Raw genomic sequence first — 57,671 nt, forward strand, 5'->3', positions numbered from 1 at the left:
TTTTTGTTTTTTGCCAAAAATTTCTTTTCTCCGCAATGTAATCTTCGTTTCTTCGTATAATCTTTTTTGATACAATTCAATGATAGCTTCTTCAATATCGTTATTCGTATTTCTGCCATTAAAAACATGAGTAATGTAAGAATTACTAAACGGCATCCCTTTTTTATTCCATATCGCTTTCTCTGCTAAAAGCTTTTGAACATCTTTTGAGTAGCCTGTTTTAAAGACTTTCTTCATTTTATTCCTTTGTCTGGCTGTAATCATAGATAAGTTTTATTTGAATCATATAATTATTGTATTTTTACTACGTATTTACTACGAAGTAACTATTTCAAATGTATATCATTTATTGATATATTGTATCATTTTTAATACAAAAAATGCAAACGGAAGGCGAGAGATTACGCTACTATATTGAAAGCAAGGAAGTTAACCTAAGACAGTTTTGTATAGAAAATGATATATTATACACTTCATTACATCCAATTTTAACGAATTCGAGGTCATTGGGAATGAATATTTTGAAAAAAATTATGCAGGTTTATCCTAATTTAAACATAAACTGGGTTTTAACAGGTATGGGTGATATGGAAATTACAGAAGACAACATTTTGCGTGATCCAAATTCAGTTTATCAAAATTCAGATCCCGGATATGTAGCTTTCTTAAAATACTTTGATAAAGAAGCCACTACAGATAAAATCATTGCCCTAATCGAAAAGAAATTAGAGGATAAGAAAAAGAAGTAATACAGAATATTTTGCGAAACGTATTCTACTAAAACAAATTAGTAAAACCACTCAAACTTTTTTAATCACATAAGTAACTATTCCCCAAATAATAAGCTGGTTGTCTTCCGTAACTTTTATGGGGCTGTAATTTGAATTTTCAGGCATGAGGTACAAACAGTCTTTTTCGACCTGAATGCGTTTTACGGTAAATTCGCCATCGATAAAACAAATCGCAATCTTATTATTTTGTGGTTCCAGGCTTCGGTCGACAACTAAAACATCTTTGTCATTAATCCCTGCATCAATCATAGAATTACCTTTGACCCTAATGTAAAAAGTAGCCAGCGCATTCTCACTTAACTCCTTATTAAGATCAATACTGGTTTCCATAAAATCTGCAGCCGGCGACGGAAAACCAGCCGAAACACCTTCAGTACTGTACGGAATCCTGATTTCACTTTCGAAATCAGCCTTAAAGAAGGTCAGTTTTTGTTCTTTTTTTACAGACATTTTACTTCCAATAATTTTTTGAAATCAGTAGTATATTTAGGCGAGAGATAATTCTGATTCATGTTCCAGGTCAAACTAAGATCCTGCGAAGCCAGTTTAACTTTTCTTTTTCCAATTTTATCATTCAGCTGATCCATCACCTTCATCAAAGCCAGATGTTTTGGGTTTTCTTCTTCAAACAACTGAAACTGCTTTTTATCTTCATCAATCAATTCTGTCACTACAACTCCTGCTTTTTTAAACCTGATGCTCTCATTTCCTTTATGTAATTTCTTCAGTAATTCTACAGCCGCATTTGAAATTGTCAAAGTCGAATTACTGGCATAAGGGAGCGTTACAGCCATATTAAAGTAATATTTAGAACTTTTAATGGTATGTCTGTCAATGACCAGCATTACAATTATAGTATGACAGCACGAATTTTGCCTGCGAAGCTTTTCAGCACAAACAGAGGCAAAAGTAACAATACGCTCACGCAGCAAATCAAAGTCGGAAATTTGTTTAGGAAAACTTCTCGTAGTTGCAATGCTCTTTTTTTGTTCCGGCAAAGGTTCTAAATCCAAAACCGATTTTCCTTCCAGTTCATATTTCAGGCGAAGACCAATCACGCCCATTTCTTTTTTAATCCAGGCCTCGTGTTGTGGCTGAATAAAATCCAGAGCCGTATGAATATTTCGAAGTTTGACTTTCTTTTTTGTTCGGTAACCAATCCCCCAGACATCTTCAATTTTAGTCCATTTTAAAGCTTTGATTCTTTTTTCATCGCTATCAATTACATAAACACCTTTAGTTTTATCTTGAAATTCCTTGGCAATTTTATTGGCTAATTTTGATAACGCCTTCGTTTCGGCAAAGCCAATGCAAACCGGAAGCCCAACCCATTTTTGAATACGGGATTTTATTTGAAGGCCATAATCCTGATAATTTAAAACTCCAACACCATCAAAATTCAGGAAGGCTTCGTCTATACTGTAAATTTCTACATTGGGCGTAAACTGCTCCAGAATTTTCATCACACGATCACTCAAATCTCCATACAAAGGATAATTTGACGAAAACAATTTGATGTTTTTTTCTTTTACCAATTCCTTAATCTTGAATGCCGGCACACCCATAGGAACTCCAACCGCCTTAGCCTCATTGCTTCTAGAAATTACGCAGCCATCATTGTTGGACAATATCGCAACCGGTTTTCCGTTGAATTCCGGCTGAAAAACACGTTCGCAGGAAGCATAAAAATTATTACAATCAACTAAAGCATACATCTTGCAAAATTACGCAATAGTGCAATATGCTTTTTGATAAGAAGCGTTAAATTTTATTTTAAGCAATACGCTTATCGTTGAAATAATTTAATTTTTTTAGAATTAAACTTATTTCTGCTTAATTGTTTTCAGGAAGAGTGTTTTTACCATACTATTGAATGCAAGTGTAAACACCTGTCCGGGCTTTAAAAAAATCAGAAAAACCAGAAAACTGATCATACGTGATTTTTAAATTCAGAATCAATAAACTTAATTTACTGATTATAAAATATTTATACGAAACAAAATCAAAAGAATTGAATTACTGCAAAGCCAGTTTTTGAAAGCTTTGATACCATTAAATTAAAAAAAACAGAATAAAAATTTAATGTTTTAATTTAAATAAAAAACTTACATTTGAATTTTAACTTAAATACATTTTTTATGAAAAAAACAGTACTTGCATTATTGCTTTTTACAGGAATTACATTTGCTCAGGACGTAGATGTTGTAAAAGGAAGCTTTGATTTTTTAAAAGATCAAAAAGAAATCAACGTAGAATTTGATTATAGTGATTTTACTATGATGAAAGACAAAAAAACTGAGGCACAATATGTAGAAGAAAGAACTGCAGAATTAAATGAAAAAACAAAAGGAAACGGAAACATCTGGAAAAAGAAATGGGAATCTGCAAAAGAATTAATCTGGACTCCAAAGTTTTTAGAGCTTGTAAATATCGTATTAAGTAAAGAAAAGAAAGATGTTACTTTTCAGGAAGGATTAAGTACTCCTTACACTTTGATCGTAAAAACAGTTTGGTTATACCCGGGTTGGGATGTGGCAATGATGAAACAGCCTGCAAAAGTTACTACAAATTTAAAATTTGTTGAAACGGCAAACAAATCAAATGTATTATTAGAGATTACAAGTGAAGAGGCTCCAGGAGATCAATGGGGAAATAACTTCAGCAACGAATCAAGACTTGGCGAAGGTTATGCTAAAACAGGTAAATCACTTGCTAAATTACTTTTGAAAAAGGCTTACAAATAATACAATCCAAAATAAAAAAAAACCCTGGTTCACACCAGGGTTTTTTGTTTTTATTTCTTTTCCATATCAATAAGATAAGCCATATTTTTTATCACATTGTCATGTTTTTTAACAAACGGATTTTCTTCATTCCAGACATATCCTGCTAAAACAGAACAAATTTTCTCTTTAACATCTGGATTTTCAGGCTGATGAAAAAACAAGGTTTGCAGGTTTCCAGTGTACCATTCTTTCACATAAGTAGTAAAAACAGCAATACCACGTTTCATATATTCTGTAAATTCAACTTCCCAGTCGACTTCAATACCTTTTGACTCTTTAAGGTATAATTTTGCAGCCAGCATTCCGGATTCTGTAGCAAAAGCGACTCCTGATGAAAAAACTGGGTCTAAAAATTCAGAACTGTTTCCTGTCAGCGCAAAACCATCTCCATACATTTTCTTTACGGCTCTTGAATAGTTTTCTAGTTTTACGGGTTCAAATAAAAACTCTGTTCCTTTAAATCTTTTTATATAGTAATCTGAAAGCTGAATTGCATTTTGCAGAGCCTCAGCATTGTCTTTGTTTTCTGAAAGTGAATTGATAAAGTCTGTTGGTCCTACAACGCCTAAACTGGTATTACCGTTAGAAAAAGGAATGACCCATAGCCAAACCTCAGTTTCCAAAATATCAAAAGAAATCAAGGTTCCCTCCTCGCCTTCTGGTCTGTTGATGTCTTTTACATGTGCAAAGATAGAAGAATGCGGATCTAATTTTGATGGCGTGTCAAGATCTAAAAGTCTTGGTAATACACGTCCGTATCCACTGGAATCAATAATAAATTTAGCATGAATTTCTTTTAGATTTCCATCCTTATCTTTTACAATCGTTTTCGAATTTTTTCCTTCAAAAGACACTTCCAGTACTTCTGATTCAAATTCAAGATCAATTCCTTTTCTGATTACTTCCTGTGCCATTGTATTGTCAAAATCAGCTCTTGGAACCTGCCAGGTCCAATCCCAGCCTTCACCAAATTTTTTACTGAAATCAAAAACACAAATTTCTTCGCCCCGAATAAAACGCGCTCCAAGCTTCTTTTCAAAATTCATTGCATCCAGACTTTCAAAAAGCTCTGCTTCAGAAAAATGGTCCATAACCCTTGGAATAAGGCTCTCGCCAACCACAAGTCTTGGAAACTTTGTTTTCTCAACTACTTTTATTTTAACTCCATTCTTATATAGGTACGATGCCGACACACATCCTGATGGTCCCGCACCTATGATTAAAACATCTACAAACTCCTTTGTCATATTTTCGAAATGTTATGATTTATTTAACTTACATTTGCCATCATCAAAATAACTACATTTATTTTGATAAATAAAATTAAATTAGCACAATCAAAACAGGTTTAATGAATACAATTAATGAATATTTAAGTTTAGCAGAATTTGAAGCCATTATCTTTGGTAATAATAAAGTTGTTATCAGCGATATTGTTTTAAACAGAGTCAATGAAAGCTTCAATTTCCTGAAAGAATTTTCAGGAAACAAAGTAATATACGGTGTTAATACAGGCTTCGGACCAATGGCCCAATACCGAATTAAGGAGTCCGATCAGATTCAATTACAATATAATTTAATCCGAAGCCACTCTTCTGGAACAGGAAAACCACTAAGTCCTGCCTGTGCAAAAGCAGCAATTTTAGCACGTTTAAACACTCTTTCGTTAGGAAATTCTGGCGTACATTCGTCAGTAATTCATTTAATGGCAGAACTTATCAATAGAGATATTACACCTTTAATCTTCGAACATGGCGGTGTAGGTGCCAGCGGCGATTTAGTACAATTGTCACATTTAGCATTAGTTTTAATTGGCGAAGGTGAGGTTTTTTATAAAGGAGACCGAAGACCAACTCAGGAAGTTTTCGAAATCGAAGGACTAAAACCAATTCAGGTAGAAATCAGAGAAGGATTGGCATTGATTAACGGAACTTCAGTAATGACCGGAATTGGGGTTGTAAATGTACATCACGCCAATAAATTATTAGACTGGTCTTTAAAATGTTCTTGTGCCATAAACGAATTGGTTCAGGCCTATGATGATCATTTCTCTCAGGAATTAAACCAAACCAAACGTCATAAAGGACAGCAGGAAGTAGCGGCAAGAATGAGACAAAATCTTTCTGACAGTACACTGATCCGTAAAAGAGAAGACCACTTATATTCTGGTGAAAATACAGAAGAAATCTTCAAAGAAAAAGTTCAGGAATATTACTCGCTACGTTGTGTGCCTCAAATTTTAGGTCCCGTTTTAGAAACAATAAATAATGTCGCCTCTATATTGGAAGATGAATTTAACTCAGCCAACGACAATCCTATTATAGATGTAAAAAATCAACACGTTTATCACGGAGGAAATTTCCACGGCGATTATATTTCACTTGAAATGGATAAACTAAAAATTGTTATTACCAAATTAACAATGTTGGCAGAACGCCAGTTGAATTATTTACTGAATTCAAAAATCAACGAACTTCTTCCTCCGTTTGTTAATTTAGGAACTTTAGGTTTCAATTTCGGAATGCAGGGTGTTCAGTTTGTGGCGACTTCAACAACAGCAGAAAGCCAAATGTTGTCTAACCCAATGTATGTACACAGTATTCCTAACAACAATGACAATCAGGATATCGTAAGTATGGGAACAAACTCGGCGGTAATTACATCAAAAGTGATCGAAAACTCTTTTGAAGTATTAGCAATCGAAATGATTACAATTGTTCAGGCAATCGATTATTTACAGCAAAAAGATAAAATTTCGTCAGTAACCAGAAAATGGTACGATGATGTTCGAAACATAATTCCTGTATTTAAGGAAGATCAGGTGATGTATCCTTTTGTTCAAAATGTAAAAGATTACCTTATAAACAGTTAAACCATATATTATTAATCTTGAATCTTAAACCCATGAAAAAATCATTGCTTTTTTTATTGTTAGTATTTATTCAGTTTGTTAATAGTCAGGAATTGGCTTTAGTTAAGAAAAACGGAAAATTTGGTTATTTTACTAAAGCAGGCACATTCCAGATAGAACCTAAATATAAGGTTGCAAAAAACTTCTCGGATGGTCTTGCCGCTGTAGAAGATAACGGAAAATGGGGTTTTATCGATGTAAAAGGAAATTGGGCAATCCCGGCTACTTTTAATGATGTCAAATATTTTAACAGCGGAATCTGTATTGTGTCCAAAGATAAAAACTGGGTTTACATTAATACAAAAGGAGAAGTACTAAAAGCACCGGCTTCAGAAAAATTATTTGATTTTGATGGTGGTATAGCTTTTATAAAACAAGGAAACAAAGTAGGGTTAATCAATTCTAAAATGGCGGTTATATTAGAACCCAAATACGATTTGATCAAACCGTTTGAAAATGGATTTGCAAGAGTAAAGAATAATGACAAATGGGGAATTATCAATACAGCCGGAAAAGAAGTCGTTGAACCAATTTATGCCGAAATCGGAAATTATTACAAAACCACAACCTGGGCAAAAAAAGGAGAGGCTTTTGGATTAGTAACCGCCGGAAAATTTATTCCTGTAGACGGTGCAGATAAAATCTGGGATTTTGAGTCACAAGATATAACGTATGCAAGAAAAGGCGGAAAAATTGGTTACATTGACTTAAAAGGAAATTGGACAATTCTACCTATATATGATAAAGTAAAAGCTTTTTCAAAAAATTTAGCTCCGGTATGTGTCGGATCAAAATGGGGATATATCAATTTGAAAGCAGAATTCGTCATTCCGCCAACTTATAAAGATGCCGAAGTTTTCAGTAAAAACGGACTGGCTCCGGTAAAAGAAAACAACTGGGGTTTTATTGATGAAAAAGGAAAATTGGTAATCCCAACACAATACGGAATTACCGCCAAGGGTTTTGCAGCATTGTTTACAGATCAGGGTAAAGGCTTTATCGATGGCATTGCAAGAGTACAAAACGAAGGCAAATGGGGTTTTCTTAAACCGGATGGCACGGTTTTAGGTAACCAATGGTTTGAAAATGCAGAACTTTTTACAAATAATAATAAACCAAAAATCTAATTCCGTTTTATTAATAAAAAACGGAATTCAAAAAAAAATATTTTTAATATATGAAATGTGTATTAGTAACGGGCGGTTCACGAGGAATTGGAAGTTCTATTTGTAAAAAATTGGCCACTGAATCCGATTATCATATCCTGATTAACTACCACTCCAATAAAACCGCAGCCGAAGAAACGCTGCAGGAAGTTCAGAAATTAGGAGCAACGGGGGAAATCTTAGGTTTTGATGTTTCGAATTTTGAAGAGGTCCAAAATACGCTAACAAAATGGCAGGAATCAAATCCTGAAGCTATAGTGGAAGCAATTGTAAACAACGCCGGAATCACAAAAGATGGTCTTTTTATGTGGATGACTCCTGAAGACTGGAATGGTGTTGTGAATACAACTGTAAACGGTTTTTTTAATGTGACGCAGTTTTTTATGCAAAAAATGTTGCGTAATAAGTATGGCCGAATCGTAAATATGGTTTCAGTTTCAGGTGTAAAAGGAACAGCAGGCCAAACCAATTATTCTGCTGCAAAAGGCGCTATAGTTGCAGCAACAAAAGCATTGGCACAGGAAGTTGCAAAACGCAATATCACTGTAAATGCAGTTGCACCTGGTTTTATCAGAACCGATATGACAAGTCAGTTAGACGAAAAAGAATTACTAAAACTAATTCCGGTAAATCGTTTTGGAGAAGCTGAAGAAGTAGCCGACTTAGTGAGTTTTTTAATCTCAAAAAAAGCAAGTTATATTACAGGTGAAATTATCAACATAAACGGAGGAATATATTCTTAAAAAATTACTTTAAAAGAAGATGAACAGGAGAGTTGTAATTACAGGAATGGGAATTTATTCCTGCATTGGTACCTCATTAGAAGAGGTAAAGGAGTCTTTATACAATGGAAAATCAGGTATTCAGTTTGATCCTGAGCGAAAAGAGTTTGGTTTTCAATCTTCCCTAACAGGAATGGTTCCAAAACCTGATTTAAAAAACGCACTGACCCGCAGACAACGAATGAGCATTGGTGAAGAAACCGAATATGCATATATGGCAACTATCGAAGCCTTAAAAAATGCTAATATTGACGATTCTTTTTTTGATACTCGAGAAGTTGGAATTATGTATGGAAATGATAGTGTCTCAAAAGCTATTATTGATGCTACCGATATTATTCGGGAGAAAAAAGACACTGCTTTAATTGGTTCAGGAGCTATTTTTAAATCGATGAATTCTACAGTAACCATGAATTTATCTACTATTTTTAAACTTCGAGGAATCAATCTGACTATAAGTGCTGCTTGTGCAAGCGGTTCACATTCTATTGGATTAGCATATTTTTTAATAAAAAGTGGTTTTCAGGATATTATTATTTGTGGAGGTGCACAGGAAATTAACAAATATGCAATGAGCAGTTTTGATGGCTTAGGTGTTTTTGCTTCAAGAGAAAACGAACCTACAAAAGCATCAAGGCCTTTTGATGCTGGCCGTGATGGTTTAATTCCGAGTGGCGGAGGAGCAACCTTAATATTAGAAAGCTATGAATCTGCTATAGCCCGTGGTGCCACTATCATTGCAGAAATTGGAGGTTACGGCTTTTCATCAAACGGAGGTCATATTTCTACTCCAAATGTCGAAGGACCCTCAATTGCCATGCAAAGAGCACTTGATGATGCGCAGTTAAAACCAGGCGATATTGATTATATAAATGCTCACGCAACTTCAACTCCGGTAGGGGACGAAAATGAAGCCAAAGCGATTTTTGAAGTTTTTGGTGAGAAAAATCCTTACATAAGTTCTACCAAATCAATGACAGGTCACGAATGTTGGATGGCAGGAGCAAGTGAGGTAATCTATTCTATTATAATGATGCAGCACGATTTTATTGCCCCTAATATCAATTTAGAAAATCCTGATGAAGATGCATTAAAATTAAATTTAGTTAAAACTACGTTAAATAAAAAATTTGATATATTTTTGTCGAATTCCTTCGGGTTTGGAGGAACCAACTCTGCGTTGGTAGTTAAAAAGTTTAAATGAAGATGAACAAAGAAGAGATTATAAAGAGAATTAATGGTTTTTTGGTGGATGAATTTGAAGTTGATAACGACGAGATTCAACCAGATGCCAATTTAAAAGACACACTTGGCCTTGACAGTTTGGATTATGTAGATTTGGTCGTTTCTATCGAAGCAAATTTTGGTGTAAAACTTGTTGAAGTCGATTTTGTAGGAGTGGCTACTTTCGAGAATTTTTATGACCTTATCGACTCTAAACTAAAAGTTAAAGTTGCTTAATGAGTCAATGGGATGGCAAATCTAAAGGAACAGTTTTAGGTTATAGAATATTCGTTTTTTTAATACAAAAGGCAGGTATTAAAGCTGCCTATGTATTACTTTATTTTGTTGCTTCTTATTATTTTTTATTCTTAAAGAAAAGCAACAAAGCGATTTTTTATTATTTTAAAGAGAGACTTCACTATTCTAATTTCAAATCTAAAAAAATGGTTTTCAAAAGTTATTACACTTTTGGTCAGACCATCATTGATAAAATTTCCATTTCGGCAGGAATGCGAAATAAATTTACCTATGAATTTGATGGAATTGAAATTCTAAAAAATTTATTGGCAGAGAAAAAAGGCGGAGTTCTTATAAGTGCCCATGTTGGAAATTTTGAAATTGCCGAACATTTTTTTGGAGAAATCGATCTTGATTTTCAGATTAATCTGGTCACTACCGATTTAGAACATTCCGCTATTAAAAAATATCTGGAAAGTGTTACCCAAAAATCAGCTGTAAAATTCATAATTATCAAAGATGATTTATCTCATATTTTTGAGATAAATGCTGCTTTGGCAAACAATGAATTGGTTTGTTTTACTGGCGATCGCTATTTTGAAGGAACAAAATCACTTTCTGAAAAATTTTTGGGACAGGAAGCAAACTTCCCTGCAGGTCCTTTTTTAATAGCTTCACGATTAAAAGTTCCCGTAGTTTTTGTTTATGTAATGAAAGAACCAAACTTACATTATCATTTATATGCAAGAGAGGCAGCCGTAAAACATCGTGATGAAAAGGGACTCTTAAAAGCTTATGTTGAAAGTGTAGAAAATATTCTGCAAAAATATCCTCTGCAGTGGTTTAATTATTTCGATTTTTGGAAAAATAATTAAATAAAAAACCTCAATTAAAATTACAGACAGCTATTGTTTTTTATAGTTGTAAACTTAAAATAATGTATGGAAGAATTTGACTCGGTTATTATTGGTTCTGGTGTTGGTGGTTTAGGAACTGCAATTTGTCTGGCAAGGGCAGGACAAAAAGTTTTAGTACTCGAACAACATTATGTACCGGGAGGATGGAGTCATAGTTTTACCCTAAAAGGGCAGCGTTTTAGTCCGGGAGTACATTATGTTGGACTGCTGGATGAAGGACAATCAACAAACAAACTTTATCGTGGTCTGGGAATTGCCAATGATATGGTGTTTTTCAGAATGAACAAAAATGCTTTTGAACATTGCCTGATAGGTGATAAAACTTTCGATTTCCCCGCAGGAATAGATAACCTCAAAGAAACGCTTTCGGCACATTTTCCTTCTGAAAAAAAAAATATCAATGAATATCTTACATTAGTTGAAAGAGTAAGTTATGAACTTCAGCTAATTCCAAAATTAAAAGGGTGGTGGCAGAAAATAACCGTTCCTTTTCGAACCAAACACTTTGGAAAATTTGCCCTGTTTCCCTTAAAAAAAGTTATAGGCTGGCATATAAAAAATCCAATGCTAAAAGCTGTGCTGAATATTCAGTGTGGCGATCATGGACTTTCGCCAAACAGAGCCTGCTTTCCTGTACATTGCTCAGTAATGAGTCATTATTTTGATGGCGGATTTTACCCTATGGGCGGTGGCGGCGGAATTGTAAAAGCCATGACCAACGGAATAAAAAGACATGGTGGTGAAGTAAGGGTAGAGCAAAATGTAAAAAAAATAATAATTGAAAATAATAAAGCAATTGGTGTACAATTAGAAAACGGACATCAGATTTTTGCAAAAAATATTATTTCAAATGCTGATCCGTCAATTACCTATCTCAAGCTGATTGGCAAGGAATACTTAAGCAATTCGCTGCTGAAAAAACTGCAAAAAACAAAATATTCAGTTACTTCCCTAATTTTATTTTTAACTCTGGACTTAGATGTAACACGCTACGGAATTGATTCCGGAAATATGTGGGTCATGAAAGATGAAAATGACGATGCCAATTTTGAGGATTTAATGAGCGACACTATTGCTGACGGAGATTCTTTCCCTGCTCTTTTTATGAGCTGCACAACACTCAAAGATCCGCCAAGTTTTAATGGGCGCTATCATAATTTCGAAATTGTAACGTATGTTAATTATGAACATATCCCTAATTTTTCAGACACAGAAGATTATCACAATGAAGAATACATTGCGTTTAAAGAAAAAGTCACTGAGAAGTTTATGAATAATGTGGAGAAAATTATTCCTGATGCAAAAAAACATGTCATTCAGGCTGAATTAGGAACTCCAAAAACAAATGAATTTTACATTAATTCGACAAATGGAAATGTCTATGGTACTGAAAAAACCTTAAATCAGGTGGGACCATTTTCATTTAAAAACAAATCTGAAATAGAAAATTTGCATCTTTGTGGCGCCTGCACCTTATCTCATGGTGTTACAGGAGCAACTTATTCAGGAATTGCGGCTGCAGCCTCCATTTTAAAATGTACTTCGGATGATTTAATAATTGAAGATGCGGATCAAAAAATACGTATTTATGATGCCGAAGACAAATCAACCTGGCCAGATTGGGTTCATACCAAACGAACTGATAAAATCCGAAAATTCGTTTAAAAATACTTACTTTTGCCACCGACCAAAGCAACCAACCAGATGAAAAATGTTCTCGTTATTTATTATTCACAATCCGGACAATTAAAATCTATTGCACAAAACATTGCAAAACCATTTTTAAATTCCGAAGAAATAAAAGTTACTTTTCATGAAATACAATTAGAAAAACCATTTCCGTTTCCTTGGGACAAAACTTCATTTTTTGATGCTTTTCCTGAAACATTTCTACAAATTCCGACAACATTAAAACCCGTTTCTGAAGAAATTCTAAACACAAAATTTGATTTGATTTTGCTGCACTATCAGGTTTGGTATTTATCACCATCCATTCCAATGAATTCATTTTTAAAAAGTAATGAAGGCAAAAAAATCTTAAACAATACTCCTATAGTTACTATTAACGGATCCCGCAACATGTGGATTATGGCTCAGGAAAAAATTAAGGTGTTATTGCAACAGGCAAATGCACAATTGGTAGGAAATATAGCTTTGGTAGATCGTGTTGGAAACTTAATTAGTGTTATTACTATTGTTGAATGGATGTTTTCAGGTGTAAAGAAAAAATATTTAGGCTTCTTTCCATTACCTGGCGTGTCTGAAAAAGATATTCAGGAATCAACAAAATTCGGAGAAGCAATACTTTCAGAATTTAACCAAAATAATTTAGTTAATTTACAGCCAAAATTGGTAGCTTTGGGCGCTGTTAGAATTAGTTCATATTTAATTAAAGTTGACAAAACTGCAAATAAAATTTTTAAAAAATGGTCTAAATTCATTTTTAAAAATCAAAACAACAGAAAGCGACTTCTTAAAATATTTTATATTTATTTATTCTTAGCAATATGGGTAATCTCGCCAATAGTATATATATTGCACCTCATTACCTATCCTTTTAAACTAAAAATAATAAAAAGACAAACCCAATATTATCAAGGAGTTTAGAATCCTAATTTAAATTATGTTTGAAGTATATATTACAAAAGCTGCAAAGTATTTGCCAAATGAAGCCGTTTCGAATGATGAAATGGAAAACTATTTAGGACTAATAAATGATACTGCTTCAAAAGCAAGACGTATTATTTTGCGCAATAATAAAATTGCCACTCGTTATTATGCTGTTGATAAAAATGGAAACAGTACACATAACAATACGGAACTAACCCGAAACGCTGTTGTACAATTGTTTGATGACAATTTTACACCTCAGGATTTGGAAGTCCTTTCTTGCGGTACTTCATCACCAGATGTTCTGGCCCCTTCTCATGCCGCTATGGTTCATGGTTTATTAAAAAATAAATCGGTTGAGTTGAATTCTTCGTCGGGAATTTGCTGCTCTGGTATGAACGCCTTAAAGTTTGGCTATCTTTCGGTAAAATCAGGAAATTCTAAAAATGCAATCTGTACCGGATCTGAAAAAGTTTCGACATGGCTTGCTGCCCAAAAATACAATCACGAAATCATCAATTTAAAAAATCTTGAAGAACAGCCAATTATTGCTTTCAAAAAAGATTTTTTACGCTGGATGTTATCTGATGGTGCCGGAGCTTTTTTATTAGAAAATAAACCAAGAGAAGGTGCTGTTTCATTAAAAATTGAATGGATGGAATCTTATTCATATGCATACGAACTTGAAACGTGTATGTATGCCGGGGGTGATAAATTAGCTAATGGAGAAATAAAACCATGGAGTGACTTCACACCAGAACAATGGTTAAACGAATCTGTATTTGCAGTTAAACAGGACGTAAAATTGCTGGACGAATTTATTTTACCAAAGGGGGTTGAAAGTATGAGCCATGCTATGGAAAAAAATAATATTACAGCAGAACAGGTTGATTATTTTTTACCACATGTTTCTTCTAACTTTTTTGTTGAAGGATTGAAAAATGGATTAAATGAAAAAGGAATTGTTCTTACCGATGAAAAATGGTTTATGAATCTTTTAAGGGTTGGAAACGTTGGTTCTGCTTCGATTTATATTGCACTTGAAGAATTATTGTATTCAGGAAAATTAAAAAAAGGAGATCGTATTCTTTTATCAGTTCCTGAAAGCGGAAGATTCTCTTTTGCGTATGCGTATTTAACGGTTTGCTAATGGAAACAACTTTACTTTTAGAAAAAGAAGCTGTCGAAAATCTATTACCACAAAAGTTTCCTTTTGTAATGGTAGATCGTATGATTTCTTATTCTGAAACATCCTTGATTGCTGGTTTGAATATTCAAAAAGATAATATCTTTTTAAAAGATACCACTTTTTTAGAATCAGGTCTAATTGAACATATGGCACAGTCAGTGGCGCTGCATACCGGTTATACGTTTTTTTTGAAAAATGAAATTGGACCAACTGGCTATATCGGTTCAATTAAAGATATTGAGATTAAAAAGTTACCCCAAATCAACGATACGATTCAATCGACAGTTTCGATTTTACAGGAATTTGCCGGAATCACTCTTGTTAACATTGTGACTTTTTTAAATAATGAAGAAATTGCAAGCGGACAAATGAAAACCGTTTTAGCTAAATAATATAGATTATGAAAGTCGGAATTGACATCCAAAATTACTTGCCTCATCGAGCTCCAATGCTGATGGTTGATTTGATTTTAGATATCGACACCAACTTTGTATCAACCATATTCTTAATCAAAGAAGACAATATTTTTGTCGACAAAAACATTTTTGTTGAAGCAGGTTTAATCGAAAATACAGCACAAACATGTTCGTCAATTGTAGGCAAAAAATACTTTTTTGATGAAGACGGAACAGAAAACCAATATGTAAATGTTATTGGTTTTATCAGCGCCTTAAAAAATCTGAAAATCTATTCGCTACCAAAAGTTGGCGATACCATAACTACCAAAGCTACCCTGGTTTCAAAATTTGTTGGCGACGATTATACTTTATGCACAATGAGTTGTCAAAGCATGCTCAAAGACAAAATACTTTTAGAATGCGAAATCAATTTGTTTATTCAAAAGACGATTTCAAGAACAGAATATTGATTCTTTTTTTAAAATCTTAAATAAAAATTTAAACCAAAAACTGCCTCACTTATTTATTACAAATTATGGTAAACTGTAAATGGTGTCAAAAAGAGATCGAGCCTCACGAAATACATATCGATAATACGCAAATAATTATTTGTGCAAGCTGTACCCTTAAATTACATAAAGTCAGTATTGAGCAGAATTTGATGCAATATGACCCGAAATTAATAAAGGTTGTTGAAGCTCAAAACAAGAAAATTTTATTTTCCCACATCATTATAATTGCCCTTATTTTAATGTTTTCTTATTTTCTAAAATTGATATAATGGAAAAGATAAAATGTATGTTCTGCGAAGCCGATAATCCAAACAAATCTTATATTCAAGACGAAGGCAAAACTATTTGTATTGATTGTGTTAATCTATGTGTTGGTGCTATTTTTAATTTCTCTAAAATTCCTTCTCGAGATTCTATGACTGATGCAGTAAATGAAATTTATAAGAAATACGCCATTTGGACCTATTTAATATACGTGGTTTTAATTATAATCTTATTAATTACCAGATAGAAACTTACAAAATAAACCCGTCATGGAAAAAGAAAATGTCCCGCAGCACGATGGAAATTTAAGCAAAAAGGACCTACGGGAACTCGTTTATGCTACAGATGAAAACGGCAATTACACCACAGCCCTGAGTACAGGCTGGGAACCAAAAGCTATTGCACTTTCTAACGCGATTGATGATATAAAAGAACGTGCCGAAGAAGCAAAACAGAAAGTACTAAAGGGCGAAGTAAGTCCTATTTGCTATTATATGGAACTTAACAAAATGGATCTTTCTATCCTTGCGGGTTATGTAGAAATGTGGAAATGGCGTGTAAAAAGACATTTTAAACCCGCTGTTTTTGCTAAACTGAACGATAAAATTTTACAGAAATATGCCGATGCTTTTGAGATCTCAATAGCCGAATTAAAAAATATAAAAACAGATTAATGCAAGTTACTTTTACACATCACCAATCTGCTCATTGTGAAAACGGAGTAGCTTCAAACCTGTTAAAAAACAAAGGACTCCATATTAGCGAACCCATGGTTTTTGGAATTGGTTCCGGGCTTATTTTCGTCTATCTGCCTTTCTTAAAAGTCAATCATGCGCCTGCCATCAGTTACCGTACTTTGCCGGGACAGATTTTTAATAAAGTTGCCAATCGTTTAAATCTAAAAATAAAAAGACAAAAATTTTCTTCGGTAAGCTCTGCCAATAAAGCTTTGGAAGAAAATCTTAAAAACAATATCCCAACCGGATTACAAGTAGGTGTGTATCATTTGAGCTATTTTCCTGATGAATACCGCTTTCATTTCAACGCACACAATCTAGTCGTTTACGGAAAAACCGAAACCGATTATCTAATCAGCGATCCGGTGATGGAAACCGTGACTACTTTAAAACATGACGAACTGGATAAAGTGCGTTTTGCCAAAGGAGCATTTGCTCCAAGAGGCCAGATGTATTATCCAATTCAAATTCCAAAAGAAGTTGATTTGAAAAGTGCAATTATTAAAGGAATCCAAAATACCTGTCGATATATGCTGGCACCTATGCCAATTGTGGGTGTTCGCGGTATTAAATTTGTTTCTCGCCAAATCAGGAAATGGCCTGTAAAACATGGTGTCAAAAAAGCAAATCATTATTTGGCACAAATAGTTCGCATGCAGGAAGAAATTGGTACCGGAGGCGGTGGTTTCCGATTTATTTATGCAGCATTTTTACAAGAAGCTTCGGTTGTTTTGGGTAATGAAGAATTAAAAAATCTTTCGAAAGAAATGACTAAAATTGGCGATTCCTGGAGAGATTTTGCCGTAGAAGCTTCCCGTATTTACAAAAACAGAAGCGCCAAAGAAGATGCGTACAACGTTATTGCCGATGAGCTTTTGGACATCGCAAATCGCGAAGAAATCTTTTTCAAAAAACTAAAAAAAGCAGTTAGCTAATTATATTTTGAATCCCATCATAAAAATAGAATCCCTTTCGAAAAAGTACAAAGATGCAGAAATGTATTCTTTGAACGAAGTTTCGATGCACATAAATGAAGGTCAGATTTTTGGATTATTAGGACCAAATGGCGCTGGAAAAACGACTTTAATTTCGATGCTCTGCGGTTTGATAAAACCCACTTCGGGTAATTTCACTATTAATGATCTGAACTACAGCAGCCATTCTTCAAAAATTAAAAAAATAATCGGGGTTGTACCACAGGAATATGCTTTATATCCTACACTGACTGCCAGAGAAAATCTGCATTATTTTGGAAGCATGTACGGTTTGAAAGGAACTGATTTAAAAGATAAGGTAATCGAAACTTTAGATCTTTTAGGTTTGTTGAAATTTGCCGACAAACAGGTTCAGACGTTCTCTGGCGGAATGAAACGCCGCGTGAATCTGATTGCCGGAATCCTGCACAATCCGAAGGTATTGTTTCTGGATGAACCAACGGTTGGAGTTGACGTTCAGTCTAAAAATGCTATCATAGATTATTTAAAAATATTAAACCAAAACGGCACAACGATTATTTATACCTCACATCATTTGGCTGAAGCCGAAGATTTCTGTTCTGATATTGCGATTTTAGATCAGGGACAGATTTACGCCCAAGATACTCCACTGGCGTTAATTGAATCTGTAAAAGATGCACGAAATCTCGAAGATGTTTTTATTTCATTAACCGGTAAAGCCCTGAGAGATGATATATAAAATCTGGATGTCAATCGTTAAGGAATTTCTTTTACTGAAAAGGGATTTAGGTGGCTTAATCATATTGTTTGTCATGCCTTTGGTATTGGTAATTACCGTAACCCTTATTCAGGACAGTACTTTTAAAGCCGCAACCGAAAATAAAATTCCTATTTTATTAGTCGATCAGGATAAAGGCAGCGTTTCAAAAACCGTTTTTGAAAACCTGCAAAAAAACAAATTTTTCAGCGTTGTCACGCAAATTGACAACAAACCCATTACAGAAGCAATGGCAAGGGAAAATGTTTATAAAGGAAAGTTTCAGCTGGCAATTGTTATACCCAAAAATCTAAGTGCCGATTTGCAGGCAAAAATCGACCAGAATGTACAAAATATTGTGAGCAAAATGGGGTTTTCAGATGCTGTTACAGCACCTCAGCCTTCAAAAGTAATTCAGCAAAAAGAAGTAAAATTATATTTTGATCCGGCCGTTCAGCTGAGTTTCAAAAATTCGGTGATGAGTTCGATTGACAAAATGATTTCACAGATCGAAACCAAATCGATTTATACGGCCTTTCAAAATCAGTTTGGAGAAGAAAATGCCCAATTTGAACAAAAAAGTTTTATTACGTTCAAAGAAATAATTCCGAGAATTAACAACAAAGAAATATTGCCCAATTCGGTTCAGCACAATGTTCCGGCATGGACACTTTTTGCAATATTTTTTATTGTGATTCCGCTTTCCATTAATATCGTAAAAGAAAAATCACAAGGAACATTTGTACGTTTACTGACCAATCCGGTTTCTAATCTGGTTGTCATTATGGGCAAAACGGTCACCTATTTAGTTATTTGTATGATTCAGTTTTATATGATGGTGGCAGTTGCGATATTTTTATTTCCGCACATTGGTCTGCCTTCGCTGAATATTGAAGGCCATTTATTTTTAATGAGTGTTGTCGCTTTATTTTCAGGATTTGCTGCTATTGGATTCGGAATATTATTGGGAACCATTGCAGGCACTCAGGAACAATCGGCCCCATTTGGTGCTACCAGTGTAATTATCCTGGCTGCCATTGGCGGTGTTTGGGTTCCCGTTTTTGCGATGCCGAAAATCATGCAGATTATCGCCAAATCATCTCCTATGAATTGGGGACTCGAAGCTTTTTATGATGTTTTATTGCGTAACGTTTCTTTCTTTGAAATCATTCCAAAAATAAGTTTGTTATTTTTGTTCTTTATAATCACAACTTCCATTGCCCTATATTATGACAAAAAGAAAAGAACAGTATAACGAAGCCACAGACTTAACTGTTTCGCACGAAATTAGAATTCGTTTTAACGAAACTGATCCGCTTGGGATTGTCTGGCACGGCAATTATATTACCTATTTCGAAGATGGACGCGAAGCTTTCGGACGCCAGCACGGACTTACCTATTTAGATATTGGTAATACGGGTTACACTACTCCAATTGTAAAATCGAAATGCGAACACAAATTGTCCTTGCGCTATGGCGATGTGGTAACGATTGAAACAACGGTAGTAGATACACCCGCTGCCAAAATGATTTACCGATTTAAAATTATTGATGCCCAAGGAGAAGTGGCCTGTATAGGAGAAACCATTCAGGTTTTTTTAGATAAAGACGGAAATTTAATGTTGACAAATCCTCCTTTTTATGAGGAATGGAAACGAAAAGTAGGATTGTTAAAATAAAACACGAATTAGCACGAATTAAAAATAAAATAGTCTAACCCATCTTCTGGATTTTCAAAATCTTGTAGGTATTGAGAAAAATGACACAACAAATCTTATTTATAATAGTAATATTAATAGGAGCATTTTATGCGAGAAAATATGGTCGTAAAGCGAAATCCGATATTGAAAAGTTTCAAAAGTGTAAAGCTAATAAGGAGGAATATGACAAAAAACTTGATTATTTAAATCGAAATGTTTTTTTTGGTCTTGAGAATCAAAATTCTGGATTCGATTCTGAATCTATAAAGTATTTTTTAGAAGACGATTTTAAAATAATATTAGATAGAATTGAAGATTTAAATCTTGGCGTTAATGGCATCGAGCCATGGTTTGATGAGGAATTTTATGATGTAATTGTTGTAGAAGATTGGGGTAATAATCCGTTCGACCCTAATTGGTATAAAAAGGTGTTCGAAAACTTAAAAGAAGAAAAGAAAAATCTTCTCTATGCAGCTAGTTATGTTGTGCCGCTTAACTTGTTATAGAGAATTATTATGAACCAGTCAAATCCAAAAAATAATCTGTAATAACTACATAGCATTAAATTAAAATTTAAAAGTATACCACAAGGTTTCTAAAAACCTTGCAGGAAAGCAACAAAATGACAAGAGAAATATATATCAACGAAACCAATTGTATCACGCCTTTAGGATTTGATGTTGACTCCAACATTGAAGCAATATTGCGCAGTGATTCCGGAATTCAGCTTCATAGTGACGTTTCTTTGATGCCAAATTCATTTTATGCTTCGATTATCAGTGATGAAAATATAAATAACTCTTTCGCGGAAATCAGTTCTGAAACAAAATATTCCCGTTTAGAAAAAATGATGATTCTCGCTTTAGAGCCGATTATCAAAAATTCAGGAGTCGAATTAAATTCGAAAACTGCTCTTATACTTTCAACCACAAAAGGAAATGTTACGGCTTTAAAAGACAATTCTGGTGACAGTTTTAACAATGCGCATTTAGATGTTCTGGCAAAAAATATTGCCAATTTCTTCAAGTTTCAAACGCAGCCAATAGTCGTTTCCAATGCCTGCGTTTCCGGAATTTTAGCAGTTTCGGTCGCCAAAAGAATGATTCAGTCTGAACTTTATGATACCATTTTTGTAGTCGCCGGCGACGAAGTTTCAGAATTTGTTTTGTCGGGTTTTAATGCGTTTCAGGCAATGAGCGAACTGCCTTGCAAACCGTATTCTAAAAACAGAACCGGAGTTAGTTTAGGCGAAGCAGTCGCTGCTGTTTTAATTTCGGCGGAAGCCAAAAACACTAAAATAAAAATCATTGGAGACAGTTCGATAAACGATGCTAATCATATTTCGGGTCCGTCAAGAACGGGAGAAGGTTTGTTCAGAAGTATTCAGAATGCTTTGAAAGAAGCACAAATTGAAGGCAACAAATTAGATTATATTTCTGCACACGGAACCGCAACGCCTTATAACGACGAAATGGAAGCTATTGCTTTAAATCGTTTAGATTTACAAAACGTTCCAATAAATAGTTTAAAAGGTTTTTACGGACACACATTAGGTGCTTCAGGATTATTGGAAACGGTTATTGCGATAGAATCCGCAAATCGAAATATGCTTTTTGAATCAAAAGGTTTTGATGAAATTGGCGTAAGCGAAACTATTAATTTGATTGAAAAAAATGAAGAGGCAACTATTCATTTCTTTTTGAAAACAGCTTCCGGATTTGGCGGTTGTAATACAGCGGTAATCTTTGAAAAAATAATGTAAATGACAAAAACACTAAACTTTATAGTACTCTTTTTCTCGATTATCTCTTTTGTTGGATGCAAAAAAAACGCTGATGAAATACAAAGACAATATTTTGTTGATGACTCAAAAAATGTTGAGATTTTGTCTGTTAACTATTGTGTAGATAATTTTGGAAATGTAAGTTCCGTAGCTATTATTCCTGAAAAAACAACTTATAAAAATAAAGAGAAAATAAAAGAGGTTATAGATGATCTTAAAAACATTTATTTCTCTCCGGATAGCGAACAAAGAAATGAGTGTCATGATTATAATTTTATATTTATTAATCCAAAATATGAAAATAACAAACTCGACTCTTCAAAAATTTCCAAATGTTACGAATTAAGAAAAGGCAGTTATAAATATGTAGACGGTTCTTTTCCTGAAATCACAATTATACGTAATGATGAATTTCAGATAGAAAAAAATCAAAAGCAAACCTCTAAATTCAAAATTGAGTGGCCAAATGACACAAATTATATTTTAACCTATTTAACAGGCAGCAATAAAAGGCTGGATTTTTTTATTGGCAGAAAAATCTATGTCGAAATTATCGATATTCTTAGTGATGGAAGTTATGTTTACAGAGCTACTTTGACAGATGGCTCACTTGCAACAGGAATTTTAAAAAAAAATAATTCCTGATAATACTTTTTTCAAAAATGACTCAAAACACCTACATACATTCTTATATCAAAATCGAAAACAACGAAATTGTTTTGGACGGAGAAACGATATTCAAAACAGAACCAACCGATTTTGGCGATTTCTCTAAACAAGCTTATCGTAATTTTGAAATGCAATATCCAAAGTTTTTCAAAATGGATGCTTTGAGCAAACTCGCTTTTTTAGGTGCAGAGTTGCTTTTGAGTCCAATAACTTCTTCTGAAGCAGAAAACAATATCGCTTTGGTTTTGGCCAATAAATCATCAAGTTTAGATACGGATGTGAAATATCAGGAATCGATTTCAGACAAAGAAAACTACTTTCCGAGTCCGGCAGTTTTTGTCTATACGCTTCCAAATATTTGTCTGGGCGAAATAAGTATCCGCCATCAGCTGAAAAGTGAAAATTCTTTCTTTATATTTGAGGCCTTTAATCCTGAATTTATGTCGAATTATTCGAACATTCTTCTAAATTCAAACAAAGCAGATACGGTGCTTTGCGGATGGGTTGAATTTTTTAATGACAATTACAAAGCTTTTCTTTGCACCATAAGTGGTAAAGAAAACACAAAATATACAAACGAAACGATCAATACTTTATACAATAAATAATCATGGAAGCATTAAAAGCAGAATTAAAAAATAAAATTATTACAACTCTAAATCTTGAAGATATAGCAATTGAAGATATTGCTGATAACGATCCTTTGTTTGGAGACGGTTTAGGTTTAGACTCAATTGACGCACTTGAACTGATCGTAATTTTAGACAAAGATTACGGAATCAAATTAGTTGACCCGAAAGAAGGAAAGTCCATTTTCCAGTCAATTGAAACAATGGCCGCTTACATTAGCGCAAACAGAACAAAATAGACTCCTTAATGCTTAGATTTTTAAGCTGTTTAGACAAAAACTGTCTAAGCTAAAAAAATAACAATCCAAACAAGTCCAAAAATCTAAGAAGTCTAATGTCTAATCCTCTAAGAATTCAAAAAATGAAAGGTGTCGCAATAACCGGAATGGGAATTATCTCTTCGATTGGAAATTCAGTCGAAGAAAATTATATTTCGCTAATCGAAAATAAAATTGGTATTTCCCGAATCCAAAATATTTCGACTGTTCATGCCGATAGTATTAAAGTTGGAGAAATAAAAAAAACCAACGATGAATTGGTCAATGAATTGAAACTTTCACCTGATAATAATTTTTCAAGAACAGCTATGATTGGTGTTTTTGCGGCCAAACAAGCTGTAAAAGAGGCCGGAATTACATCGATAAATGAATTTAGAACAGGACTTATTTCGGCTACCAGCGTTGGCGGAATGGATATGACTGAAAAACATTATTACGATTATTTCAAACATCCTGAACTTATAAAATACATTAGTTGTAACGATGGCGGCGATGTTGCAGATAAAATTGCTCAGGAGTTAGGTTTAAAAGGAATGGTCACAACAATAAGTACAGCTTGTTCATCTGCAGCAAATGCAATTATGTTAGGTGCCCGATTAATCAAAACCGGAAAACTGGATCGTGTTATTGTTGGTGGAACTGATGCTTTGGCAAAATTTACCATTAATGGATTCAAAACTTTGATGATTTTATCTGATGATTACAACAAGCCTTTTGATAATAACCGTAAAGGTTTAAATTTGGGTGAAGCTGCTGCATATCTGGTTTTAGAATCAGATGATGTAGTACTGAGACAAAACAAAAAAGTTTTGGCCTGCGTTTCTGGTTACGGAAATGCAAACGATGCTTTTCATCAAACTGCTTCGTCAGAAAACGGCGACGGAGCTTATTTGGCAATGAAAAAAGCCTTTGAAATTTCGGGTTTAAAACCTTCTCAAATTGATTATATCAACGTTCACGGAACCGCAACGCCAAACAATGATTTATCTGAAGGAAGAGCTTTACTCCGAATTTATGAAAATGAAAAAATTCCCGATTTTAGTTCTACAAAGCCCTTTACAGGTCACACTTTAGCAGCAGCAGCAGCAATTGAAGCCGTTTACAGTGTTTTGGCGATTCAAAATAATATCGTTTATCCTAATTTGAATTTCGAAACTCCAATGGAGGAGTTTGATCTGAAACCACAAACTATTTTAAAAAACAAAAATATCGAACACGTTTTATCCAACTCTTTCGGTTTTGGTGGAAATTGTTCAACTCTTATATTTTCTAAAAGCGAATGAAAACATATATAAATGGAATAGGTTGCATTTCGACTCAAAAAACATTTGATACTGTTTTTTTAGAAGAGGCCATACATGATAACAACGAAAATGTTCTTAAAATAGTTTCTCCGGCTTACAAAGATTTTATTTCACCGGCAGCCAGCAGAAGAATGGCAAAAGGCGTAAAAAACGGAATCGTAGCTTCGGCTTTGGCTATGAAAGATGCGAATATCGAAAATGTTGATGCCATTATTACCGGAACAGGTTTGGGCTGTATTGAAGATTCTGAAAAATTTCTGAAAAACATTCTGGATAATAACGAAGAGTTTCTAACCCCTACTTCCTTCATTCAATCAACACACAATACCGTTGGCGCACAAATTGCACTTTTACAGCAATGCAAAGGTTATAATTTTACCTATGTAAACGGAGCCGTTTCTTTTGAATCGGCCTTAATTGATGCTAAAATGCAAATCGAAGGAGACGAAGCCAATTCAATTTTGGTAGGCGGAGTTGATGAAAATGGCGATTATACAACAGCTCTTTTTAAATTAAACGGACGAATTAAAAAAGATACTTATGAGTCTTATGCCGTTTTAAATTCTGAAACAAGCGGTGCAATTTACGGAGAAGGCGCCAGCTTTTTTGTTTTGGAAAATGAAAGAAAAGAAAATACATACGCAAAACTTCTCGATGTTACTATCGTAAATACGTTGGAAGAAAACGAAATTGAAACAGAAATAAAATCTTTTCTAAAAGCAAATAAGCTGGAAATTTCAGATATTGATGCTTTGGTTTTAGGATTTGATGGGAATGTCGATTTTGAAATTTATTATAAAAATCTTGCTGAAAATGCTTTTGCACAAACACCTGTTTTATATTATAAACATTTAAGCGGCGAATACGATACGGCTTCGGCTTTTGCATTATGGATGGCTTCAAAAATTATAAAAACACAGGAAATTCCAGAAATTATAAAAGTTAATTCAGTTGAAAAACCTGCTTATAATACTATTTTGTTATACAATCAATTAAACGGAAAAAATCATAGTTTTACGTTAATCTCAAAATGATAACGCATAAAAACATCTCACTATTTTTTATTTTTTTATTGCTTTTATTGCTTCTTCTGAACCTTTATACAGCAATTAATTTTTGGTGGTTTGCTATTATTGTTTCCATTTGGTTTGTATTTAATATTGTCGGTTCATCTCTAATAGCGTCAAACTATCATGTAAAAGCTTTTTGCAGGAATGCTTTAGAAAAGGAGAAAAAAATTGCCCTTACATTTGATGACGGACCGGGCATTTATACTTTAGAAATTCTTGATCTTCTTAAAAAATATAATGTAAAAGCGACATTTTTTTGCATCGGAAAAAATATTGAAATGTATCCTGAAATTGTAAAACAAATTATAGACGAAGGTCATTTGACTGGAAATCATTCCTACGGACATTCTCCTTTTTTTGATTTTTATAATGCGAAAAAAATTATAGAAGAAATTCAAAAAACAGATACGCTTTTAGAAAAATTAACTTCAAAAAAAATTAACTTTTTTCGGCCACCCTACGGAGTTACCACCCCATCAATTCGGAGGGCTTTAAAAATAACCGGACACAAAGTTGTTGGCTGGAATATCCGTTCACTTGATGGCGGTACAAAAAATAAAAAATTAATTTTCAACCGAATAATAAAACGAGTTTCTCCCGGCGGAATTGTACTTTTGCACGACACGGCTTCACACTCTGTCTTGGTATTGGAACAGTTTTTGCAATTTTTACAACAAAACCATTATAAAGTGGTTTCTGTAGAAGAACTTTTGAACCTTAAAGCTTATGAAAACTAAATTATATATATTTCTTTTTTTCCTAAACATTTTCAGTATTTCAATTTTTGCACAAGAGCAAAAAATGACTGCTGCCGAAATAGCTTCATTTAAAGAAGATGTAAATATTGTTTCCAAAAAAATCAAAACTTTGAGTACCGATTTTATTCAGTACAAACATTTGGATTTTTTATCGAAAGACATTGAAACCTCCGGAAAAATGATTTTTAAAGAACCTTATTTGCTTCAATGGCAATACAAAAAACCATACAATTACAGTATCGTTTTTAAAAACGGTAAAATCCTGATTAACGATGAAGGAAAAAAAAGTGCAGTTGATATTGGAAACAGCAAAATCTTTGGCCGAATCAATAAACTAATTGTGGGAAGCGTAAGCGGAAATATGTTTGATGACAAAGAATTTACGATTTCGTACTTTAAAGTGAAAGGACAAAATCTGGCGAAATTTATTCCAAAAGATGCGACGCTTAAGAAATACATCAAACAGATTGAACTTACTTTTGATAAAGAAGAAGCTACAGTCGTACAAGTAAAACTATTGGAATCATCAGATGATTATACCCGAATTGTACTTAAAAATAAAGTGATCAATGCAAAAATCGACGATTCAGTATTTAGTAATTAACAGCCTTTTGGCAGTTGTTTTATTTTCCTGTGGCTCCGTCACAAAAAATTATACACCAAAAAAATTAGACAAAACATCCTACGAGGTTCCTTATTTTTCAGATTCAAAAACGGATTATGTATACAAAACCAATATCACGGTTTACGGAAATGAATTGTCTGGAATTTTCATTGCCAAAAAAATAAATGATACAACACACCGGATTGTTTTTACAACAGAGTTTGGTAACAAATTGTTTGATTTTGAAATTTCCGAAACAACTTTTAAAGTAAATTCAATTGTGTCAGAATTAGATCGTAAAATTCTAATAAATACTTTAGAAGAAGATTTCAGACTGCTTCTTAAAAACAAATATTTGATTCAGGAACAATTTGAAAACGATTTTTTTAACATTTACAAATCGGCAGATAAAAACCGTGATAATTACCTGTTTCTGACCAAGAAAGACCAAAAGTTAGAAAAAGTGATTCACTCATCTCAAACAAAAGAAAAATTTACTGTTCTTTTTAGTTCAGAAAACAATATTTTTGCAGAAAAAATTCAGATTATTCATCAAAATATTAAGTTGGAAATCACGTTAAATTATTTAAAATCAGAAATTTAAAATCACTAATAAACTTTGAAACAATTAAAAATGAGAAAATCAATCCTAATTGCATTCGTTTTATTTATAGGTCTAATAACAGCACAGGCACAGATAAAAGTAAGTCCGGGAGTCAGAGGCGGTTTAAACTTTTCTACACTAACCAATATTGACGACAATAGTACCAAAACAGATTTTTATCTTGGAGGATTAGTCAACATCAAGTTCAATAAGTATTTTTCGCTACAGCCTGAATTATCGTATTCAAGACAAGGCGATAAAGGAACATATTTGGAAAATGGTAGTTATAGAAATATAAATTATGAGCTAAATTATATAACAGTTGGAGCCGTTGCTAAATTTAACTTTAACGGAAGCGGATTTCACGTATTAGCAGGGCCATCTTTAGACTTCAAAATTGATGATAATTACATCAATTCTAATCCTGAAGGTTTTGACCTGTCGCTAGTTGGAGGCGTTGGATATACGTTACCAAACGGATTAACATTTGAAGCAAGAATTAAACAAGGTTTTATTGATATTTACGGTTACGATGAAGTTTATGATAATAATAATAACGGAAATTATGATGAAGTTATTTTAAATCAGGTACTGCAGATTGGTATTAGTTATACATTTAAAGGAAGATAAGATACATGAAAAAATTAATTGCCATCGTTTTTATTTTATTCATAAATTCAATAAATGCTCAGGTAACATTTAAACCAGGGCTGAGAGCCGGAGCTGCTTTTTCAACGTTCTCAAATACACGTTCTTCCTATAAAAGTGATTTTTATATTGGAGGGTTTGGTGAAATTAAATTAACCCGGATTTATGCTTTACAGCCTGAAATTACATATAGCAGACAGGGTTCTAATAACGTTAAAACTTTTGCTGGCTACACTAATGATGGCGAACAAATTGTGGAATCAAAAAATTTAGACATTGATTATGTTTCGATTGCGATGATCAATAAATTCACTTTTAATGGTTTTCAGGTTCAGGCTGGTCCAACTCTGGATTTTAGAACAAGAGATAATTTACGCTATGAAAAGTCTGATGCTGATTTAGCTCTCGTTGTTGGTTTTGGTTATAAAGTGCCTTTGACCGGATTAACTATTGAAGCTCGTATCAAAAAAGGTTTAATCGATGTTATAGACAGTGATTATTACAGCAGCAATGATAACAGCGATTATTTGTTTGGAGATTATAATACAAATGTGAATTTTCAACTGGGTGTTTCGTATGCCTTTGGTAAATAAAAAAATATGGTTTTAAAAGATTTTTACAAAATACTTTCAGAAGAAAAAACAGGAGATTCTAAGTACAATTTTACGATTTTGGTCAACGAAAAACACGAAGTTTTCAAAGGTCATTTTCCTGGAAATCCAATTATGCCTGGCGTTTGCATGATTCAGATTATTAAAGAACTTACTGAGACTATTACAAAAGCCAATTTGGTAATTCAAACACTTGCTAATGTAAAGTTCATGGCACTTATTAATCCAGAGGTTACTCCGGAATTGCGTTTAGAACTTGATATTGTAACTACCGAAGATGATTTGGTAAAAGTAAAAAACACTACTTATTTTAACGACACCGTTGCTTTGAAACTAAGCAACGTGTATAAAAAGATATAATTATGAAACTACTACTGACATTTATCCTATGGTTCAATTTTGCAGGGAACCCTGACTTGGCTTCCATTCGCAAAATGTATACAGACGTTTCAAAATCAGAAACAAATGCTAAAGAATTTTTAGACAAACTTGCCGGCATATCTGGCAATGATGACAAAATTTTGGTAGCTTACAAAGCCGCTTCGATTTTGCTGGATTCTAAATTTGAAAAAAAATTAGGCGCAAAAATGGAACGCTTTAAAGAAGGTGCAAAACTTCTTGAATCTACTGTAAAAAGTGAACCCAACAATATCGAAATCAGAATGATCCGATTGAGCATTCAGGAAAATGTACCTGGTATTACGGGTTATAAAAAAAATATTAAAGAAGATAAAAAATTCATAACTGAACATTATGATGAGCAAAGTAACTCTTTAAAAGAATATCTTAAAAACTTTATATTACAATCTAAAAGTTTCTCTGAAAAAGAGAGACAATTGGTGAAGTAGATAAAGAAAACACAACCCATGAAACCTATTTTATTACAGCAGGAGCTACTAAGTTTAACGCATTTTTGTGTGATTGTTCCAACATACAACAATCACAAAACGTTAAAAAGAGTACTGGATTCCGTTTTAGATTACACTTTAAATGTAATAATTGTTAATGACGGTTCTACTGATGAGACGAGTGAAATTTTAAAATCATATTCTCATCTGGTACAAATTCATCATCCTGAAAACTTAGGAAAAGGAAGGGCCTTGAGAAACGGTTTTCGAAAAGCGATTGAAACAGGTTTTGAATATGCCATTACAATAGATTCTGACGGTCAGCATTTTGCTTCTGATATACCAAATTTTATTGCTGAAATTCAAAAAGAACCGAATTCTTTATTGATTGGCAGCAGGAATATGACACAGGAAAACGTACCAAAAAAAAGTAGTTTTGGAAATAAATTTTCAAATTTTTGGTTTCAATTTGAAACCGGAATTAAACTTGATGATACGCAATCGGGTTACAGATTATACCCTTTACAATTATTGCCGAAACAATTTTATACCAATAAATTTGAGTTTGAGATTGAAGTTATTGTTCGTTCTGCATGGAAAGGTATTTTGGTAAAAAATATTGCAATCGAGATTTTATATGATCCTGCTGAACGTGTTTCACATTTTCGCCCTTTTAAAGATTTTACCAGAATCAGTATTCTAAATACTGTTCTGGTTCTAAATTCGCTTTTGTATATCAAGCCCAGAGACTTTTTTCGGAAAGCAAAAAAAAAAGGTTTTAAAAAGTTTTTTCTTGAAGATATTTTAGAAAGCAACGATTCTAATTTCAAAAAAGCGGCTGCAATTGCATTAGGTATTTTTATCGGTATATCTCCATTTTGGGGATTTCAAACCGTATTACTTTTATCATTTGCCACCTTACTCAGACTCAATAAAGTCATTGCTTATCTCTCTTCAAATGTTAGTTTTCCACCTTTTATTCCATTTATTATTTATGGTTCTTTAAAAATGGGAAGTTATTTTGTATCCAATAAAACCACTTTGGTTTTAGACAGTTCACTTACACTTGACGACATTCAGCAAAATGCTACACAATATATCGTTGGAAGTCTTATTTTAGCAACCGTTTCTTCACTAACTATAGGTTTTTTGAGTTATTTACTTTTAACCTTTTTTAATTCAACTAAAAATAAAAAATAAACATGCATCACTATTTTTACGCCATTCATTTATTTGTTAACCGAAGAAAATCCCTTTCGGTTTTATTGGCTGTTCTGATGCTTTTTGTCTTGGGATTTTTTGCTTCTAAAATTAAATTTGAGGAAGATATTACAAAGCTTATTCCAACAAACGACAAATCTGATGTTACTGCAAAAGTGCTTAAACAACTTAATTTTGCAGATAAAATTACGGTTATTTTCAAGTTAGAAAAAAACGGAACCAGTGAAGATTTAAAAGAAATGGCTGCCATTTTTTCAGATAGTGTTTCTAAATCATGTAAGCCATATATAACTGGAATTCAAGGAAAGGTTGACGAAGAAAACATTCAGGAAACAATAGATTTTGTGTACAACAATCTCCCATTATTCCTTGACAATAAAGATTATGCCGCTATACAAAACAAACTCAATAAAGATAGTATTGTAGCAACCGTTCAGGGAAATTATAAATCGATTATCTCGCCTTCTGGATTTTTGACCAAAGATTTCATTTTGGAGGATCCGCTCGGGATTTCTTTTATCGCTTTAAAGAAATTGCAACAACTAAATGTTGGTGATGACTTTACCCTTGATAATGGATACGTGATGACCAAAGACAAAAAGAAATTACTACTTTTTATTACATCAAATCTCCCATCGAGCGAAACTGAAAAAAATACTGTTTTTGCTGCAAAGCTAAAATCAATTCAGGACAATCTAAATCAGAAATTCAAAGCAAAAACTTCAATTAGTTATTTTGGTTCAGCTTTGATAGCTGTTGCCAATGCCAACCAAATTAAAAGCGATATTATCCTGACGACAACAATCGCGATGATCACTTTAATGTTGATCCTGATTTTATTCTACAGAAAAATATTAATCCCATTAATCATTTTTATTCCAACCGTTTTTGGAGCTCTGTTTGCTATTGCATTTTTATTTTTTGTAAAAGAACAAATTTCCGCAATTTCCCTAGGAATTGGTTCAGTTTTATTAGGAATTACGATTGATTATTCCATTCATATCCTTACGCATTACAAACACAACAGTGATGTAAAAACGTTATACAAAGACATCACTATGCCTTTGATTATGAGCAGTTCGACTACGGCTGTCGCATTTTTATGTTTGCTATTTGTGAAATCGGAAGCGCTTAATGACTTAGGGATTTTTGCTGCTGTAATTGTTATGGCTTCTGCATTTTTCTCCCTCTTAATTGTTCCGCATTTATACAAACCGAAAGAAAATAATTTTGAATACAAGAAAAATGTAATCGACAAGCTGGCGCATTTTTCATTTCATAATAATAAATTCCTAATCGGTTTTTGTGTTCTCATTACGATTATCTGCTGTTTTACTTATAATAATGTTGGCTTCAATAACGATTTGTCACAGCTTAATTTTGTTCCGAAAGAAATAAAAGCTGCAGAAAAAGAGCTGGAAGAAAGCACCAGCTTAACATCAAAAACAATATATGTTGCTTCGTACGGAAAAAGTATGGAAGAAGTTCTGCAAAACAACAGCCGTCTTTTTTCAGATTTGTCTGCAGCAAAAGAACAGCAAAAAATATTAAACTTTAGTTCAATTGGCGGAATTATGCTTTCGCAAAAAGAACAGCAACAGAAAATTGAAAAATGGAATTCTTTTTGGGATAGTAATAAAAAACAACTCTTAAAATCCAGTTTAATTTCCGAAGGTTCAAAATTAGGATTTAAACCTACAACATATAGTACGTTTTTTGACCATTTAGATTTTAATTTCAAACCGATTTCAGCAGCTGATTATCTAAAAATTCAGGCATTGCAACTGCATGAATTCGTAACCGAAAAAAATGGTTTTTTCACGATTTCAACTTTAGTAAAAGTAGCTCCAAAACAACGTGACGCTTTTGTAAAGATGGCTGAAACTAAAAAAAATCTGATTGCTATCGATCGTCAGCAGATGAATGAAACGTTTTTCAGCACTTTAAAAACTGATTTCAATTCTCTTATAAATTATTCGTTTATTGCCGTGATCCTGATTTTATTTTTCTTTTTCCGAAGAATAGAACTGGTTATTGTAAGCTGTATTCCTATTGCCTTAACAGGAATTGTGACAACAGGTATAATGGGCATTTTTGATATTCAGATGAATATTTTCAGCATGATTGTCTGCACGCTTATTTTTGGCCACGGGGTCGATTTTAGCATTTTCATGACGAGCGCACTACAAAAAGAATATACAACCGGAAAAAACGAAATTGCAATTTACAGAACCTCAATAATTTTAGCAGTAATTACTACCATTTTAGGAATTGGTGCCATGATTTTTGCAGAGCATCCGGCATTAAAATCTATTTCATCTGTATCCTTAATTGGAGTTTTTGCCGCACTCATTATTACCTTTATCTTCTATCCGATTCTTTTTAAATTATTCATTTCAAACCGCCCAAAAAACGGGAATGCTCCATTTCAATTAAGAACCTTTCTTCACGGTATACTCTCTTTTTTCTATTATGGATTTGGTGGTGTTTTAATGTCAATTTTTAGTTTAATCATTATGCCGATTATTCCACTTAATGAAAAAACAAAAATGAAAGGATTCCGATATGCGATTTCTAAATTCATGAAATCAGTATTATATTCTAATCCGTTCCTTCAAAAAAAAGTGATTAACCCTTATAATGAAAACTTTGAAAAACCTGCCATTATAATTGCAAATCATTCTTCGTTTCTAGATATTTTGATATGCGGAATGTTAAGTCCAAACATTATTTTTTTAGTAAATGATTGGGTTTACAACTCCCCTATTTTTGGTGCTACGGTTAGAAAAGCAGGATTTTATCCTGTTTCAGAAGGTCTTGAGGGTGGTGTTGAGCATTTACGCCAAAAAATAAATGAAGGGTATTCATTGATGATTTTTCCGGAAGGAACCCGTTCAGAAAGCAATGAAATTAAACGCTTTCATAAAGGTGCTTTTTATCTTGCTGAACAGTTTAATTTAGATATTCTTCCTTTGCTTATTCATGGGGCTTCAGAAGCAATTCCAAAAGGTGATTTTGTCATTCATGATACCAACCTTACCGTTTCTATATTAAAAAGAATCACGGCTGATAATCTTTCATTCGGAAAAAATTATACTGAAAGAACCAAACAATTGGGTGCGTTTTTTAAATCAGAATTTCAAAAAAACCGTCAGGAACTAGAAGGGCCGGAATACTTCAAAAAAATGCTTATCAACAGTTATGATTACAAAGAAGCAGAAATTATAAATAGTATAAAAAGCAACTTAAAAACAAATCTGAAAATCTATTATCAACTCAACAAACATATTTCAGCGAAAGCTAAAATATTACATTTGTCGAATGATTATGGGCAATTAGATGTGTTATTGGCTTTACAGCAACCCCAACGAAAAATATATTCTTATAATTCAGATGAAGAAAAAATCGCTGTTGCAAAGAACAATTATTTCGTTACAAAAAGAAAAATTTATTATCAGGAAAATCTGGAAACAGCTATTCAAAACCAATATGATGTTATTTTGATTTCGGAAGAAAATTATAATAATGATATTGAAAAAATCATTTCTGTATCTTCCTGTGTTATTTTAGTAAATTGTCAAAGTTTAAAAACCACTTTGATTAACTTAGGTTTTGAATGTGTTTTAGAAGAAAATTCAATAGTCATATTAAAGAAAAATTAGAATGAAAAATCATTATGACGTTGTAATTGTAGGCAGTGGTTTGGGCGGATTAGTATCGGCAATTATTTTAGCCAAAGAAGGCTATAGTGTATGCGTACTCGAAAAAAACAATCAGTATGGTGGAAATCTTCAGACTTTTGTACGGGACAAAACCATTTTTGATACCGGAATTCATTATATTGGTGGATTAAGCGAAGGGCAAAATTTGTACAAATACTTTAAGTACATTGGCATTATCGATCATTTAAATTTAAAAAAAATGGACGAAGATGCTTTTGATGTTATCTCATTTGAAGATGAAAACAAAGAATATCCGCATGCTCAGGGATATGAAAATTTTGTAAATCAATTAGCAAAACATTTCCCCGAGGAAAAAAAAGCTATTGAAAATTATTGCGAAAAAGTTAAATCAACATGCGATTCATTCCCGTTATACAACTTACAATGGGAAGGAAAATATGATAGTGAAATCCTGACATTAAACGCTAAAGAAACAATTGACCAGTTTACCCAAAATGAAAAACTAAAAGCGGTTTTGGCCGGATCAAATTTTTTATATGCCGGAATTGCAGATAAATCACCTTTTTATGTTCATGCACTTTCTGTAAATTCTTATATACAGAGTTCATGGCGATGCATAAACGGAGGAAGCCAAATCACAAAACAGCTTTTAAAACAGCTTAAAAAACATGGTGGCGAATTTTATAAATATAAGGAAGTTACCCATTTTAGTGTCGAAGACAACAAAGTGACCTCTGCCAAAATGAAAGACGGAACTGAGGTTTTTGGTACTTATTTTATATCGAACATTGAACCTAAAACTACCTTGAAAATGGTAGGAGAAGAAAATTTCAGAAAATCTTTTTATAGCAGGATCCAGAGTCTTGAAGGTGTTATTTCTGCTTTTAGCCTATACATCGTTTTTAAACCTAAAACCTTCAAATATATCAATCACAATTATTATCATTTTAAGAATAGTAATGACGTTTGGAATGCTCATGAATACGATGAAAATTCATGGCCAAAAGCATATATGGCTTCAATGAATGCCTCTAAAAATGTAGAAGAATGGGCAGATGGAATGACTTTTATCACTTACATGAAGTATGATGATTTATTACCATGGGTAAATACTTTTAATACTACTGCCGAAGAAAACGATCGCGGCGAAAGCTATGAAGAATTTAAATCCAGAAAAGCTGCACGTTTTTTAGAAGAAATCGAAATAAAATTTCCTGGAATTAAAGATTGCATCAAATCTGTACATACTTCTACCCCACTATCCTATCGTGATTATATAGGCGGACATAATGGCAATATGTATGGTTATGTAAAAGATTCCAACAATCCGATGAAAACTTTTATAGCACCAAAAACTAAGTTAGATAATTTATATTTAACGGGTCAGGGTATTAACATGCACGGTGTTTTGGGCGTGACTATTGGAGCAGTTGTCACCTGTTCTGAAATTGTTGGAAAAGAATATCTGGTCAACAAAATTAATCAGGAATCTGAATAGAGATATGAAAAACCGAATTTACATTTATTTTCTTGTCGGTTTTTTAATGCTGCTTGTTGCATGCGGCACATCCAAGTCTATGCACCATCGGCCGGATATTACCAATTATAATACAGAGAAACCCTCTGTAATAAAACAATCAGATTCAGTTTTTATTTCTGGAAAAAATTCTTTTTCAAAAAACAAACAAGGCCTTTGGGAATTATATGTAGAAGGAGATCCGTTGGAAATTGGCCTGACAACCGGAGCCTTATCCGATTCACTGCTAAAAAAACAGCAACAGATTTTTTTTTCCAGAATTGAAGATATCATTCCTTCAAAATTTCAACAAGCTTTACTTCGAAGTTTTTTAAAATGGTACAACAGAAAATTATATCAAAATGTACCAAATGAATATCAAGCAGAAATTTACGGAGTTTCACAATACACTTCTCATAATTTTGATAACATCGCCAATCAATACCAGCTTAGTTTGTACCTTCATGCTGCACATGATATTGGTCACGCTTTACAGGATTTGGCTTTGGTAGGCTGCTCTTCTTTTGCCGCCTGGGGCGAAAAATCTGAAGATGGTAATTTAATTCTGGGGCGTAATTTTGATTTTTATGTAAATGAGGCTTTTGCCGAGAATAAAATAGTAGCTTTTATAAATCCAAAAGAAGGACATCCCTTTATGATGGTAACCTGGCCAGGCATGATTGGTGCTGTTTCCGGAATGAACAAAGAAGGTTTGACGATAACCATAAATGCCGGAAAATCTGAAATTCCATTGACTGCCAAGACACCTATTTCGATTCTGACACGTGAGATTTTACAATATGCTAAAAATATTGATGAAGCGATTGCTATTGCAAAAAAAAGAAAAGTGTTTGTCTCTGAGTCAATTATGATTGGAAGTGCTCAGGATAACAAAGCTATTCTGATTGAAGTTTCACCTGAAAAATTGGGTGTTTTCGATGTTCCAAACAGCAGTCAATTGATTTGTTCAAATCATTTTCAGAGTGAAACTTATAAAAATGACAAACGAAATGCCTCGCAAATTATCAATAGCCATTCAAAATATCGCTTTGAAAGAATGCAGGAATTGTTTGTTGAGAATCCAAAAATTAATCCAAAAGTTGCTTCAGAAATTTTACGAAACAAAGAAGGCTTACAAAATATAGCATTGGGTTATGGTAATGAAAAAGCACTGAATCAATTGATGGCACATCACGGAGTTATTTTTAAACCGAAAGAAAAATTAGTCTGGGTTTCTTCAAATCCCTATCAGTTAGGCGAATTTGTGTGTTATAATTTAGATTCCGTTTTTAAAAACCCAAAATCGGGCTCTATTATTTCATTCCAAGAAAAAAACCAGAATATTGTCAAAGATCCATTTTTAGAAACTGCAGCATTTAAAAACTATAAAAAATTCAGAATCGAAGATCAGAAAATAGATTCCTATTTAAAAAATAAAACGGAAGCTCCGTTAGATTTTATTCAGGCTTATCAATCTTTAAACCCTGATTATTGGGTTGTATATTATAAAGCAGGATTGTATTTTTACCAAAAAAAGAACTTTCTGCTTGCTCAGGAAAACTTTAAAAAAGCATTAACCAAAGAAATCACAACTGTTCCTGATAAAGAAGCAATTGAAAAATATTTAAAAAAAATCAAAAGAAAATTACAATGATTCCAGCAATAGAAAAAAATTCTTTAGAAGAAATTAAAATTTTTCAAGAGCAAAAATTAGCAGAGCTTTTAACTTATATTAGTCAAAATTCTCCTTTCTACAAAAGGCTTTTTGCCGGACAAAATATTGATATTTCGAAAATTAAAACTCTTGAAGATTTACACTATTTACCGGTAACTACAAAAGAAGATTTACAACAATACAACGATGATTTTGTATGTGTCCCACAGCATAAAATTATTGACTATTCTTCGACTTCAGGAACTTTGGGCGATCCGGTAACTTTTGGTTTAACAGATTCTGATCTTGACCGATTGGCTTATAATGAAGCTATTTCATTCGCCTGTGCCGGAATTACAGAAGGCGATGTTGTGCAATTAATGACAACAATTGACCGTAAATTTATGGCTGGTCTGGCTTATTTTTTAGGTTTAAGAAAATTGAAAGCAGGCATTATCCGTGTGGGTGCCGGAATTCCGGAAATGCAATGGGATTCGATTTTAAAATACAATCCGAGCTATTTAATTACCGTTCCTTCTTTCCTTTTAAAATTAATTGAATACGCCGAAATACACGGAATCGATTACAATAATTCGAGTATAAAAGGTGCTGTCTGTATTGGGGAATCTCTGAGAGAACAGGATTTTTCGATGAATATTTTATCCAAAAAAATTACGGATAAATGGAACATCAGGTTGTTTTCGACTTATGCTTCTACCGAAATGAGTACGGCTTTTACAGAATGTGAATACGGTCAGGGCGGTCACCACCATCCGGAATTGATTATCGTTGAAGTTCTGGACGAAAATAATAGGCCTGTAAAAAATGGTGAAACGGGAGAACTGACTTTTACTACTTTAGGAATTGAAGCCATGCCGTTACTCCGTTTTAAAACCGGGGATATTGTACAGCTTCATAACGAACCTTGCTCCTGCGGGCGACATACTTTGCGTGTTGGACCGGTTGTGGGCCGTAAAAAACAAATGATCAAATATAAAGGCACGACACTTTATCCGCCAGCGATGAATGATGTTTTGAGCAGTTTTGATACTATTGAAAATCATCTTATCGAAATTTCTACCAACGATTTAGGGACTGATGAAATCCTGATTAAAATTGCAGCTAAAAATCAGACACCCGAATTTTTACAGGAAATAAAAGATCATTTTAGAGCGAAATTAAGAGTAACTCCAAAAATAGAATTTGCTACAAAAGAAGCTTTAAATCCTTTGGTTTTTAATCCAATGAGTCGAAAACCAATTCGTTTTTTTGATTACCGATAGTTTTAGGTACAAAGTTACAAAGGCTCAGAGGAACAAAGGTTTAGATTCTGAATGTAAAACCTTTGAGCCTTTGTAACTCTGAACCTTTAACCTCAATTTGGCACAAATTGAACTAAATGTTGTAATTTTGCACAAAATAGTGAAGATGGTCAAGATTGGCAACATAGAATTACCCGAATTTCCTTTATTACTCGCACCGATGGAAGACGTAAGCGATCCGCCGTTTCGCAGATTATGCAAAACGCATGGTGCTGACATGATGTATTCTGAATTTATTTCATCAGAAGGATTAATTCGTGACGCTATAAAAAGCCGAATGAAACTGGATATTTTTGATTATGAACGTCCGGTTGGAATTCAGATTTTTGGTGGAGATGAAGAAGCAATGGCACTTTCGTCCAAAATTGTTTCCACCGTAAAACCTGATTTAGTCGATATTAATTTTGGCTGCCCCGTAAAAAAAGTAGTCTGCAAAGGTGCCGGCGCTGGTGTTTTGAAAGATGTTGATTTGATGGTACGTTTAACCAAAGCCGTTATTAGAAGTACCGATTTGCCTGTTACCGTAAAAACACGTTTGGGCTGGGATGAAAGTTCGATTAATATTGATGAAGTTGCTGAAAGGCTTCAGGATATTGGTGTTCAGGCTTTGACCATTCACGCCAGAACCCGCGCACAAATGTACAAAGGCCACGCCGACTGGTCGCATATTGCACGTGTAAAAAACAACCCAAGAATTACAATGCCTATTTTCGGAAACGGTGATATCGATAGTCCCGAAAAGGCATTACGATATAAAAACGAATATGGAATCGACGGAATCATGATTGGTCGTGCTGCCATTGGCTATCCGTGGATTTTTAATGAAATCAAACATTTCTTTAAAACAGGCGAGCACTTGCCTGCTCCAACGGTTATTGACCGTGTTGAAGCAGCCAGAAATCATTTGCAATGGTCTATGGACTGGAAAGGGGAACGTTTGGGAATTGTAGAAATGCGTCGTCACTACACCAATTATTTCAAAGGAATTCACTCTTTTAAAGAATTCAAACAAAAACTAGTTACTACTGATGAACCTGAAAATTTATTCGCGATTATGAAAGAAATTGAACAGGTTTATGCGGGATATGAGTTTGTTTAGAAAATACTTAATATAATTTAATCAATTATTAGACTTAGAAATTTTTTTGAATTCAAATATTTTTATATATTTGCATTATAATTAACGCCACCTCATAATCTCAGTATTATGAACCTGCTCCTACTGGGAGCTTTTTTTTTATATCTATGTCAGAAGAAATTAAAAATAAAAAAGTAGTCTTTTACTTTGATGGGTTTAACTTTTATCACGGATTTAAATCTTATACGGGATCACATCCTGATTGGAAAAACTATTTTTGGATTGATTTTGTCAAACTTTGTACACAGTTTGTTTTTGCACATGACAATCAAATTTTACACAAAGTAAAATATTTTACCGCACCACCCATAAATAAATTAAAGAAAAGCAAACAAAGTGCTTTATTTGGAGCTAATAAAATTACTAACGGTTCTATTTTTGAAGTTGTTAATGGTCATTATGCTGATAAATTCATAGATTGCCAAGCAACCTGTAAAGAAAACTTTAAGGTCCCTGAAGAAAAATGTACTGATGTAAATATAGCATTACACATGATCGGTGATTGTATAAATAATGACGTCGATATTATAGTTTTAATTACTGCGGATAGTGATCAAGTGTCTACTATCAAATTTATAAATCAAAAGTTTCCACACATTAAAACAAAATTATATTTCCCCCCTGATAGAAAGTCGAATGAATTAAAATCATTATTTAAAACAGTTGTTTATCTTGAGAATCATGAAGATAAATTTAAAAATGCAAAAATGCAATTCGAAGTAAAAAATGAAACGAAAACTTACACAAGACCAAGTGATTGGAAAAAATAGTTGTTTTTAATTATATTTCTAATATTAGCATAATTTATACCTCAATACTTTTCCACTTTCCTCTTTTATAGAAAAAGATTCCTGCTAAAGTTATAGCTGTTTCAGCAACCGGAATTGCAATAAAAACGCCTGTCGGCCCCATATTAAAATGTTTTGCCAGTACATAAGCCAGTGGAATCTGGAACATCCAAAACCCGAAAAAGTTAATTCCGGTTGGTGTCCAGGTATCTCCTGCCCCATTGAACGTATTGATCAAAACCATCCCGATTCCGTAAAAAATAAATCCGATGCTCATTGTACGCAATGCTTCAGCAGCAATTGTTTTGACCATTTCATCATTCGTAAAAAAAGAGATAATATAGTTGCCAAAAACTAATGTAATAATCATAATCGAAGCCATGAAAATCACGTTGTATTTTGCTGTTGTAAAAACCGATTTTTCAGCACGTTCGATTTGTTTGGCTCCTAAATTCTGTCCGACTAAAGTTGCCGCCGCATTACTTAATCCCCAGGCAGGAAGGATAAAAAACATCATAATCCGAAGTGCGGTCTGATAACCTGCCGACCCATGATCTCCTCCGGTTGTAGCTACCAATTTTGCCAGGAAAATCCAGCTGCAGGATGCGATTACAAATTGTAAAATTCCCGGAGCTGCAATTTTTACCAAAGCTTTTATTTGTGTAAAATCCGGAGCGAAGTATGAAATTTTGATTTTTAAAATTCCGTTCCCTGAAAATAAATGATATAATTGATATACTACTCCAATACTTCTTCCGATGGTAGTCGCCAAAGCTGCACCAATTAATCCAAAAGCCGGAACCGGTCCTAAACCGTTAATTAAAATCGGGCATAAAATAATATTGCAGATATTAGCAATCCAAAGACTTTTCATAGCTATTGCTGCATTTCCTGCACCGCGAAATATTCCGTTTATTAAAAACAAAAGCATAATGCATAAACTGGAACCAATCATGATTTGGGTAAACCTGAAACCGTGTTCTGCAGATTCTAATGACGATCCCATAAGTACTAGAATGTCTTTCGCATACATAATTCCGAAAATGCTCAATACACTATTAACGGCAAAAGCAATAATAATAGCCTGCATTCCGGCTTTTGCTGCAGCGACCGGATCTTTCTCTCCAATTCGTCTGGCCACAACTGCTGTCGCTGCCATGCTCATTCCAATGGCAAGAGAATATATAATTGTCAAAACTGATTCGGTTAAACCAACAGTCTGAATCGCAAAACTACTGTGTTCCAAATGCCCTACGAAATACAAATCGACCAATGCAAAAACAGATTCCATCATCATTTCCAAAACCATTGGAATGGCTAACAGAATTACTGCTTTTTTGATGCTTCCGGATGTATAATCAAATGATTCTTCTCCTTTCAGCGCTTGTTTTAATGTGGTAAAAATTTTAGAAAATAGATTTTTCTTTATAACTGTTTCTGTCATGATATTTTAGGATAAATGATAAAATTGGTTCAGATGTATTAATCTGAACTGAAAAAAGTAAAAGCGTAAGTATCCTAAATTATTCTAAAAATAAAATTAGGATTAGGCAGAAACAATCATATGCTGTAGATTTTTAAGGTGGTAAATATAAGTATTTTTCAGGAAGAAATATTTATTTGACTTTTCAATATTTCAATAAGTTGATCTTTTTCCTTAATCCTTAATTCATATTGTGCTATAAGTTTTTCATGAATTAAAACAGTATCACTTACAGCAATTTTATCACCAAATAAATCAGATATTGATGTTTCTAATAATACAGAAAGCTTTTGTATCTCGTTAGGTATAAATGGTATTTCTCCCTTTTCTCTCCTACTGTATTGAGACTGATTTAAACCCAATTCATTAGCAAGATAATCCTGAGAAAACTTTTTGATTTCCCTAATAAACCTAACTTTTTGGTGTAACTGCATTTCTAAATAATTTACTAATTCATGTCTTAATCACATAATAAATGTTATTATCACATTTAAAAACTTGAAATTAATTCTTTTTTTTTGAAAGAAAAAAATTACTTTAAAAATAAGATGGTAGCTATAAATAAAAATTTCTTTAAAACGACATTATTAGCTATAATTCTTATTATAAGTCTTGTATTAAATCATAATTCTGATTTTTGGATTGGTCGTGAATATGTTTATTATCAGCTATTTCTTTTAATAATATTTTCCGCAACCTTATTCACTTTCTCAAAAGAACCATTACAACTTGGCAAGACTGATTTTGCTGTATTACTTGTTCTTTTATATTTATCGATTTCAAGAAGTTTGTGTTTAAAGTCAATAAATGAAATTCATGTCATAAGCACGTTTGCGCTCATTATTTATTATATATCATTAAAAAAAATTCATTTAAAATATGACGCAATTAATGTATATTATGATTATGTCGTTTTTATTGGGGTGCTGCTTAGTATTTATTGCATAATTCAATATAATGGTATTATCGAACGAACAAATTATTATTGGCAAGTAACTGGTAATTTCCCCAATCCGGGACCATTGGGTGGCTTCATCGCTATAATTTTATCACTGGCATGTTGTCAATTATCACAAAAAGTCATTCTTAAAAAGCCTTTAAGATTAATACTTTATTTACTTGCCGTTTTTTTAATGGTTTTTGTACTTATACTTAGTGCTTCCAGAGCTGCAATGTTAGCTGCAGTTGTCACAATTGTTACTATAATAAGTTATTTTACTTTCAAAAAATGGAAATATTTTAAATACTTTTTGTTTTCTTCAATACCTCTTCTTTTATTCATTTTTTACAGTAAAGGAACTGATTCTGTTTATGGACGATTACTGATTTGGAAAATTTCCTTTCTTTCATTTCTAAAAAATCCATTAACTGGTGTTGGTTATAATTTTTTTAATGTTGAATATATTAATTCGCAGGCTGATTATTTTTCTAAAGGTGGTACTACAAAAGAAATTCTACTGGCCGGAGCAAATTCACAGGCATTCAACGAATTTTTAAAATTCATTCTTGAAAACGGATTATTAGGAATTATTATAATTGTTATTGCAGGTATATGGATATTTAAATCTAAACAGTCACTACTCATTGATCATAAAGAAGACTTTACCTTAGCATCACTTGCTGTTTATTTATCATTTATTGTTTTTGCCTTCTTTTCATTTCCACTACAATTTTTTCCTTTCAAATTAATTTTATTGAATCAAATTGCTGTAAGAAATTACAATCCTTTAGATCTTCAAATTAAGGTAAATGAAAACTTCAAAAAAGCAGTATTTTGTTTAATGGCCGCATCATTAATTCTCCTAATTAATTTTCAATACAAAGGATTTCATGCCTCGAAGAGTGCAAGCGAACTAGAATATACTAATCCTGATTCCAGTAAAACTCTTTATGAATATGCAGAAAATAGATTAAATAATGATGGAAACTTTTTATTGCGTTATGGCAATTTTCTTGAAGATACAGATATTGATACTGCCTTATTTTTATATGAAAAAGCAAAAAAAATAAATAATCTGCCGATACTTTATAGTAAGACAGCAAATCTTTATGAAAAAAAGCAAAATTATAAAAGTGTAGAAAGCAATCTTTTGAAATTACATTTTATACAGCCTCATTTATTTAAACCCCAGGAAAAATTATTAGAATTCTATATCCGAAACGGTAATCTAAAAAATGCCAGATTTTATGCTAATGAAATTTTAAAAACGCCTATAAAAATTAAAAGCAAAGAAGTTTTTCTTATAAAGCTAAAAGCAAAAAAATATTTAATCCATTCTATTTACTAATATTTAAACCAATAATCTATGAAAAAACATTTTTATTATGCGATTGCATTCCTTTTATTTTTAACCGTATCTTGTGTCAGCGAAAAAATTGAAACACAAGAAACCAATGTCAACTACATTCCTGAAAAGGTTTGGGTATATGATGGGGATAATACTGTGTTGAAAGGAGTGATTCAGGAATTAAAAACCAGTACACACAGAGCATCATTAGAAAGACGATTATTAAAAAATGAAGTCTTATGGAAAAATGCTGAATTTTTAGTCATCGAAGATAAGAAAAGAATCTTAGTGCCTTTTTTAAGTATTGATAAGGAAAATATAATTGGCTTTTTTGCTTTGTATAGGGATGCTAAAGGAAAAATACAATATGATATGACTGTTCGCAGTGATGTATTTAACAAAAATGTAAAACTTCCTTTTTGGGATTCTAATATTTGGGTTGGTTATTTTAAAGCGTATGACAGAACAATATTAGGGAAGAAAAACGGAAATCCCGGAGTTATGCGTAAGGCCATTTCCGCAGAACAATTAAAAGCAATGACATCGCGAACAATATGTTATGATATTCCTTATGAATCATGTATCACTGTAGGAGGTGGTGGTGGAGATTGCGGAGACAGTGGAGAGTCCTGGTCAGATTGCGGTGGTGGAGGAGGTTCATATACTGTTTGTACCACCTATTATAATTCTTATTGCTTTGAGGTCCCTGATGACCCTAATCCGGAAAATCCAAATCCTGATCCAAATCCTGATCCAGAGGATCCGGGTTCTGGTGGTGATGAACAAATTTTTAATTATCTTAATGGAAAAGCAGATTGCCTATTTCAACTTCTAAACACAACTAGCTCAAGTTTTACTAATGCTATTAAAAAATTTGATGGTGAGTTTCCTGTCAGTCATTTAACGTTTATTAATAATGAAAATTTACCAACTGGAACCTATGGTGTCACAAATCCTCCTAACAATTTTAATATAATTATAGAAATGAGTAATACGCAATTGACCAATATTTCTGATATTGGTGGAGCAATTGCTATTGCACATGAAATAGTTCATGCTGAAATTTTTAGAAAGCTCTTATCTGCTGCGCAAAAAGGTGACTTAAATACAAACCAACATACAACTCAAGAAAACATTAATTTTGTTAACTCTTTAAGGAATAATTTTCCTGGCTTATATGATTATTATTATGACAGATATCATCCAACATGGAATCATGATTTAATGGCTCAGCATTATCGTTCTACTATTGCAGATATAGCCCAAGAATTTGATAATAGTACTTTTTCTAGACAAGTCTACGAAGATTTAGCTTGGGCTGGTTTGAGAACACTAGAAGGGAATGTAAACTCTGTCGCATGGGATAATTTGAGTACTGTTGAGCAACAAAGAATATTATCAAATTTAACAAACATATTTCACAATGGAACTTCAAATTGTAATTAAATGAGAAAAATACTTTTATTAATGATAATGGTTTCAAATTTTGTTTTTTCACAAAACAAAGACTATTATACACTCGAAAAAAAAGGGAATAAATATCCCAAAATAGTTAGATATGTATTTTTAAATAATGGCGATAAAATCATTCAAGATAGAAATATAATTTTTTTTAATATTAAAAATCAAAGATTTAAATACATTAAAAACTATCACAAAACAGATACTTGCTCATTTTCTTCATTAAAAAAAATCAAAATAATAACAATCGATCAATTAATTAAAGATGAATATAAGGAGCATTTAAAGAGAACCAAAGAAAATAACTTAAAAATTCCTGCTCCATTAAATCATTATAACTCTAAAGTTTTTATAATAGAAAAAGTATCCTCAGAAAAAATTATTAAATATGAAGTTGAGTGGATTTACTCTATTGATTAAAAATTATTATAAAATAAAACTTGAAGAATTTTTTAAATATAATACTTAAGATATAAAGAAGATGAAAGTCCAAACTTAGGTTTGGTGCTTTTATTCGTTAATCATTCATAAAAAGATTATAGATTTCCTATTAAGCACAATATCAAATTTCAACACCTTGTTATTAATATCATGAATAAAAAAATTTATATCTTTTTATCTGCCTTATTATTTTCTTGTTCTATACAAAAAGATAATAATAATAAAATATATCCAATCAAAACTTCAACAGAATCCAGAGGATTATGGTAAAGATGTGGATGGTAATTGCACATTTATTAACAAAAACAAATTATGTGGAACATATAAATTCAAAACTATTGGCAATGGATATGTAGTAAACATAGCTGGTTTAGGGTTTACTGCTAATAGCCCAAGTGGCGATAGAGTTATCGCAGAATTAGGAGTAGTTTGCGTTACCATTCCAAAATATAATTTCCCAATTGCACAATCTTCAGCTAAGTTTAATGCTGCCTGGACTAGTACAATGAATGAAGTAATGACTTATTTAAATAACACTACTGGAATTGTTAATCCAACTCCAACAGTTCTTAAGGGCCTTATAAAAGAATTTTTAACTAATAATTTAAATTATGTTTCAGGTTTTGGTTCAGGAGTATCTATTAATACAGGAGGCTGTAATGGTGTTCCATATTCAAATGCTGTTTATTGCCAATAATATATGATTATGTTTGAAAAAAATCTAAAAATCGATTTCGATAATCTTTTGCCAGAATATCCTAAAGTTTCCCATTGTATAAAAAAGTATTATCCCATAGGGATAACAAGGGAAAACAAAGATTATTTTGATTATTCTGGTATTAAAGAATTAAATGCAATTATTGAAAAAAACATTCTAGACGATGATTATTATAAGAAAGAATGGGACGAAGGATTTATAAATGAACTGAAATTAAAATTAAATTTTCAGGATATACGTGGTACAACAGCAGGTTTAGTTCCTAACTTTTCAGGAGTTATTACCTTAGAAAAAACTTTGGAGAGTAGAACAGAATTACATTTTTATAAAAGCTTAATAGGAAATTATTTTACTATCGAAATTTTAGAAAATATCCATTCTAAAGAAATTTCTCATCCAATTTTTGGTAATAGAAAAATCTGGGCTATTGAAAATATAGTTACTTCTCCAGTTGGAAAGTATAAGTCATTATTCGAAAGAGTTTATCAATTAATTATTGAGAAATACAATGAAGCGAAATTTCTGCCATACATTTTTGATTTATATAAAGTGAAACTTTTAGATGTTCCATATAAGTCCGATGGAGAGGAAGTAACCATCGCTGGAGCGTTCTTTCAAAAATATTCTTCTTACAATGACTCTATTAATATAATTGGAGATATTAAATATAAACTGGATGAATTAAAATAATTAATAAAATGAGTGCCAAATTTTAGGTTTGGCACTTTTAAAATTATAGAATTTTACCTATTAACAATAATTATCGTCTCAAATTCAATTCAAAGTTTCATCTAACTTAATTCAAAAACTATGAAACGTATTTTTTTAACATTCATCCTCTTAACACTATTCTCTTTTAAAGGAATATGTCAAAATGAAACTATTCAAGGGAATATCTATATTAAATTAATAGATGTTCAAAATCTATTTGATAAATTGTCTGATGAACAATTAAAACAAATCAATCACTACATTGATAACCCCAACGCCTCTTTATCAGAAGAAGAAAATAAATTAACCAATCACTACAAATTTTTGTTAGAAAATAATCTATTAAACAAACCTCATTTTAAATTAAAAACAAATGCTGGGAAAATAATAAATGTATATACTGACGAAACAGAATATTTAAAACTAAAAAATAAATTAAATGGTTTCGATAAATATGAAGAACAAATAACACTTGCATTTAATGGTGTTAAAAAATCTGATGGCTTTTTTGATGAAGCATTGTATTACGCTAATCAAATTACTTCTGTTGAAAAAATAGCCGGAGAAACCGATTGGAAAAAATAAAATTCAAAATTATATTATTCGACATAGATTGCTTTTTTATTAAAAACAGTCTATGTCATTTTATATTAAATATGAAATTACATCATTTAATTCTGCTTCTTTTTATAGTAAGAAGCTACGATCATTCTTTTGCTCAAATAAAGAATTCTTTAAATAAGGCTGGAAATAATGTACAAGAACTAGAAACTGTTATCAAACATTACAAGAAGCAAAGTGATAACGAAAAATTGAAAGCCGCTTATTTTTTAATTGCAAACATGGATAAAAAAGGCACCTACATCAATGATTTGGTAGATGATAAAGGAATTTCTGTAGGTTTTAATATTTCCAATTTTAAAAATGAAAACGAAGAGAAAAAATGGTTAGACTCCGTTACATCCTTCAGAGGAAAACTTCACGAGTATGAAAATTTCTTACCGGATTTAAAACATATTAGTGCTCAATTCCTAATCAATAATATAGACAGGGCATTTGAAGTAAAACAAAAAAGTCCTTTTTGTAAAGGGATATCCGATGCTGATTTTTATGAATACATTTTACCGTATAGAGTAGATCTCGAAAAATTAGAATTTTGGAGAGATTCTGTTTTAAATAATTTTTCGAAAGAACAAATAGACTCGATTTACAACTTTTCAACAGTTCTGGCTGCCACAAACTATGTAGATAAAATATACCAGAAACGATTCAAATTCGGAGAAAGACGTTATTTTAAGGAAAAGAAAGTCAGATCTTATTCTGAGTTAATAAAAGACAAAGAAGGCAAATGCAATGATATGTGTAATCTTGTTGTTTTAGCATTACGAGCACTCGGAATTCCAAGCGGCTTTGATAGTATCAAGTATAAAAGAGCCTCGAATGATGTTGGACATGAATGGTGTTTCGTGAAAGATATAAAAACAAATAAAAATTATCAGTTTGATGCCTTGTCCAATAATGGTCCGGGATTCTTCAATTTACCTTATAAAAATGCACCCAAAGTAGCTCGAAAACAATATGCACTTTTAGCAGATGCTTCTGTAAAAAATGACAAATCTGTAATTCATCCCGATTTTTTTGAAAATAATATGCTTGATGTTACATCTGAATATTTTGAAACGACAAATGTGACAATTCAATTAGAAAAGAAATTTCAAGAACCGTTATATCTTTGCATTTGGCATAAAGGATGGTGGAAACCTGTTGACTATTTTTATAATCCGAATCAAACGAATGCTACATTTAACAATATATCAAAAGATAATTTATATTGTCTTACAAAGTATCGTTTTTTTACAACTGAACAAGTGAATGAGCCTTTCATAGTCAATAAGTTTGGTGAGATTAAATATTGCAGTTCAAAAGAATTAAAAAAGCAGGTTTCTTTAAATGAATATCAAAATAAAGAATTAAAAAAGGCAAGCAACAATACCGAGATATTAGATTTTGATAATCAGCAGAAAATTTGTCGAAAAGTTGCTGAAAAAGATGGAAAAAAGGATGAGTGGCAAAGTTTTTCAGAAGTAAGCATCAAAACAAACACACTTTATTTGCTTGTAGATGATTTCAGTAAAACACAAAAAGTCTTTATATTAAAAGATGATGGCAGTGTTGATTGGTATTAGAATATAATTAATTCAGTAATTTTTTACTGACACGGCTGCTGGCAATTAAGGATGCTACAAAACCAAGCGTAATGATGGTTGCCATCACGATAAGTATGTTTTCGAATGAGAAGACCACCGGATATGCCAAGGTTGGCGTAATCATAATTAGTTCATATTGCTGCTGCAGCAGTACTAAAATCATACCTAAAAAAAGACCAATTATCCCTCCAAAAACACTTAACAAAGTTCCCTGAAGCAAAAATATTTTTCGAAGATGATTAATTTCGGTACCTAAATTAAAAAGGGTTTTTAAGTTTCCTTTCTTTTCTAAAATCATCATAATTAAAGCCCCTACCAAATTAAAAAGTGCTACAATTATGACCAGCGTAAAAATCAGGTATACAACAATATTTTCTGTGTTGAGCATTTTGTATAAGGACTCATTAAGCTGGGCTCTGTTTTTTAGCGTAATTTTATTTTTGAAAATGGTCTGGAGTTGAGAGCGTATTGCTTTCTCATCAGCATTTGATTTCAATTTGAATTCGATGCCGGAAATCTGATTCGGTTTATACATTAATAATTCCTGAGTCAAGCCTAAATCTGCAAAAATATATTTAGAATCCAGTTCTTCACTAATGGAATAAATTCCGACAGGCAGTACATCTGTTTTATTGAAAGCTTCTTCGGGATTTTCGATTGCTCCTTTTCCTGGTTTTGGCGCAAATACCTGCAACGGATTTTCAAAGTCCAGAATCCCCATAGAAAAATCCTGTGAAATTCCATATCCAATTACAACCTGATAACTGTCCGGCTTTAGCCATTGACCATTAAAAAGTTTTTTTTTGATATTGTTAACCACAGGATAAAGGCTGTCAACACCTTTTAAATAAGTAACCTGCTGTTTGTCTTTAAATAAAAACAAAACGCGTTCTTCGATAATTTTGGTGTATGAAGCAACTCCTTCTATTTTTTTAATTTGATTTTCCTGAGCAGGCGTAATCAAAAATGACTTTCCGTAGGTGCTGGTCATTTTTAAGTCAGGATCAATTTCATTCGTGAATGAAAGACTGAAAACTTTCAATCCGCTAAAAACGGATAAAACCACAAACAAAGCCATGGTACCAACAATAATTCCGAGACTGGCAATTAAATTGATGATATTGATAGCGTTATTTTTACTGATGCTAAAAAGATAACGTTTGGCTATGTAGAGAGGGAAATTCAATTTAAGATTTTCTTCTTTTTTCTAAAAGATCACGGTTTTCAATTGGATTTTCTCTGTTGGCTAAAGCATTGTCAATTTTCTCAATATAGTCTAAAGAGTCGTCGATAAAGAATACCAGATTTGGTACACGTCGCAATTGCAAACGCACACGCTGAGATAAATCGTGTTTTATTAAAGTTGAATTTGATTTTATTCCTTCTAAAGTTTCTTGTGCTTTCTCTTGTGGAAAAATACTTAAATACACAGTCGCCACAGATAAATCTGTTGTAACACTTACTTTGGATACCGAAATTACTAAATTATTAATTCCGTTTTTTCTCACTTCACCTTGCAAAATATCAACCAAATCTTTTTGGATGACACCGCCTATTTTTTTCTGTCTGTTTGTTTCCATACTACAAAAATACTATTTTTAATTTCAATCGTATAATTTCATATTCAACATTCAAATGATTTTTATACGATTAATGCTGCTTTGATCAAATTCTACTATTTGATTCTAAAATTAAAATCTTTTATTTCTGTTAAAAGACATGAAAATCATCCGAAATGTTTTTTAGAGAATATCAAATCTCAAAAAAACAAAGCCTTAAAAAAGAAAATTTTCAAAATTAAAACCTCAAAAAACGAATCTGACATAAATTATAAAATTCACATAAAAAAGAAAACTAATCATATTAAAAAGTTGTATTTTGGATTAAAAAAATGAATAATTTTTATTAAATTACTTAAAATGGCATTTATTTAATAATTCAAGTATGGCGAAATTAGCACCTAGTTTAAATCATAAAGGTTGGGATGAAATGTTTTCTAATAAAGGCGTTCGGGATTCTTATCGTCAGGTTTTTCAAACTTTACAAGGTTTGAATCATAAAACGCTGACAAGTAAGCAAAAACAGGCTTCTGATTTATTCATGAATCAGGGAATTACTTTTACGGTCTATAGTGATGATGAAAATGGAATAGAAAGAATATTCCCTTTTGATATTATTCCCAGAATCATCACACAAGAAGACTGGTTAGAAATAGAATCAGGAATCAAACAACGTTTATTGGCCTTAAATTTATTTTTGGAAGATATTTATAATGAGCAAAACATTATAAAGGACGGAGTTATTCCGGCCGGATTAATTGCTTCATGTCCACATTATATTCAGGAAGTTCAGGGTATAAAAGTACCTCATAATATCCATGTGCACATTGCCGGAATCGATTTGATCAGAGGAGCAAAAGGCGAATTTTATGTATTGGAAGATAATTTACGATGTCCAAGTGGGGTAAGTTATATGCTCGAAAACCGTGAAATTACAAAACGAATTTTTCCGGATATGCTTTCGTCGAATCATGTGAGTATGGTAAGCAATTATCCGATGATTTTTCACAGTATTCTTGTTTCACTTTCACCTCGAAATGTTTCGAATCCAAATGTCGTTTTGCTGACTCCCGGAGTTTATAATTCTGCCTATTATGAACATAGTTATCTGGCACGCCAAATGGGGATTCCGCTTGTTGAAGGTCGGGACTTGGTAGTTAACAATAGTAAAGTGTACATGAAAACCACTTCGGGCTTACAGCAAGTTGATGTCATTTACAGACGTCTGGATGATGAATATCTGGATCCTTTGGTTTTTAAACCAGACAGCGCACTTGGTGTTCCGGGATTAATCAGCGCTTATCGTCAGGGAAATGTAGCCTTGGTTAATGCCGTAGGAAACGGAGTCGCAGATGATAAAGCTGTCTACGCTTATGTTCCGGATATGATTAAATATTATATGAACGAAGAACCAATTTTGAAAAATGTTCCAACATATCGTATGGAAAATTTAGACGAACGCGAGCATGTTTTTGCCAACATGGAAAGTATGGTTATAAAAGAAACCAACCAAAGTGGCGGTTATGGAATGATCATGGGAAACAAAGCAACTCAGGAAGAAATGGACGAAGCTAAAATTGCGATCACCAGCAATCCCCGAAATTTTATTGCACAGCCTATTATTCAGCTCAGCACGGTTCCGTGTCTGATTGACGGACAGCTTAAATTACGCCATGTCGATTTAAGGCCATATGCCTTATGCGGTCCAAAAGGAATTCAGATTGTTCCGGGCGGTCTAACGCGTGTAGCACTTACTGAAGGTTCTTTGGTTGTAAACTCCTCTCAGGGTGGCGGAAGCAAGGACACCTGGATTATTAAATAATATAAACATTCAAAAAAAATTAAAGATATGCTTAGTAGAGTTGCTGATGGAATGTTTTGGCTTAACCGGTACATGGAAAGAACAGACGGAATGTTACTTACCTTAAACACTTCCTATATTTTATCTTTCGATAAAGAAATTAACGATTTTCAGGGCTACAAACCGCTCTTAGAATATTACACGAGTTTGTCAAAGGCTAAAATTCACTCCATACAATATGACACACCTCATGTTTTGAAATATATAATTTGTGATAACCAGAATGACAATTCGGTAAAAAACTTAGTCATTAAAGCACGAGAAAATGCCAGAGGTTCTCAGGATAAAATTACCAAAGAATTGTGGGAGCACATTAATTCGATGTATCATTTTATGAACTCTCCTGATTTACCCAAAAAACTCGAAACCTCTGATGCCTTAAGCGTAATCACAAAACTGAATAAGGACTTATTGCTCTACAACGGAATCCTTCAGGTAACTATGCCACGTGGTTTAGGCTGGTGTTTTTCGAGTATTGGCAAACATATCGAAAGATGCCTGCAAACTATATCGATGACTCAGGCTTACTTTGCTCCAATCAATTACAATCTAGAGGGCGAAGAAGATCTGATGTATTGGCGAAGATTACTGTTGTCACTTTCGGGATACGAATTATATCTGAAAAGTTACAGTAATATTTCTCATAATCGAAAAGTGATACACCAGGTAATTTTTAATATGGATTTTGCACACTCTGTAATCTACACCCTGGATTTCATTAATACTTACTTGGATTGTTTGTTTAAAGACACGAATTTAAGTGAAGCGCGAACATTGATGAACCAGTTTGGACGGTTGAAAAGTTATATTGAATTTACAGATTATCAACACCTGACCAATCAGGAATTAGAGGATGTTTTGCGAAATACCAAAAACCAGTTAATTCAGTTTTCGACCGATTTTTCAAAATTATTCTTTTCTTACACTTAATAATATGGCGCTTTTTAAAATAGTTCACCTTACAAAATACCAATATAATTATCCTATAAAAGAAAGTATTAACGAAATACGTTTGTTTCCTCATCATTTTGAAAACCAGGAAGTATTGCAATATCAGCTTTTAATTACTCATGCACCTAACGTTGATATCTCTCAGGATTATTATGGAAACCGTGTTGGCAATTTTAATGTGTTAGACACTCATACCGAAATGACCATTGAATCCCGAATGCTGGTCCGGGTAAATCATTCCCTTAAAATTCCCGAAATGGATTCCACTTCCGTGAAAGATATTCAGGCTGAAAAAGAAAAAAGTATTTTATTATTACGCCTTTGCTACATCGATAAAATTGAAAAACAAACAGAAATTGAAAGCATATTAGAAAAAATAGGTATAGAAAATAAATCTATAATTGAAATTGCTCAACAGTGCAATACGTATGTTTTTGAACATTTTATCTATACCAAAGGAATTACCAATATTGAAACTACTGTTGATGAAATTTTAATGCTTAAAAAAGGGGTTTGTCAGGATTTTGCCCATGTGCTATTGCATCTTTTACGTACAGCCGGTATTCCGTCACGATATGTGAGTGGTTATATTTGTCCTAATGAAAGTGGGCTTCGAGGTGAGGGCGCTACGCATGCATGGGTAGAAATTTATACCAAAACTCAGGGTTGGCTGGGTTTAGATCCAACTAATAATATCTGGACAATGGACAATCATGTTCGTCTTTCGGTAGGGAGAAATTTTAGCGATTGCACACCCATAAAAGGAACTTTTAAAGGTCTGGCCAGACAAACGCTGTCTGTATGTGTTTCTATTGGATATGAAGACGGGCGGCATTTTGAAGAAATAAATGATGTACAATTACAGGAAGTTTCATCAAGGGTGCAGGAGCAATTAAATTACATGGATCAATTACAGCAACAGCAATGACAATATCAAGTTACAAATTTCAATAGCAAAATCTTAATTAACAAAACAGATAAAAAAAGGAGCTCGATGAAGCTCCTTTTTTTTATCTGTTTTGTAACCATCCTTCAGGGTTATTATTTGATGTGTTTTGAAGAATCAAAAACTTAATGATTGTTTTTCCTGTGTCACCACTTGTTCTTACTTTTCCAATACTTTGTTTAACTTTTACTTTATCACCTTGTTCAACAGATACTGAACTTAGGTTTTGATAAACGGTGAAATAATCTCCATGCTGAATAAAAACAGCTCTGTTTACAGGAGATAATGCTATAACTTTTGACACTACTCCTTCAAATACGGCACGCGCTGTTGCTCCTTGTTCAGTAGTAATCTCTACACCGGAATTATGAACAGTCAATGACGAATACAGTGGATGCGGCTGATCTCCGTAACCAAGAGATATAAATCCTTTTTCTACCGGCCATGGTAATTTTCCTCTGTTTGCCTTAAAGTCAGCTGCTAAAATTTTGCCTTCTGGTGTTAATGCAATTCTATCAGATGAGTAACTTTTAGCTGGAGCTGGTTCGCTGCTTTCAGTGGCTTTACCTTCTGCTATTCGCTTTCTTCTTTCTTCTTCCGCTTTTCTATTTGCTTCAGCAATAGCTGCACGAATCAACTGCTTAATTTTTGCATCAATTGCTTTAGATTCTTTCTGCTTTGCTTTAGTATCAGCAATAATTTTACTCTTGTCTTTTTTAATCGAATTAACTAGCTTTTGTTGTTCTTTCTTTTCAACTTCTAAGCTTTGTTTTTCTTTCTGATTCTCAGCAATTATCTTTTTCTTTACCTGTCGTTGACCATTCAGTTTCGCATTGTAATCAACTAATTCTGCTGTTTTAGATTGAATTTCTAACCCTTGGTTTTTTCTGAAATTGGTGTATTGTTTTAAATATTGTGCTCTTTTATATGCCTGTAAAAAACTCTCCGAAGATAAAATAAACATAGCCCTGCTTTGTTCAGAACGGCTTTTGTATGATTTAAGAATCATTTTAGAATAATCTTCTTTTAATACGGCCAATTCTCTTTTAAGCTTATTTACTTTCAATTGATTAATATACATATCATTGCTTAAAAGTCTTTCTTGTTTCGCTGTAGTATTGATCAACTTCTCTTTCAGTTTGATTTTGTTTTGCTGAATCAAAAAAACATTAACCGCTGATTTTTCTTTTTTCTTTACAGACTGGAGCATTTTTTCATTATCTCGGATTTCCTGCTGAATCTGAGCTTTTCGCTCTTCAAGTTTTTCTTGTTGCGAATCCTGTGCCCACACAAAAGTTGTGGCGCATATAAAAATTAGGCTTAGGAGAAATTTTGGCATCTTTCTGATATCTTTTTGCAAATTTACTTAATTATAATTTTTTTATAGCCACTTGGAACACTATATGGAAAAGAAAGTTCTTCATTAAACGAAATACTATTATAATTTAAATTAATATCTGTTTTACCTTTTGGCTGAATAGCATTAATTTCAATACTGGTTGGAAGCGTCCCCTGATTAAAAACCTTATTATCAGAATATTTAATTTCTAACATCATATTTTCTGAAGCTTGCGAAATCTGTTCTTTTTGCAGCAGATATTTTTCCGGCTCCAAAAAGAAGTTCTTTTTCAGGTTCGTTGCTTTTTCATCTTCTAAACGAATAAGGTTTTCTACAATGGTTTGCGTATATTTTCCTTTTCTTAAATCGTCTAAAGCTTCTCCAACTAATAAATTTTGCACTTTAGTATAATCCAGTTCTGTGCCAAGCCATTTGCTTAAACTTGTAAAATCACCTTCATAATAAGTACCATTTATTTTCTCATAATAACTTACGGCAGTAGGTGTAATCAATGCTTTTGCCATAGTAATCCCCAGAAAACGAACACTTACTAAAATTTGTTCATTGTTCTTGATTTTAATTTCGGCAGTAACATTTTGGCTTTGCTTTTCATCAACATATTTTGCACTTGCCTTGATATA

Annotated in this window: 60 protein-coding genes (1 of these 60 running past the window's edge); 50 read left to right on the forward strand and 10 right to left on the reverse strand. The window is 32.8% G+C overall.

Annotated features, from left to right (window positions below):
* On the reverse strand, positions 1–264 hold a 264-nt coding region (locus FLACHUCJ7_RS15515; RefSeq protein WP_180909527.1), incomplete at its 3' end, for a hypothetical protein.
* A 116-nt stretch (positions 265–380) separates the two neighbouring features.
* Here FLACHUCJ7_RS15515 and FLACHUCJ7_RS15520 point away from each other — a divergent pair.
* The gene (locus FLACHUCJ7_RS15520) at positions 381–749 is read left to right on the forward strand and encodes a hypothetical protein (RefSeq protein ID WP_078226826.1); all 369 of its coding nucleotides are present in this window, start codon (positions 381–383) and stop codon (positions 747–749) included.
* A 51-nt stretch (positions 750–800) separates the two neighbouring features.
* Here FLACHUCJ7_RS15520 and FLACHUCJ7_RS15525 read toward each other — a convergent pair whose 3' ends face one another.
* Positions 801–1,241 (reverse strand): LexA family protein, encoded by a 441-nt coding sequence (locus FLACHUCJ7_RS15525; RefSeq protein WP_078226825.1) that lies wholly within the window; start codon positions 1,239–1,241, stop codon positions 801–803.
* On the reverse strand, positions 1,232–2,506 hold the full coding sequence (locus FLACHUCJ7_RS15530) for a Y-family DNA polymerase (RefSeq protein ID WP_180909528.1): 1,275 nt from the start codon (positions 2,504–2,506) through the stop codon (positions 1,232–1,234). The genes FLACHUCJ7_RS15525 and FLACHUCJ7_RS15530 overlap by 10 nt, the downstream gene beginning before the upstream one ends.
* Positions 2,507–2,929: 423 nt before the next feature.
* Between FLACHUCJ7_RS15530 and FLACHUCJ7_RS15535 the strand changes: the two genes are divergently transcribed.
* Complete coding sequence (locus FLACHUCJ7_RS15535) at positions 2,930–3,535, forward strand: hypothetical protein (RefSeq protein WP_031453932.1); 606 nt, start codon at positions 2,930–2,932, stop codon at positions 3,533–3,535.
* Between the two features lie 50 nt (positions 3,536–3,585).
* On the opposite strand, the gene FLACHUCJ7_RS15540 is transcribed toward FLACHUCJ7_RS15535, so the two are convergent.
* Positions 3,586–4,824, reverse strand: a complete 1,239-nt coding sequence (locus FLACHUCJ7_RS15540; RefSeq protein WP_180909529.1) for an NAD(P)/FAD-dependent oxidoreductase — start codon at positions 4,822–4,824, stop codon at positions 3,586–3,588.
* Between the two features lie 104 nt (positions 4,825–4,928).
* On the opposite strand from FLACHUCJ7_RS15540, the gene FLACHUCJ7_RS15545 reads away from it, so the two are divergent.
* The 38 genes from FLACHUCJ7_RS15545 to FLACHUCJ7_RS15730 all read left to right on the forward strand — a co-directional run bounded on the left by FLACHUCJ7_RS15545 (position 4,929) and on the right by FLACHUCJ7_RS15730 (position 41,047).
* Positions 4,929–6,449, forward strand: coding sequence for an HAL/PAL/TAL family ammonia-lyase (locus FLACHUCJ7_RS15545; RefSeq protein WP_078226822.1), 1,521 nt, complete (start codon positions 4,929–4,931; stop codon positions 6,447–6,449).
* A gap of 32 nt (positions 6,450–6,481) precedes the next feature.
* Complete coding sequence (locus tag FLACHUCJ7_RS15550; protein WP_180909530.1) at positions 6,482–7,615, forward strand: WG repeat-containing protein; 1,134 nt, start codon at positions 6,482–6,484, stop codon at positions 7,613–7,615.
* Positions 7,616–7,665: 50 nt separating this feature from the next.
* On the forward strand, positions 7,666–8,397 hold the full coding sequence (gene fabG / locus FLACHUCJ7_RS15555; protein WP_031453928.1) for a 3-oxoacyl-ACP reductase FabG: 732 nt from the start codon (positions 7,666–7,668) through the stop codon (positions 8,395–8,397).
* A 19-nt stretch (positions 8,398–8,416) separates the two neighbouring features.
* Entirely contained in the window at positions 8,417–9,640 is a 1,224-nt protein-coding gene (locus FLACHUCJ7_RS15560; protein ID WP_031453927.1) for a beta-ketoacyl-[acyl-carrier-protein] synthase family protein, read from the forward strand.
* Positions 9,641–9,642: 2 nt separating this feature from the next.
* Positions 9,643–9,897, forward strand: a complete 255-nt coding sequence (locus tag FLACHUCJ7_RS15565) for an acyl carrier protein (RefSeq protein WP_031453926.1) — start codon at positions 9,643–9,645, stop codon at positions 9,895–9,897.
* Positions 9,897–10,772 carry an LpxL/LpxP family acyltransferase gene (locus FLACHUCJ7_RS15570; protein ID WP_031453925.1) on the forward strand — a complete coding sequence of 292 codons (876 nt, stop codon included), beginning with the start codon at positions 9,897–9,899 and terminating at the stop codon, positions 10,770–10,772. The genes FLACHUCJ7_RS15565 and FLACHUCJ7_RS15570 overlap by 1 nt, the downstream gene beginning before the upstream one ends.
* 66 nt (positions 10,773–10,838) lie before the next feature.
* Positions 10,839–12,479: a phytoene desaturase family protein gene (locus FLACHUCJ7_RS15575; protein ID WP_180909531.1), complete on the forward strand. Its 1,641-nt coding sequence runs from the start codon at positions 10,839–10,841 to the stop codon at positions 12,477–12,479.
* Positions 12,480–12,518: 39 nt separating this feature from the next.
* Positions 12,519–13,421 carry an NADPH-dependent FMN reductase family protein gene (locus FLACHUCJ7_RS15580; protein ID WP_180909660.1) on the forward strand — a complete coding sequence of 301 codons (903 nt, stop codon included), beginning with the start codon at positions 12,519–12,521 and terminating at the stop codon, positions 13,419–13,421.
* Between the two features lie 16 nt (positions 13,422–13,437).
* The gene (locus tag FLACHUCJ7_RS15585) at positions 13,438–14,574 is read left to right on the forward strand and encodes a beta-ketoacyl-ACP synthase III (RefSeq protein WP_078226814.1); all 1,137 of its coding nucleotides are present in this window, start codon (positions 13,438–13,440) and stop codon (positions 14,572–14,574) included.
* On the forward strand, positions 14,574–15,005 hold the full coding sequence (locus FLACHUCJ7_RS15590) for a hypothetical protein (RefSeq protein WP_078226813.1): 432 nt from the start codon (positions 14,574–14,576) through the stop codon (positions 15,003–15,005). Before FLACHUCJ7_RS15585 ends, FLACHUCJ7_RS15590 begins: the two co-directional genes overlap by 1 nt.
* A gap of 8 nt (positions 15,006–15,013) precedes the next feature.
* On the forward strand, positions 15,014–15,481 hold the full coding sequence (locus FLACHUCJ7_RS15595; RefSeq protein ID WP_180909532.1) for an ABC transporter permease: 468 nt from the start codon (positions 15,014–15,016) through the stop codon (positions 15,479–15,481).
* A gap of 310 nt (positions 15,482–15,791) precedes the next feature.
* Positions 15,792–16,034, forward strand: a complete 243-nt coding sequence (locus tag FLACHUCJ7_RS15600; RefSeq protein WP_180909533.1) for a hypothetical protein — start codon at positions 15,792–15,794, stop codon at positions 16,032–16,034.
* Positions 16,035–16,056: 22 nt separating this feature from the next.
* On the forward strand, positions 16,057–16,461 hold the full coding sequence (locus tag FLACHUCJ7_RS15605; RefSeq protein WP_110307752.1) for a hypothetical protein: 405 nt from the start codon (positions 16,057–16,059) through the stop codon (positions 16,459–16,461).
* Positions 16,461–17,459, forward strand: a complete 999-nt coding sequence (locus tag FLACHUCJ7_RS15610) for a BtrH N-terminal domain-containing protein (protein ID WP_110307753.1) — start codon at positions 16,461–16,463, stop codon at positions 17,457–17,459. The genes FLACHUCJ7_RS15605 and FLACHUCJ7_RS15610 overlap by 1 nt, the downstream gene beginning before the upstream one ends.
* Positions 17,460–17,520: 61 nt before the next feature.
* A complete protein-coding gene (locus tag FLACHUCJ7_RS15615; RefSeq protein WP_165834979.1) occupies positions 17,521–18,219 on the forward strand; it encodes an ABC transporter ATP-binding protein in 699 nt (232 codons plus the stop codon).
* Positions 18,209–19,492, forward strand: coding sequence for an ABC transporter permease (locus FLACHUCJ7_RS15620; RefSeq protein WP_078226809.1), 1,284 nt, complete (start codon positions 18,209–18,211; stop codon positions 19,490–19,492). The genes FLACHUCJ7_RS15615 and FLACHUCJ7_RS15620 overlap by 11 nt, the downstream gene beginning before the upstream one ends.
* A complete protein-coding gene (locus FLACHUCJ7_RS15625) occupies positions 19,467–19,916 on the forward strand; it encodes an acyl-CoA thioesterase (RefSeq protein ID WP_180909534.1) in 450 nt (149 codons plus the stop codon). Before FLACHUCJ7_RS15620 ends, FLACHUCJ7_RS15625 begins: the two co-directional genes overlap by 26 nt.
* An 80-nt stretch (positions 19,917–19,996) precedes the next feature.
* Positions 19,997–20,443 (forward strand): hypothetical protein, encoded by a 447-nt coding sequence (locus FLACHUCJ7_RS15630; RefSeq protein ID WP_180909535.1) that lies wholly within the window; start codon positions 19,997–19,999, stop codon positions 20,441–20,443.
* Between the two features lie 116 nt (positions 20,444–20,559).
* Complete coding sequence (locus tag FLACHUCJ7_RS15635) at positions 20,560–21,699, forward strand: beta-ketoacyl synthase N-terminal-like domain-containing protein (protein WP_180909536.1); 1,140 nt, start codon at positions 20,560–20,562, stop codon at positions 21,697–21,699.
* A complete protein-coding gene (locus FLACHUCJ7_RS15640) occupies positions 21,700–22,365 on the forward strand; it encodes a hypothetical protein (protein ID WP_078226805.1) in 666 nt (221 codons plus the stop codon).
* A 17-nt stretch (positions 22,366–22,382) separates the two neighbouring features.
* A complete protein-coding gene (locus FLACHUCJ7_RS15645) occupies positions 22,383–22,997 on the forward strand; it encodes a beta-ketoacyl-[acyl-carrier-protein] synthase family protein (protein WP_078226804.1) in 615 nt (204 codons plus the stop codon).
* A 2-nt stretch (positions 22,998–22,999) separates the two neighbouring features.
* Entirely contained in the window at positions 23,000–23,257 is a 258-nt protein-coding gene (locus FLACHUCJ7_RS15650) for a phosphopantetheine-binding protein (protein ID WP_078226803.1), read from the forward strand.
* 122 nt (positions 23,258–23,379) lie between these two features.
* The gene (locus FLACHUCJ7_RS15655; RefSeq protein ID WP_180909661.1) at positions 23,380–24,579 is read left to right on the forward strand and encodes a beta-ketoacyl-[acyl-carrier-protein] synthase family protein; all 1,200 of its coding nucleotides are present in this window, start codon (positions 23,380–23,382) and stop codon (positions 24,577–24,579) included.
* Entirely contained in the window at positions 24,576–25,634 is a 1,059-nt protein-coding gene (locus FLACHUCJ7_RS15660) for a beta-ketoacyl synthase N-terminal-like domain-containing protein (protein WP_180909537.1), read from the forward strand. Before FLACHUCJ7_RS15655 ends, FLACHUCJ7_RS15660 begins: the two co-directional genes overlap by 4 nt.
* Positions 25,631–26,407, forward strand: coding sequence for a polysaccharide deacetylase family protein (locus tag FLACHUCJ7_RS15665; protein WP_180909538.1), 777 nt, complete (start codon positions 25,631–25,633; stop codon positions 26,405–26,407). Before FLACHUCJ7_RS15660 ends, FLACHUCJ7_RS15665 begins: the two co-directional genes overlap by 4 nt.
* Positions 26,397–27,032 carry a LolA family protein gene (locus FLACHUCJ7_RS15670; protein WP_180909539.1) on the forward strand — a complete coding sequence of 212 codons (636 nt, stop codon included), beginning with the start codon at positions 26,397–26,399 and terminating at the stop codon, positions 27,030–27,032. Before FLACHUCJ7_RS15665 ends, FLACHUCJ7_RS15670 begins: the two co-directional genes overlap by 11 nt.
* Entirely contained in the window at positions 26,998–27,636 is a 639-nt protein-coding gene (locus FLACHUCJ7_RS15675) for a hypothetical protein (RefSeq protein WP_078226798.1), read from the forward strand. Before FLACHUCJ7_RS15670 ends, FLACHUCJ7_RS15675 begins: the two co-directional genes overlap by 35 nt.
* A gap of 30 nt (positions 27,637–27,666) precedes the next feature.
* Positions 27,667–28,266, forward strand: coding sequence for a porin family protein (locus FLACHUCJ7_RS15680; RefSeq protein ID WP_180909540.1), 600 nt, complete (start codon positions 27,667–27,669; stop codon positions 28,264–28,266).
* Between the two features lie 5 nt (positions 28,267–28,271).
* Complete coding sequence (locus FLACHUCJ7_RS15685; protein ID WP_180909541.1) at positions 28,272–28,877, forward strand: outer membrane beta-barrel protein; 606 nt, start codon at positions 28,272–28,274, stop codon at positions 28,875–28,877.
* A 6-nt stretch (positions 28,878–28,883) separates the two neighbouring features.
* Positions 28,884–29,255 carry a 3-hydroxyacyl-ACP dehydratase gene (locus tag FLACHUCJ7_RS15690; protein WP_078226795.1) on the forward strand — a complete coding sequence of 124 codons (372 nt, stop codon included), beginning with the start codon at positions 28,884–28,886 and terminating at the stop codon, positions 29,253–29,255.
* A gap of 2 nt (positions 29,256–29,257) precedes the next feature.
* On the forward strand, positions 29,258–29,743 hold the full coding sequence (locus FLACHUCJ7_RS15695) for a hypothetical protein (RefSeq protein ID WP_078226794.1): 486 nt from the start codon (positions 29,258–29,260) through the stop codon (positions 29,741–29,743).
* A gap of 18 nt (positions 29,744–29,761) precedes the next feature.
* Positions 29,762–30,943, forward strand: coding sequence for a DUF2062 domain-containing protein (locus FLACHUCJ7_RS15700; protein ID WP_180909542.1), 1,182 nt, complete (start codon positions 29,762–29,764; stop codon positions 30,941–30,943).
* Between the two features lie 2 nt (positions 30,944–30,945).
* A complete protein-coding gene (locus FLACHUCJ7_RS15705) occupies positions 30,946–34,626 on the forward strand; it encodes a 1-acyl-sn-glycerol-3-phosphate acyltransferase (RefSeq protein ID WP_180909543.1) in 3,681 nt (1,226 codons plus the stop codon).
* Position 34,627: 1 nt separating this feature from the next.
* Entirely contained in the window at positions 34,628–36,145 is a 1,518-nt protein-coding gene (locus FLACHUCJ7_RS15710) for a phytoene desaturase family protein (protein WP_180909544.1), read from the forward strand.
* Between the two features lie 4 nt (positions 36,146–36,149).
* Entirely contained in the window at positions 36,150–37,817 is a 1,668-nt protein-coding gene (locus tag FLACHUCJ7_RS15715) for a C45 family peptidase (RefSeq protein WP_180909545.1), read from the forward strand.
* Positions 37,814–39,100: a phenylacetate--CoA ligase family protein gene (locus tag FLACHUCJ7_RS15720; RefSeq protein ID WP_180909546.1), complete on the forward strand. Its 1,287-nt coding sequence runs from the start codon at positions 37,814–37,816 to the stop codon at positions 39,098–39,100. The genes FLACHUCJ7_RS15715 and FLACHUCJ7_RS15720 overlap by 4 nt, the downstream gene beginning before the upstream one ends.
* Positions 39,101–39,245: 145 nt before the next feature.
* Positions 39,246–40,238, forward strand: a complete 993-nt coding sequence (gene dusB, locus FLACHUCJ7_RS15725) for a tRNA dihydrouridine synthase DusB (RefSeq protein ID WP_180909547.1) — start codon at positions 39,246–39,248, stop codon at positions 40,236–40,238.
* Positions 40,239–40,384: 146 nt separating this feature from the next.
* Positions 40,385–41,047: an NYN domain-containing protein gene (locus FLACHUCJ7_RS15730; protein ID WP_110307771.1), complete on the forward strand. Its 663-nt coding sequence runs from the start codon at positions 40,385–40,387 to the stop codon at positions 41,045–41,047.
* A 34-nt stretch (positions 41,048–41,081) separates the two neighbouring features.
* Here the strand turns inward: FLACHUCJ7_RS15730 and FLACHUCJ7_RS15735 are convergent, their stop codons facing one another.
* Both FLACHUCJ7_RS15735 and FLACHUCJ7_RS15740 read right to left on the reverse strand, forming a co-directional pair.
* The gene (locus tag FLACHUCJ7_RS15735; RefSeq protein ID WP_180909548.1) at positions 41,082–42,509 is read right to left on the reverse strand and encodes an MATE family efflux transporter; all 1,428 of its coding nucleotides are present in this window, start codon (positions 42,507–42,509) and stop codon (positions 41,082–41,084) included.
* Positions 42,510–42,667: 158 nt separating this feature from the next.
* The gene (locus FLACHUCJ7_RS15740; protein WP_180909549.1) at positions 42,668–42,982 is read right to left on the reverse strand and encodes a helix-turn-helix domain-containing protein; all 315 of its coding nucleotides are present in this window, start codon (positions 42,980–42,982) and stop codon (positions 42,668–42,670) included.
* A 114-nt stretch (positions 42,983–43,096) separates the two neighbouring features.
* Here FLACHUCJ7_RS15740 and FLACHUCJ7_RS15745 point away from each other — a divergent pair, with 114 nt between their 5' ends.
* The 7 genes from FLACHUCJ7_RS15745 to FLACHUCJ7_RS15775 all read left to right on the forward strand — a co-directional run bounded on the left by FLACHUCJ7_RS15745 (position 43,097) and on the right by FLACHUCJ7_RS15775 (position 50,353).
* Complete coding sequence (locus FLACHUCJ7_RS15745) at positions 43,097–44,836, forward strand: O-antigen ligase family protein (protein WP_180909550.1); 1,740 nt, start codon at positions 43,097–43,099, stop codon at positions 44,834–44,836.
* Positions 44,837–44,854: 18 nt separating this feature from the next.
* A complete protein-coding gene (locus FLACHUCJ7_RS15750) occupies positions 44,855–46,282 on the forward strand; it encodes a hypothetical protein (RefSeq protein ID WP_180909551.1) in 1,428 nt (475 codons plus the stop codon).
* Positions 46,283–46,717, forward strand: a complete 435-nt coding sequence (locus FLACHUCJ7_RS15755; protein ID WP_180909552.1) for a BTB/POZ domain-containing protein — start codon at positions 46,283–46,285, stop codon at positions 46,715–46,717.
* A 295-nt stretch (positions 46,718–47,012) separates the two neighbouring features.
* Complete coding sequence (locus FLACHUCJ7_RS15760) at positions 47,013–47,435, forward strand: hypothetical protein (RefSeq protein ID WP_180909553.1); 423 nt, start codon at positions 47,013–47,015, stop codon at positions 47,433–47,435.
* A gap of 9 nt (positions 47,436–47,444) precedes the next feature.
* Positions 47,445–48,146: a hypothetical protein gene (locus tag FLACHUCJ7_RS15765; RefSeq protein WP_180909554.1), complete on the forward strand. Its 702-nt coding sequence runs from the start codon at positions 47,445–47,447 to the stop codon at positions 48,144–48,146.
* A gap of 120 nt (positions 48,147–48,266) precedes the next feature.
* On the forward strand, positions 48,267–48,752 hold the full coding sequence (locus FLACHUCJ7_RS15770; RefSeq protein ID WP_180909555.1) for a hypothetical protein: 486 nt from the start codon (positions 48,267–48,269) through the stop codon (positions 48,750–48,752).
* Between the two features lie 71 nt (positions 48,753–48,823).
* Positions 48,824–50,353, forward strand: a complete 1,530-nt coding sequence (locus tag FLACHUCJ7_RS15775) for a transglutaminase domain-containing protein (RefSeq protein WP_180909556.1) — start codon at positions 48,824–48,826, stop codon at positions 50,351–50,353.
* Between the two features lie 7 nt (positions 50,354–50,360).
* Here FLACHUCJ7_RS15775 and FLACHUCJ7_RS15780 read toward each other — a convergent pair whose 3' ends face one another.
* Both FLACHUCJ7_RS15780 and rbfA read right to left on the reverse strand, forming a co-directional pair.
* Positions 50,361–51,560, reverse strand: a complete 1,200-nt coding sequence (locus FLACHUCJ7_RS15780; protein ID WP_180909557.1) for an ABC transporter permease — start codon at positions 51,558–51,560, stop codon at positions 50,361–50,363.
* A 1-nt stretch (position 51,561) separates the two neighbouring features.
* Complete coding sequence (rbfA, locus tag FLACHUCJ7_RS15785) at positions 51,562–51,954, reverse strand: 30S ribosome-binding factor RbfA (RefSeq protein WP_031453891.1); 393 nt, start codon at positions 51,952–51,954, stop codon at positions 51,562–51,564.
* 364 nt (positions 51,955–52,318) lie between these two features.
* On the opposite strand from rbfA, the gene FLACHUCJ7_RS15790 reads away from it, so the two are divergent.
* The 3 genes from FLACHUCJ7_RS15790 to FLACHUCJ7_RS15800 are packed head-to-tail and all read left to right on the forward strand — an operon-like array spanning position 52,319 to position 55,673.
* Positions 52,319–53,755, forward strand: a complete 1,437-nt coding sequence (locus tag FLACHUCJ7_RS15790; RefSeq protein ID WP_078226786.1) for a circularly permuted type 2 ATP-grasp protein — start codon at positions 52,319–52,321, stop codon at positions 53,753–53,755.
* A gap of 27 nt (positions 53,756–53,782) precedes the next feature.
* Positions 53,783–54,724, forward strand: a complete 942-nt coding sequence (locus FLACHUCJ7_RS15795) for an alpha-E domain-containing protein (RefSeq protein WP_180909558.1) — start codon at positions 53,783–53,785, stop codon at positions 54,722–54,724.
* A 4-nt stretch (positions 54,725–54,728) separates the two neighbouring features.
* Positions 54,729–55,673 carry a transglutaminase family protein gene (locus FLACHUCJ7_RS15800; RefSeq protein WP_031453887.1) on the forward strand — a complete coding sequence of 315 codons (945 nt, stop codon included), beginning with the start codon at positions 54,729–54,731 and terminating at the stop codon, positions 55,671–55,673.
* Between the two features lie 82 nt (positions 55,674–55,755).
* Here the strand turns inward: FLACHUCJ7_RS15800 and FLACHUCJ7_RS15805 are convergent, their stop codons facing one another.
* Both FLACHUCJ7_RS15805 and FLACHUCJ7_RS15810 read right to left on the reverse strand, forming a co-directional pair.
* Entirely contained in the window at positions 55,756–57,030 is a 1,275-nt protein-coding gene (locus FLACHUCJ7_RS15805; protein WP_031453886.1) for a murein hydrolase activator EnvC family protein, read from the reverse strand.
* Between the two features lie 23 nt (positions 57,031–57,053).
* On the reverse strand, positions 57,054–57,671 hold the 3' portion of the coding sequence (locus tag FLACHUCJ7_RS15810; protein WP_031453885.1) for a DUF4292 domain-containing protein. It continues 159 nt past the right edge of the window; the window shows 618 of its 777 coding nt (coding positions 160–777); its start codon lies beyond the right edge, outside the window; the stop codon is at positions 57,054–57,056.

It is taken from the genome of Flavobacterium salmonis, assembly GCF_903819435.1.
Lineage (GTDB): Bacteria > Bacteroidota > Bacteroidia > Flavobacteriales > Flavobacteriaceae > Flavobacterium > Flavobacterium chungangense.

Bases quoted from the DNA above. Each gene is read 5' to 3' on its own strand.
- fabG (WP_031453928.1), top strand. From the start codon at position 7,666: ATGAAATGTGTATTAGTAACGGGCGGTTCACGAGGAATTGGAAGTTCT.
- FLACHUCJ7_RS15650 (WP_078226803.1), top strand. From the start codon at position 23,000: ATGGAAGCATTAAAAGCAGAATTAAAAAATAAAATTATTACAACTCTA.
- FLACHUCJ7_RS15800 (WP_031453887.1), top strand. From the start codon at position 54,729: ATGGCGCTTTTTAAAATAGTTCACCTTACAAAATACCAATATAATTAT.
- FLACHUCJ7_RS15675 (WP_078226798.1), top strand. From the start codon at position 26,998: ATGCAAAAATCGACGATTCAGTATTTAGTAATTAACAGCCTTTTGGCA.
- FLACHUCJ7_RS15700 (WP_180909542.1), top strand. From the start codon at position 29,762: ATGAAACCTATTTTATTACAGCAGGAGCTACTAAGTTTAACGCATTTT.
- FLACHUCJ7_RS15690 (WP_078226795.1), top strand. From the start codon at position 28,884: ATGGTTTTAAAAGATTTTTACAAAATACTTTCAGAAGAAAAAACAGGA.
- FLACHUCJ7_RS15730 (WP_110307771.1), top strand. From the start codon at position 40,385: ATGTCAGAAGAAATTAAAAATAAAAAAGTAGTCTTTTACTTTGATGGG.
- FLACHUCJ7_RS15745 (WP_180909550.1), top strand. From the start codon at position 43,097: ATGGTAGCTATAAATAAAAATTTCTTTAAAACGACATTATTAGCTATA.
- FLACHUCJ7_RS15775 (WP_180909556.1), top strand. From the start codon at position 48,824: ATGAAATTACATCATTTAATTCTGCTTCTTTTTATAGTAAGAAGCTAC.
- FLACHUCJ7_RS15580 (WP_180909660.1), top strand. From the start codon at position 12,519: ATGAAAAATGTTCTCGTTATTTATTATTCACAATCCGGACAATTAAAA.
- FLACHUCJ7_RS15685 (WP_180909541.1), top strand. From the start codon at position 28,272: ATGAAAAAATTAATTGCCATCGTTTTTATTTTATTCATAAATTCAATA.
- FLACHUCJ7_RS15610 (WP_110307753.1), top strand. From the start codon at position 16,461: ATGCAAGTTACTTTTACACATCACCAATCTGCTCATTGTGAAAACGGA.
- FLACHUCJ7_RS15735 (WP_180909548.1), bottom strand. From the start codon at position 42,509: ATGACAGAAACAGTTATAAAGAAAAATCTATTTTCTAAAATTTTTACC.
- FLACHUCJ7_RS15715 (WP_180909545.1), top strand. From the start codon at position 36,150: ATGAAAAACCGAATTTACATTTATTTTCTTGTCGGTTTTTTAATGCTG.
- FLACHUCJ7_RS15670 (WP_180909539.1), top strand. From the start codon at position 26,397: ATGAAAACTAAATTATATATATTTCTTTTTTTCCTAAACATTTTCAGT.
- FLACHUCJ7_RS15770 (WP_180909555.1), top strand. From the start codon at position 48,267: ATGAAACGTATTTTTTTAACATTCATCCTCTTAACACTATTCTCTTTT.
- FLACHUCJ7_RS15585 (WP_078226814.1), top strand. From the start codon at position 13,438: ATGTTTGAAGTATATATTACAAAAGCTGCAAAGTATTTGCCAAATGAA.
- FLACHUCJ7_RS15530 (WP_180909528.1), bottom strand. From the start codon at position 2,506: ATGTATGCTTTAGTTGATTGTAATAATTTTTATGCTTCCTGCGAACGT.
- FLACHUCJ7_RS15640 (WP_078226805.1), top strand. From the start codon at position 21,700: ATGACAAAAACACTAAACTTTATAGTACTCTTTTTCTCGATTATCTCT.
- FLACHUCJ7_RS15635 (WP_180909536.1), top strand. From the start codon at position 20,560: ATGACAAGAGAAATATATATCAACGAAACCAATTGTATCACGCCTTTA.
- FLACHUCJ7_RS15710 (WP_180909544.1), top strand. From the start codon at position 34,628: ATGAAAAATCATTATGACGTTGTAATTGTAGGCAGTGGTTTGGGCGGA.
- FLACHUCJ7_RS15540 (WP_180909529.1), bottom strand. From the start codon at position 4,824: ATGACAAAGGAGTTTGTAGATGTTTTAATCATAGGTGCGGGACCATCA.
- FLACHUCJ7_RS15520 (WP_078226826.1), top strand. From the start codon at position 381: ATGCAAACGGAAGGCGAGAGATTACGCTACTATATTGAAAGCAAGGAA.
- FLACHUCJ7_RS15575 (WP_180909531.1), top strand. From the start codon at position 10,839: ATGGAAGAATTTGACTCGGTTATTATTGGTTCTGGTGTTGGTGGTTTA.
- FLACHUCJ7_RS15630 (WP_180909535.1), top strand. From the start codon at position 19,997: ATGACACAACAAATCTTATTTATAATAGTAATATTAATAGGAGCATTT.
- FLACHUCJ7_RS15805 (WP_031453886.1), bottom strand. From the start codon at position 57,030: ATGCCAAAATTTCTCCTAAGCCTAATTTTTATATGCGCCACAACTTTT.
- FLACHUCJ7_RS15750 (WP_180909551.1), top strand. From the start codon at position 44,855: ATGAAAAAACATTTTTATTATGCGATTGCATTCCTTTTATTTTTAACC.
- FLACHUCJ7_RS15565 (WP_031453926.1), top strand. From the start codon at position 9,643: ATGAACAAAGAAGAGATTATAAAGAGAATTAATGGTTTTTTGGTGGAT.
- FLACHUCJ7_RS15795 (WP_180909558.1), top strand. From the start codon at position 53,783: ATGCTTAGTAGAGTTGCTGATGGAATGTTTTGGCTTAACCGGTACATG.
- FLACHUCJ7_RS15550 (WP_180909530.1), top strand. From the start codon at position 6,482: ATGAAAAAATCATTGCTTTTTTTATTGTTAGTATTTATTCAGTTTGTT.
- FLACHUCJ7_RS15755 (WP_180909552.1), top strand. From the start codon at position 46,283: ATGAGAAAAATACTTTTATTAATGATAATGGTTTCAAATTTTGTTTTT.
- FLACHUCJ7_RS15605 (WP_110307752.1), top strand. From the start codon at position 16,057: ATGGAAAAAGAAAATGTCCCGCAGCACGATGGAAATTTAAGCAAAAAG.
- FLACHUCJ7_RS15660 (WP_180909537.1), top strand. From the start codon at position 24,576: ATGAAAACATATATAAATGGAATAGGTTGCATTTCGACTCAAAAAACA.
- FLACHUCJ7_RS15590 (WP_078226813.1), top strand. From the start codon at position 14,574: ATGGAAACAACTTTACTTTTAGAAAAAGAAGCTGTCGAAAATCTATTA.
- FLACHUCJ7_RS15705 (WP_180909543.1), top strand. From the start codon at position 30,946: ATGCATCACTATTTTTACGCCATTCATTTATTTGTTAACCGAAGAAAA.
- FLACHUCJ7_RS15790 (WP_078226786.1), top strand. From the start codon at position 52,319: ATGGCGAAATTAGCACCTAGTTTAAATCATAAAGGTTGGGATGAAATG.
- FLACHUCJ7_RS15695 (WP_078226794.1), top strand. From the start codon at position 29,258: ATGAAACTACTACTGACATTTATCCTATGGTTCAATTTTGCAGGGAAC.
- FLACHUCJ7_RS15600 (WP_180909533.1), top strand. From the start codon at position 15,792: ATGGAAAAGATAAAATGTATGTTCTGCGAAGCCGATAATCCAAACAAA.
- FLACHUCJ7_RS15560 (WP_031453927.1), top strand. From the start codon at position 8,417: ATGAACAGGAGAGTTGTAATTACAGGAATGGGAATTTATTCCTGCATT.
- FLACHUCJ7_RS15655 (WP_180909661.1), top strand. From the start codon at position 23,380: ATGAAAGGTGTCGCAATAACCGGAATGGGAATTATCTCTTCGATTGGA.
- FLACHUCJ7_RS15645 (WP_078226804.1), top strand. From the start codon at position 22,383: ATGACTCAAAACACCTACATACATTCTTATATCAAAATCGAAAACAAC.
- FLACHUCJ7_RS15765 (WP_180909554.1), top strand. From the start codon at position 47,445: ATGTTTGAAAAAAATCTAAAAATCGATTTCGATAATCTTTTGCCAGAA.
- rbfA (WP_031453891.1), bottom strand. From the start codon at position 51,954: ATGGAAACAAACAGACAGAAAAAAATAGGCGGTGTCATCCAAAAAGAT.
- FLACHUCJ7_RS15720 (WP_180909546.1), top strand. From the start codon at position 37,814: ATGATTCCAGCAATAGAAAAAAATTCTTTAGAAGAAATTAAAATTTTT.
- FLACHUCJ7_RS15525 (WP_078226825.1), bottom strand. From the start codon at position 1,241: ATGTCTGTAAAAAAAGAACAAAAACTGACCTTCTTTAAGGCTGATTTC.
- FLACHUCJ7_RS15570 (WP_031453925.1), top strand. From the start codon at position 9,897: ATGAGTCAATGGGATGGCAAATCTAAAGGAACAGTTTTAGGTTATAGA.
- FLACHUCJ7_RS15545 (WP_078226822.1), top strand. From the start codon at position 4,929: ATGAATACAATTAATGAATATTTAAGTTTAGCAGAATTTGAAGCCATT.
- FLACHUCJ7_RS15680 (WP_180909540.1), top strand. From the start codon at position 27,667: ATGAGAAAATCAATCCTAATTGCATTCGTTTTATTTATAGGTCTAATA.
- FLACHUCJ7_RS15625 (WP_180909534.1), top strand. From the start codon at position 19,467: ATGACAAAAAGAAAAGAACAGTATAACGAAGCCACAGACTTAACTGTT.
- dusB (WP_180909547.1), top strand. From the start codon at position 39,246: ATGGTCAAGATTGGCAACATAGAATTACCCGAATTTCCTTTATTACTC.
- FLACHUCJ7_RS15665 (WP_180909538.1), top strand. From the start codon at position 25,631: ATGATAACGCATAAAAACATCTCACTATTTTTTATTTTTTTATTGCTT.
- FLACHUCJ7_RS15535 (WP_031453932.1), top strand. From the start codon at position 2,930: ATGAAAAAAACAGTACTTGCATTATTGCTTTTTACAGGAATTACATTT.
- FLACHUCJ7_RS15620 (WP_078226809.1), top strand. From the start codon at position 18,209: ATGATATATAAAATCTGGATGTCAATCGTTAAGGAATTTCTTTTACTG.
- FLACHUCJ7_RS15740 (WP_180909549.1), bottom strand. From the start codon at position 42,982: ATGCAGTTACACCAAAAAGTTAGGTTTATTAGGGAAATCAAAAAGTTT.
- FLACHUCJ7_RS15595 (WP_180909532.1), top strand. From the start codon at position 15,014: ATGAAAGTCGGAATTGACATCCAAAATTACTTGCCTCATCGAGCTCCA.
- FLACHUCJ7_RS15615 (WP_165834979.1), top strand. From the start codon at position 17,521: ATGTATTCTTTGAACGAAGTTTCGATGCACATAAATGAAGGTCAGATT.